Raw genomic sequence first — 56702 nt, 5'->3', positions numbered from 1 at the left:
GTCGTCGGCGGGCAGGCCGGGGTCGAGGATGCGCCCGGAGGCCTCGCGCAGCAGTGCCCGCAGCGGCTCGAGTGCGGGATCGGCCGCGTCCGGCTGCCCGAACACCGAGGACTCCCCCGTGTCGCCGAGCAGCGACGGCGACAGGTGCAGCAGCGTCGTGGCGGTCGCGTCGGTCTCGAACCCGTACGCGACGGACGCCGAGAGCATCATCGGCCGCTCGGCGCCGACCTCCCAGTGCTCGCCGTCGTCGGCGGTCAGGCTGGCCCGGCCGTCGGCGAGCCAGAACACGACGTGGTCGGGGCGCGGACCGATCGTCCCCGACCGCTTGCCCGGTGTCGCGATCCGGTGGATCGACAGATCGTCGTCCCCGCCGGTCTCGTAGCCGAAGCCCTCGTCGTCCGCGGTCACGGCGTCGGGACCCGGTCCCACTCGTCGCCGTACCGGGACAGCACCGACCACCGCGAGACGGGCCACGTGGTCACGAAGGCGCGCCCCACGACGTCGTCGACCGGCACGGTGCCGTGCACGCGCGAGTCGGCGGAGTCGTACCGGTTGTCGCCCATCACCCAGATGCGCCCCTTCGGCACGGTGATCTCGAAGTCCTTCCCGGCGACACGGTCCGACCCGCGTTCGAGCACGACGTAGGGCTCGTCCACCGCGTGCCCGTTCACCGACAGGCGACCCCGGGCGTCGCAGCACGACACCGTGTCACCCGGCAGGCCGATGACCCGCTTGATCAGGTCGTCGCCCTGGCCCATGCCGAGCCAACCGCCCGGGTCCTGGAACACCACGACGTCACCGCGCTGCAGCGGGACGACCCCGGGCACGAGCTCGTTGACGAGCACCCGGTCCCCGACGAGCAGCGTGTTCTGCATCGAGGCCGAGGGGATGTAGAAGGAACGGACCAGGTACGCCTTCACCAGGAAGGACGCCAACAGCGCCACGACGACGATGATGACGAGGTCGCGCAGGAACCGCAGACCGCCGCGTTTCGGCTCGCTGTCGGGGGCGGGTTCGGAGTGAGGTTCGGCGTGGGCGTGCGTGTCACTCAATGCGTCAACACCACCTTGACGACACCGATCACGAACGCCACCGCGGCCAGCACGATCCCGCCCCACAGCCCGAGGAACGTGGGCTGCTTCCCGCTGAACCGCTGCATGAACACGCCCACCAGCCCGATGCGCACCACCAGGATCACGGTCGCGGCGATCTGCGCCCACTCGGCCGGCAGCCACCCGATCCAGGCAGCCGCGTAGAGCACCGCCGGGATCAGCCCGGAGGTCGCGATCGGGTTGGCGTTCCGGACGATCGTCGCGACCGAGTCGCGGCGCGCAGCGCGGTCCGCAGCGGACTCCTCGCCGTCGTCGCCGAGCCCGTGCGCGACCAGGTGCGCGAGCACGTGCGCCAGGTACGTCAGCACCGCGGTCGCCAGGACGGTCGCCACCGCGGCGCCGTGGTGGATCTGCTCCGGGTTCACCGCGATCGCGACGGCGAGCACCGTGATGTTGCCGTAGATGTACGACGACATCCGGTCGCGGACGTGCTCGAGCGGCAGGTCGCGGGGGTCCGGGCGACCGCCGCGGGGTCCGCGCCCCGGTCGGGAGGGCCGTCGTGTGCGTGGCATCCGTCCATCTTGGCCCCCGCGGTCGGCCGTCCGCCGACAGGACACCGGGTGCGATGGTCACACGGGTGGCCGGTTCCGGCAGACTGGGTGCCGATCGGTGCGACGGAGCGCCGGACAGGAGGCACGGATGACGTCCGCACGACCACTCGCCCTGGTGACCGGGGTGGGCCGCAGAGCCGGCATCGGCGCAGCGCTCGCCACCCGGCTGGCGACCGACGGCTGGGACCTCGCCATCTCGTGGTGGGGCCCCTACGACGACCGCGTGAGCGGCGGGGCGGACCCGGACGGGGTCGAGTCGGTGGTGCAGGAGTGCGAGGCGGCGGGAGCACGGGTGACGCGCCTCCCGGTCGACCTGGAGGACCCGGAGCAGGCGGCCGCGCTCGTCAGCCGCGCCGAGGCGGAAGCCGGCGCCCCGGTCACCACCCTCGTCATGTCGCACTGCGAGTCCGTCGACTCCGACTTCCGCACCACGACCGTCGAGTCGTGGGACCGCCACTTCGCCGTGAACGCCCGCGCACCGTTCCTGCTCGTGCAGGCCTACGCGGCCGGGCTCGAGCTCGCCGGGGACGCCGCACCGCGCGACCGACGCCGGATCGTCGCCCTGACGAGCGACCACATCGCGTACAACCTGCCGTACGGGGCGTCGAAGGGCGCGCTCGACCGGATCGTGTTCGGCGCCGCGAAGGAGCTTGGCAGCCTCGGTGTCAGCGCCAACGTGGTGAACCCGGGCCCGAACGACACCGGCTGGATGTCCGACGAGGTCAAGGGCTGGGCCGTCGAGGGCACCCCGCTCGGCCGGCTCGGACGCCCGTCGGACACCGCCGCGCTCGTCGGGTTCCTCTGCTCGGAGCAGGGCGCGTGGGTGAACGGACAGCTGCTGAAGTCGGACGGCGGGATCTCGAACAGCGCCTGACCTGTCGGCCCCTCGCGACCCGCTCGTCAGCCGCGACCGGGCGCGGTCACCTCGATGCGGTTCGCCCACGGGTCCTCGAACGCGACCGTCCGGCCGTCGTCCGCGGTCTGCACCCCGGTGTCGTGCATGCGTGCGACGAGGGCACCGAGGTCGTCCGACCCGGGCACCTCGATCCGCACGAGTCCGAGCCCGAGCCCGAGCTGGCGGCGCCCGGCCCCACGTGAGTTCCAGGTGTTCATCGCCATGTGGTGGTGGTAGCCGCCGGCGCTGACGAACAGAGCCTCGCCGAAGCCGGCGGTGGTCTCGAAGCCGAGGGTGTCCACGTAGAAGGAGCGCGCGGCGTCGACGTCGCCGACGGACAGGTGCACGTGGCCGACCTTGCCCGGGCGTGCCGCGGCGGTGTCCAGGGCGTCCTGCGTCAGGTGGGACTGCAGGAACGCGTTCGGGTCGACGTACTTCGTGTCCATGTCGACCATGCCGTGCGTCCACGACCACTCGGTGCGGTCGCGGTCCCAGTACAGCTCGACACCGTTGCCCTCGGGATCGGTGAAGTAGAACGCGTTGCTCACCAGGTGGTCGGCGCTGCCGGTGAAGGTCTGCGGGAACTTCGTTGCGACCGAGTACAGCACGGCGGCCAGGTCGGCCCTCGTGTCGAACAGGATCGCAGTGTGGAACAGGCCGGCGTCGTGCGGGCCGGCGTACTGCATGGACGGCGCGTGCTCGAGGATCACGATCGGCACCGCCAGGCCACCGGCGCCCGGTCGCCCGAGGACGGCGACGCCGCCCTCGTTCGAGAGCAGCGAGAGCTGGACGCCGTCGCGGTAGTAGCTGATCATCCGGTCGAGGTTCGCGACGCGGAGGGTGACGGCACCCATCCCGGTGTCGGCGGCGAGGAGGTCCTGCGTGTGCATGGCACCAGTGTGCGCCTATTTAGTTGACGCATCAACCAAATAGGCGTCGGTCGCCTGCGCCAAAGCGACAGATCCACGCAATCCCGGCGCGAGGCACCCGCCAACGCGACAGATCGCTGCGAACGGTTCGCGGCGATCTGTCGCTTTGGCGCACGGGGGCGCACAGCGGACGGGGCGCGCAGGCGACGGGAGGCCCGGCGCGCGTCCGCCCCGCCGGCCGCGGTCAGCGGGAGCGGAAGTAGCGGTGCAGCGCGCGCTCGCGGATCGCGGCCGCGGCGAGCGCCCCACCGAGCAGCGCGCCCACGAGCCCGAGGGACGCGATCGCGATTGCCTCGCGCACGATCGGCAGCGCGTCGTCGACGTCGAGGCCACGCACCGACACCACCGCGACGCTCGTCGCGACCACCGCCCCGACCGATGCCCAGACCAGGTGCTGCAGGACGACGCCGAGGACCTGCGCACTCCGCGGTACCCCGACGTGCCGATCGGAGGCCAGGGCGAGCCGACGCCGTGCGACCGCTGCCCCGCCGATCGTCAGCCCCGCGAGGGCCGCTGCACCGAACGGGACGAGCGCTGGCTGCCGCGCCGCGGGGGTGAAGACCGCGCCCAGCGTCGGGTTGAGCTGCCCGGCGGTCGGTCGGTCTTCACCCTCGGCCCCGCTCGCCGGCAGGACGGTGCGCCGGAGCATCGAGACCGTGTCGTCGCGCTGCGGCCACACCGTCGCCCAGCAGGCATCGAACGGCGACCCGTCGTCCACCGTCGGCGCGAGGACCGAGTACTCCAGGTCGGGGTCCCGGCCGTCGTCGGGGTAGTCGTACACGCCGGCGACTCCGGTGCCCGCACCGCCCGCCGTGACGAGGCGATCGCCGGCAGCAAGACCCAGGGTCTCGTGCACCGTGGGCGAGACGATCACTCCCGCGGTGCCGTCGGCATCGGAGCCGCCGAGCAGACCACGCACCCCGGCAGTCACCTCGTAGGTCGGGATCGCCGAGCCCGGCAGCGCGGCGGGGACGACCCCGGCGTCGAGGCGCCGGAACGCACCGGACGCGATGACCCCTTCGGTGTCCACGAGCGCATCGCACACGCGGCCGTCGATCCGGCCCTCGGCCCGCTGGACGGTCGTCGCCGCACCGCTCGCGACGAACGCCGCAGCCGCTCGGACGTCATCGGCGACCGCGGCTGCGCGCAGGCCCACGACACCGCTGAGCAGCACCGCGAGGACGACAGCGGACGTCGCTGCCCACGAGGCTCCGGAAGCGATGTCGCGCCACGCCTCACGCCAGACCTCGGTCACCTGCATCCGGCGAAGGCTCATCGGTACCGCCCGAGATCGAGCACTCCGTCGCAGGCGTCACGGGTCGCGTCGTCGTGCGTGGCGACGACGACGACCGTCCCCGACGCGGCGAGCGCACCGATCCCACGGTTCACCTCGATCGCGGTCGCCCGGTCGAGTTGCGCCGTCGGCTCGTCGACCAGCATCAGTCCCGGCGCGCTGGCGATGGCGCGCGCGAGCATCAGGCGTTGCGCCTCACCACCGGACAGTTCGGCGAACCGCGCGTGCGCCCGCGAACCGAGCCCGAAGCGCTCGAGGACCTCGAGCGCCCGGACGTCTGCGGTCCGACGATCCGCGCCCTGGGCGACGAACGGCAGCGCGACGTGGTCGAGCACGTGGCGGCGGGCCACCCCGTACGGGTTCTGGAAGACCCAGAGCGGCCGACAGCCCGGCGGACGGACGGCGGCACCGCGCGTCGGACGGAGCATCCCGGCGAGGATCGCGAGCAGCGTGGACTTGCCGGAACCGCTCGGCCCGACGACCGCGGTCACGGTCCCCTCGGCGAAGGTGCGGTCGACGCGGTCGAACAGCACGGTGCCGTTCGACCAGACGTGTCCGACGCCCTCGAGCGTCACCGACATGAGCTGGACCGGTCCGGCACGGCACGGATCCGGTCGAGCGTTCGTCCGCCGGGCACCCGGACGAACGACTGCCCGAGTTCCGACCCGAGGACCTCGACCCGGAGCGGCCGCCCCGTCGTCGGTTGCACACACGCCCGGTCACCTTCGAGGTCCCAGAGGGCCGTCGGTGGCACCACCTGGACGGTTCGTGGGCGACTGAGCGTCCACGTCGCGGCCACCGTCGGTGCGCCGTCCGCCGAAGCGACCGTCGCCGCGTACTCCGGCAGGGCGGTGATCGCAGCGAGGTCCGTCGACGCGGAGACCACCCCTGCGGTGTCGATCGGGACATTGGCGTTCCCGATCCGCAGCACGCGCTCCCCCGACGCCGGATCGACCGGGAGCGCCTCGATGCGTGCACCGCGGAGTTCAGCCGGGAGTTCGACGAGGACACCATCGGCGCCGACCGCTGCCCCGACGACAGCCACGCACGCCAGGACGGCGTTCTCGGCGGCTGGCACCCATGCGAACGGGTCCCGCAGTACGACGTCGTCGGGCAGGTCGTCGCGGTCGACGCCTCGGTCGACCAGGAACTGCTGCGCAGCACGGAGTGTGCCCCGACCGAGGATGCCGTCGATGCTCAATCCAGCACCGAGTCGCGTGAGTTCCCGCTGCAACCCCCTGACGTCGGCCCCGCGGTCGCCGAGCTCGAGGTCGCGCCACAGCGGCTCGTCACTGGCAAGTGCGAGCACCGGCTGTCCGTCTACCCGCGCGAGGACGTCCCCGCTCCGCACGGGTGCCCCGGTCGAGCACGTCGATGTCGTCACCGTGCCGCTCCGCGACGTCACGACCGCCCGTGGGGCACCGGTGTCGAGTGCGAGCTGCACCTGTCGTTCGTCGGCATCGGTGCGCTCGGTCACCCGGACGGTGCTCGCGGGGGCTGCCGTCCGGAGTGCGGCCGGGACCTCGGCCGGCACAGCGACGACGATGACTGCGGCCGTCGCCGCTGCGACCACCATCGCGCCGAGCGCCAGGAGTGCGGCAGACGGGAAGCGCATCACTGCCGCCAGAGCGCGAGCGGATCAAGGGCGCACTGCTTCGCCTGCTCGCCCATCGAGTCGAACGGGAAGGCGTCGGCGTCCTGGTCCTTCCGCCACTGTTCCTCGGTGTAGTCCCTTCCGATGAGGCCGGCCTTCCGCAGACACGGAACGGTGATCTTCGCATCGTCCAGCTTGCCGGGGTTCCTGCGCGTCTCCTCGAACAGGAACGTGATGCTCTGGTCGAACTTCGACTCGCACGCTTCAAGGATCTTGTTGGTCCTCCCGATGTCGTTGCTCGGCGACTTGCCCACCGTGCTTCCCACTTCGAACCCGCCGTCGGCGAAGTACGAGATCGTGAGCTCGGAATCGCGGAGGCACTTGTCGACCTTCGCGTGAGCGTCCTCGAGTTCCTGAGTCGTGACCCGACCGTCAGCCAAGACCCTCGCCTCCGAGTCCGACACGTCCGCGTCGAGTGCCTCGCGGAACGCATCCGCCCAGGGGCCCGCCGCCTCGAGCGACGCAGGAGCCAGCTCGGAGGGCCTCGGCGTGTCCGCGTCACCCGCCGAGCAGCCAGAGAGCGCGAGCGCCGAACCGAGCAGGAGAACGAGTTTCGCCGTCACGATGGACGGTGCGGCGAAGACCCTGGTCATTGCTGCCGCCAGAGGCCGAGGGGGTCCAGCCGACACTGTCCGGCTGCCGGGTCCCACGGCGAGAAGGAGAAGTTCCCGTCGTCGTTCTGATCACGCCAGTCACGTTCGGTGTACGTGTCGTCGACGAGTCTCGCAGCACGGAGGCACGCGACGGTGATCGTTGCCTCGTCCTGCTTCTCCGGGTTCCGCCGGACCTCGTTGAACAGGTAGGTCACGTCGCTGTCGAAGTCCTTCGCGCACTTCGACTTCGAATCGTTCATGGCCGTGGCGTCTTCAGCCTTCCGCCCGGGGAGCAGCGAGGCTTCGGACGTGCCGTCCTCCGCTGTCGTGTAGTCGTAGCCGAGATCTCGCATGCATGCGCTCATGCGGGACTGCGCATCTGCGACCTCCCGCGCCGAGATCGTTCCGTCCGAGAGGATCTGCCGCTGGTACGGGCTGGTGTCGGAGGCCGATTCCGCGAACTCACCCGCCCACGGCCCGGCCGCGGAGAAGCCTGACGGATCGACGACCCGGGGGGCAGCATCTGCGGAGGCGCAGCCAGCGAGTGCCGTGGCGGCGATCGCCCCGGCGATCGTTGCTCCCCGAAGCCTGCTCCGAATCACCGCGTCAGGCCCGGGTCATGCCGTACTGGGCGATGTTGGTCCAGCAGGCGGCCTGGTAGGACCACTTGTTGCCACCGACCACGTTCCCCCACTTCATCGTCCCGCTCCGCAGACGGTTGAAGTGCTGAGCGCGACCACACCCCGAATCGTTGAAGCCCGTGCTCTGCGTCACCTTCCGCCAGCACGTCGCCGCACTCGCCTCCGGCGCCGTCACGGTGTCCACCGCGATCCCGCCGCCCACGACACTCCCCAGCACGACCGCACCCAGTACGACGTTCTTGATCGACATCGATCTCCCCTTTCGTTGCGACATCGCCCAGATGTCACCGTTAACGTATTACCGGTCGGTACGAGAACGCAACGATCACCACCACTTCCGTGCAGGATGGACCCGTGACTGACGACATCCGGTGGGAGGTGGTCGAGGAGAGCACGCTGTCGCTCCCCGACCACGAAGCGATCGCAGCGCTGCTCGGGCAGGCCTTCCCCGACTGGTCGCACTGGTACGTGGGCGGCCGGAGCTGGTCCGGCATGCAGCCGGAACGCCGGGTGCTCGCGCACGACGCCGACGGGGTCGTCCTGGCCCACGTCGGCATCCGCCGCATGTACATCTCCGTCGGCGGCGAAGACGTCCTGGTCGGCGACACCGGCCTGGTCGCCGTGTCGCCCCGACTGCAGGGCACCGGCGTCGGCCGCGAGCTGATGACCCGGACCACGGCGGTCCTCGAGGGACTCCGCGTCCCCTTCGGGTTCCTCGGCGCGGGCGAGGACCGCATCCCCTTCTACGCGAAGCTCGGCTGGCACGAGTTCCCCGAGGCCGTCGGCACCTTCTCGGCGTTCACCGCCGAGGGCGCGGGCGTCAGCAACACCGAGCAGGGCGGCTGGATGGCGCTGCCGGTGGCAGCGCAGCTCGAGGACTGGCCCGCTGGCCCGATCTGGCTCAACGGCCAGCAGGTCTAGACGCACCGACCAACGGACAGGAGGCCCGGTACCAGCTGGTACCGGGCCTCCTGTCCGTCAGGTCGTCAAGCGGGGCTTACGCCTCGACCGCGACCTTCTCCGGGTCCTCGTTGGAGCCCGGCGCGCTCGGCGCGACCGCGGCGCGCACGCGCGCACCCAGGTCGGCGTCGACGTTCGTCCAGTAGGCGAACACGCGCTCGCGCAGGTCGTCGCGCGTCACCTTCGAGACGTGACCGGCGATGTTGCCGACCAGGCGCTCACGGGCGGCGTCGTCCAGGACCTCGCGGACGAGCGTGCCGGCCTGGCCGAAGTCGTCGTCCTCCGGGTGCAGGGTCGCGGCGGAACGCTGCAGCGCACCGTCGGACTCCCAGCCCGGGGCGTCGTCGGTCGCGTTCGGGTCGGCGTGCGCACCACCGAGCGAGTTCGGCGCGTACACCGGCACCTCGGACTTCTGGAAGTCGAAGCGCATGCCGCCGTCCTTCGAGTACGAGTGGACCTCGTTCTTCGGGGCGTTCACCGGCAGCTGGGCGTGGTTCGTGCCGACGCGGTAGCGGTGTGCGTCCGCGTAGCTGAAGATGCGCGCCAGGAGCATCTTGTCCGGGCTCGCCGCGATGCCGGGCACGAAGTTCGAGGGGGCGAAGGTCGCCTGCTCGATCTGCGCGAAGTAGTTCTCCGGGTTGCGGTTGAGCTCCATCGTGCCGACCTCGATGAGCGGGTAGTCCGCGTGCGGCCACACCTTCGTCAGGTCGAACGGGTTGAAGCGGTAGGTCGCTGCGTCCTCGTAGGGCATGACCTGCACCTTGAGGGTCCAGCGCGGGAAGTCCTGACGCTCGATCGCGGCGTGCAGGTCACGGATGTGGAAGTCCGCGTCCTCACCGGCGATGCGGTCGGCGTCCTCCTGCGTCAGGGTCTTGTGGCCCTGCTCGGTGATGAAGTGGTACTTCACCCAGAAGCGCTCGCCCTCGGCGTTGATCCACTGGTAGGTGTGCGAGCCGAAGCCGTCCATCTCGCGCCAGCTCGCAGGCAGGCCACGGTCGCCCATCAGCCACGTGACCTGGTGCGCCGACTCGGGCGACAGGGTCCAGAAGTCCCACTGCATGTCGTGGTCGCGCAGGTGCGAACCCGGCAGGCGCTTCTGCGAACGGATGAAGTCGGGGAACTTGATGCCGTCGCGGATGAAGAACACCGGGGTGTTGTTGCCCACGAGGTCGTAGTTGCCCTCTTCGGTGTAGAACTTCAGCGCGAAGCCGCGGGGGTCGCGCCAGGTGTCCGGGGAGCCCTGCTCACCAGCGACGGAGGAGAAGCGGGCCAGCATCTCGGTCTGCTTGCCCGGCTGCAGGAACGCGGCACGGGTGAAGCGCGAGATGTCCTGCGTGACGGTGAAGGTACCGAAGGCGCCGCCGCCCTTGGCGTGCACGACCCGCTCCGGGACACGCTCGCGGTTGAACTGGGCGAGCTTCTCGACCAGGTAGTGGTCGTGCAGCGCGAGGGGGCCGTCGGCCCCGACGCCCATCGAGTGCTCGTCGCTCGAGACGGGTGCGCCGCTGTTGGTCGTGGTGGTCGGGGTGCCGGTCGGCGTGTTCTGGTCGGACACGGTTCCTCCTGGAGGTGGGACGTTGGTTCGGTCAGGGGTGCTCGGGTGGTTCGGGGTCCGGCGCGCCGTGCGGCCGGTGCGGTGGGCGGTCGCCGTCAGGCGGGCGTGGGGGCGCCGGGTGCCTGCGCGCTCTCGTCGGGCGCGTCTGGGTGATCGCGCTCTGCGTCGTCGTGTTCCGCGTCGTCGCGCTCTGCCGCTGTGCAGCGTTCGCAGATGCCCCAGTAGGTGACCTCGGCGGTGGTGACCGCGAAGCCGTGGGTCTCGGACGGCGTCAGGCAGGGCGAGTGGCCGACCGCACAGTCGACGTCCTCGATCGCGCCGCACAGGGTGCAGACGATGTGGTGGTGGTTGTCACCGGTGCGGCGCTCGTACCGCGCGGGGCTGCCGGCCGGTTCGATGCGGCGGACGAGCCCGACGCCGGTCAGGGCGTTCAGCACGCCGTAGACGGCCTGGTGACTGGTGGTCGGCAGCTCCACGGCGAGCGCGGTGACGATGTCGTCCGCGGTGGCGTGCGGCATCGAGTCGGTCGCTCGGAGCACCGCGAGTCGCGGGGTCGTGACCCGGAGCCCCGAGGAACGGAGCAGATCGGCGTCGGCGTCCATGCTGAGCCTTTCTTTTGCAGGAATCAAGACAACGCGTTCACTGTACACGAGCTTCTGCTGCCGACCAGCGAGGTGACGCATGCCGCCACCGGAATACGAAGTGTCACGATCCGGTCGCGATCAGCTGGGACGACACTGGACCGACCGTTCCGCACGCTAACGTCCGGACATGTCCACGAGCCAGGGTCTGCCTGAACAGGCGAACAGCACCGCGGACGTCCGGGGGATCATCGCGAAGCGGGACCTGGTCGTCGACCTCATCCGGACGGCCTGCGTCGTCCTCGTCGTCATCGTGCACGTCACGATGGTCGGCGTCGCCGCCGATGACCAGGGGGTGCGGGTCACGAGCCCGCTGCAGGAACTCCCCTGGTACGTCGCTGCCACCTGGGTCGGGCAGGTGATGCCGCTGTTCTTCGTGGTCGGCGGGTTCGCGAGTGCCGTCGGCTGGCGCAGCACCGTCGCCCGTGGTGCGCCGAGCCCCGCCCGCGACTACCTGGCCACCCGCCTGGTGCGGCTGTTCCGGCCCGCGGTGCCGCTGTTCGTGTTCCTCGCGCTCGGGCTCGGGGTCGCCACGGCCGCTGGCACGCCGCCGGAGCTCCTGGCCGAGGTCGCGTTCGGCATCGGTTCGCCGCTCTGGTTCCTGGCGGCCTACGGCATCACCCAGTGCTGCGTCCCCGTGATGATGCGCCTGCACGAGCGAGCACCGTGGGCCACCCTCGCCGTGCTGCTCGTGCTCGCCGGGGCGGTCGACGCCGTCCGCCTGGCCACCGGGGTCGCCGAGGTCGGGCTGCTCAACCTCGGGCCGGTGTGGCTCTTCGCGCAGCAGCTCGGGTTCCTCTGGGCCGACGGGTGGTTCGCTCGCCGGTCGAAGGTGCTCCTGCTGGCCATCGCCGTCGCCGCGTACGCCGTGCTCGTGCCGATGACCTCGGTCGGGCTCTGGGCGCCGGACATGCTGCAGGACCTCAACCCGCCGATGCTCCCGCTGGCGTTCCTGGCGATCGCACAGGCCTGCCTGGTCCAGCTCGTGCACGCTCCGCTCACCCGGCTGATGCGCACGCGGGCCGCCCTCGGGGCCGTGTTCGTCCTCGGCCGCGACGGCATGACCATCTACCTGTGGCACCTGCCGCTGTTCATCGCGCTGAACGGCATCGCCCTGCTCGTCGGGGTGCCGTTCCCGGCGCCGGGCTCCGGTCCGTGGTGGGCGTCGCGCATCGTCGCAGTCGTGGTGGTGCTCGCCGTCGCGATCGGGGTGGCCCGGGCCCTGCGCTGGTTCGACCGGCCGCTCCCCCGGCTGCTGCCGTCGGCCGACCGTCCGTCGTGGCCGGTCGTCGCGGTCGCCGCCCTCTGCACGATCGGCCCGGCGTTCCTCGTGATGCAGCTGCACCTGTCGTTCGGCGTCGCGCTCGTCGGCGCCGTGGCCGTACCGGTGGGCGTCTGGCTGCTGTCACGGACCGTCCCGGCACCCGGGGTCGCCCGGATCTGAACCGGTTCTCACCGTCGCGGGGCCACGACGGACCCCCGGTGGCCGTCGGGCGGGCGGAGGATGGCTCCGGCGGCGCGAAGGACGAGTCCGCCTGATCCCCAGGAGGCTCCCCACGCCGTCGACACCCGAGTTCTGGAGCACCTGGCGGTTCGACCCCCTGGCGGCGGTGCTCCTCGTCGTCGCCGCGGTCGCCTACGGCCGGTGGGTCGTCGGCGCGGCTCGATGGGGTGCCCGCTGGCCGTGGTGGCGCACGCTCGCCTTCGCCACGGCGCTCGTGCTGTTCGGCGTCCTGCAGTTCGGCATCGTCGGTGTCGACGACGAGCGGTTGCGCTGGGCGTTCGTCCTGCGGGCCGCCCTGCTGTTCTTCGCGGTCCCCACCTTCGCCGCGCTCGGTGCGCCCGTCGCACTGCTCCGGATCGGAGGCCCGGCTCGCCTTGCGCAGGTCGCCGACGCGGCCATGGGGTCACGACCGGTGCGCCTGCTCGGCAACGCGATCGTCGCCCCGCTGGTCGCGCTCGCGCTGTTCGCCGTCCTGCTCACCCCGTTCTCGGCGGTGATCCGGGAGTCCCCCGCCTGGGCCGCCGTCATCACCGTGACCGTGCCGGCACTCGGGTTCGGCCTGCTCGCGCCGCTGTCCGAGGTCGGCGTGCTCGTCTCGTCGACGTTCGCCACGGCCGAGTTCCTGCTCGCGTTCGTCGAGCTCGTCGTCGACGCGGTGCCCGGCATCGTGCTGCGGATCACGAACCACGTGCTCGACGGGTCCCTCGTGCCGGTGGTCGGGCGGGCCTGGTACCCGTCGCCCCTGCAGGACCAGCACCTGGCGGGCGACCTGCTGTGGTTCATCGCCGAGGTGGCGGACATCCCCGTGCTCGTCGCCCTGTTCATCCGGTGGCAGCGGACCGACCGCCGCGAGGCCCGGGACGTCGACGCCCTGACCGACGAGCAGATGGACGAACTCACCCGAGCGCACCTGCAGCGCCGCAGTTGACGGGCGGGGGTGAGTCCCCGACACGAGTGAGCAGAAGAAGTCGAGTACCCGGAGGTGACTCGACTTCTTCTGCTCACTCGTTGGGCGCCGAAACGCTCGTGCCCTACTTCGACGGGGCCCCCGCGGGCTCGGCGTCGGGCTGCGTGGTGACCGAGCCGGTCTGCTGCCACGCGACGGTCTGCTTCGGCTTCGCCAGGAACAGTGCCGCGACGATGGCCACGATCAGCACGATCGCCGGCAGGTAGAGCGACTCACCCATGGCCTTGGAGAACGGCTCGAGCAGGAAGCCCGGCAGTGCGCCGACCTGCTGCTCCGCGCCACCGGCCGAGGCCCCACCGGACGACGCCGGGAAGTTCGCGGTGATCCGGGCCTCCATCAGGGCGGCGATGCCGGCGGAACCGAGCACCGCACCGATCTGGCGAGTGGTGTTGTAGACGCCCGAGCCGGCACCGGCCAGCTTCGGCGGCAGGTTGCGCGTCGCCGAGACGGACAGCGGTCCCCACATGCAGGCGTTGGCGAGGCCGAGGAGCGCGCTCGGCAGGAGCACCCAGCCCCACTCGGCACCGCTCGACAGCAGGGCGCCGAACCAGAACAGGCCGACCGAGAAGCAGGCGAGCCCGAACGAGGCGACCCAGCGCGGGTTCCAGCGGTTCAGGTTCTTGCCGACGATCGGCGCGAGTGCGGCGGACAGCACGGCCTGCGGCACGAGGAGCAGTGCGGCCTGGGTCGGCGAGAAGCGCAGGACGTCCTGGGCCCACAGCATGATCGGCAGCGCGAACGAGGCGATCGCGACACCGACGGCCGTGATGGCGACGTTGGCCAGCGTGAAGTTGCGGTCCTTGAACAGGCCGAGCGGCAGCAGCGGCTCGCCCTTCTGCACGCCCTGCCAGACGACGAAGCCGGCGAGCACCACGAGGCCGACGATGATGAGCGACCACACCGAGATCGGGCCGGCGATGACGCCCCAGTCGTAGGTCTCGCCCTCCTGGATGCCGAAGACGAGCAGGAACAGGCCCGCTGCCGACAGGAAGATGCCGAGGTAGTCGAAGCGGTGTCCGTGCCGCTCGAACGACGGGACGAAGCGCTGCGCGAGCACGAACGCGACGACACCGACGGGGACGTTCACGAAGAAGATCCACTCCCAGCCGAAGCCGTCGACGAGCAGGCCGCCCACGATCGGGCCGACGAGCGACGCGACACCGGCGACGGCGCCCCAGAGGCCCATGGCCGCGCCGCGGTTCTGCGGCGGGAAGATGCGCGTGATGACCGACATGGTCTGCGGGCTCATCATCGCGGCGCCGAGACCCTGCACGACGCGGGCGACGATCAGCACCTCGATCGAGCCGGCCAGGCCGCACCACAGGCTGGCGAGCGTGAAGACCACGAGGCCGATCTGGTACATGACCTTCGGGCCGAAGCGGTCACCGAGCCGGCCGGTGATGAGCAGCGGCACGGCGTAGGCGAGCAGGTAGGCGCTCGTCACCCAGATCACGGAGTTGATGTCCGCGTCGAGCTTCTGGGCGATGGTGGGGGTGGCGACCGACACGATGGTCGAGTCGACGAGGATCATGAAGAACCCGACGACGAGTGCCCACAGGGCAGGCCACGGCTTCTTCTCGGTCGTCCGCGGAGGCGTGACGGTGGTCATCGAGTGGTTTCCTTGCTGTTCGTGGTGGTGTCTGCGGACGCGACGGAGGCGTCCCAGGAGATGTGGCCGGCGGCGATCCGGTCGGCCGTGGCGGCGAGCCACTCGATCTGCGTCGTGAGCATGGCACGCACGTACGACACGTCGAGCCAGTACCGCTCGGGCAGGTCCTTGGCACGGACGACCCCGAGGATCTCGTCCGTCTCGTCGCGCTGGGCCCGGAGTGCGACGGCCCGTGCCCGGAGTGCGGACTCGGCCTCGTCGACCGACAGGTTCTCGATCTCGGCGACGGCCAGGTGGAAGACGGGGTACTCCTCGGCCGGTTCGGCGATCAGCCGGACGAGCCCGTCGTGCAGGGCCGTCCACCCCTCGTCCGTGATGGCGTAGGTGGTGCGTTCCGGACGGTTGCCCGCCCGGTCGGTCCCCACGACCTCGGCGAGGCCGAGCTCCACCAGGCGGCCGACCTGGTGGTACAGGGTGCCGGGCCGGACCTTGACGTTCCGGCCGTCCCGGCGGTGCGTCATCGTCTGGAACATCTCGTAGGGATGCGTCGGCCCCTCGGCCAGGAGCCCGAGCGCGGCGAACGCGAGTGGCGTGAGCGACGGCACACGTGCCTCCAGTCCGCTTGTTCGTTGTTGACTATTCGAAGTAGAATATACGCGTTGGAACAGACATGAACAACCGCACAGCACGGGCCGGTCTGGAGGCCCGTGGCCGTCCCGGCGTGTCGCGCGCGCCCCGTAGACTGGTCGCGTCCCCCCACCCCTGAAGTGCTGGAGAGAACACGTGCCAACGATCGTCGTCGAGGTCATGCCCAAGGCCGAGATCCTCGACCCCCAGGGGAAGGCCGTGGGCAACGCCCTGGCCCGCCTCGGCAAGGCCGACCTGACCAACGTCCGCATCGGCAAGCGCTTCGAGGTGACCGTCGACGGCCCCGTCGACGACGCCAAGCTCGCCGAGGTCCGCGACATCGCAGCCGACGTCTTCTCGAACGCGGTCATCGAGGACGTCGTGTCCGTGACCGTCGAAGGCCAGTGACCCGGATGCGCATCGGCGTCATCACGTTCCCCGGCTCGCTCGACGACCGCGACGCCCAGCGCGCCGTCCGTCTCGCCGGTGCCGACCCCGTCGCCCTCTGGCACGGCGAACACGACCTGCAGGGCGTCGACGCCATCGTGCTGCCCGGTGGGTTCTCGTACGGCGACTACCTCCGTGCCGGCGCGATCGCCGCGAAGGCCCCGATCATGGCCGAGGTCATCGACGCCGCCGGCAAGGGCATGCCCGTGCTCGGCATCTGCAACGGGTTCCAGATGCTGGCCGAGGCCCGTCTGGTCCCCGGAGCGCACACCCGCAACGCGCACCAGCAGTTCATCCGCCGCGACCAGAAGCTCCGCGTCGAGACCACCGCGACCGCCTGGACCTCCGGCTTCAGCGCCCAGCAGGAGATCACCATCCCGCTGAAGAACGCCGACGGCCGCTTCGTCGCGGACGCCGACACCATCAAGCGCATCGAGGACAACGGCCAGGTCGTGTTCCGCTACGTCGGCGTGAACCCGAACGGCTCCATCGACGACATCGCCGGCGTCTCGAACGAGCGCGGCAACGTCGTCGGCCTGATGCCGCACCCCGAGCACGCGACCGAGGCCGGCTTCGGCCCGGACACCCCCGCTGCGATGGCCTCGGGTACCGACGGCCTGACCTTCTTCACCTCCGTGATCGAGCACGCGCTCGTCAAGTGACAGGGAACAACGACACCGTGACGACACCCGTTCGCCCGAAGCCCGACACCGTGCAGGACGCGGCAGCCACCCCCGACAAGGAGCAGCCGTACGACGCGCTGGGCCTGAAGCCGGACGAGTACGCCCGCATCAAGGAGATCCTCGGCCGCCGCCCCACCTCGGGCGAGCTCGCGATGTACTCGGTGATGTGGAGCGAGCACTGCTCCTACAAGTCCTCGAAGAACTACCTCCGTCAGTTCGGCAAGAAGGTCACGCCGGAGATGACGAAGAACCTGATGGTCGGCATGGGCGAGAACGCCGGTGTCGTCGACGTCGGCAACGGCTGGGCGGTGACCTTCAAGGTCGAGTCGCACAACCACCCGTCCTACGTCGAGCCGTACCAGGGCGCGGCCACCGGTGTCGGCGGCATCGTCCGCGACATCATCTCGATGGGCGCCCGCCCCGTCGCCGTGATGGACCAGCTCCGCTTCGGCGCGATCGACCACGAGGACACCGCACGCGTCGTGCACGGCGTCGTCGGGGGCATCTCGTTCTACGGCAACTGCCTCGGCCTGCCGAACATCGGCGGCGAGACCTACTTCGACCCGGTGTACCAGGGCAACCCGCTGGTCAACGCCCTCGCGGTCGGCGTCCTGCGCCACGAGGACCTGCACCTGGCGAACGCCTCCGGTGCCGGCAACAAGGTCGTCCTGTTCGGTGCCCGCACCGGTGGCGACGGCATCGGCGGCGCGTCGATCCTGGCGTCCGACACCTTCACCGAGGGCGGGCCGACCAAGCGTCCGGCCGTGCAGGTCGGCGACCCCTTCGCCGAGAAGGTCCTGATCGAGTGCTGCCTCGAGCTGTTCCAGAAGGACCTGGTCGAGGGCATCCAGGACCTCGGCGCCGCGGGCATCTCCTGCGCCACCTCGGAGCTCGCGAGCAACGGTGACGGCGGCATGCACATCTCGCTCGACGACGTCCTGCTCCGCGACCCCACGCTCACCGCCGAAGAGATCCTGATGTCGGAGAGCCAGGAGCGCATGATGGCGGTCGTCCGCCCCGACAAGCTCGACGAGTTCCTGGCCGTCGTCGGCAAGTGGGAGGTCGAGACCAGCGTGCTCGGCGAGGTCACCGGCACCGGCCGACTCGTCATCGACTGGCAGGGCCAGGAGATCGTGAACGTCGACCCGCGCACCGTCGCCGTCGACGGCCCGGTCTACGACCGCCCGGTCGCCTACCCGACCTGGATCGACGCGCTGCAGGCCGACACCGCCGCCTCGCTCGACCGACCGGCCGACGGCCCCGCGCTGAAGGCGCAGTTCCTCAGCCTGCTCGGTTCGCCGAACCTGGCGTCGAAGAACTGGGTCACGAACCAGTACGACACCTACGTGCTCGGCAACACCGCGCTGTCCTTCCCCGACGACGGCGGCATGATCCGCGTCGACGAGGAGACCGGGCTCGGTGTCGCCATCGCCACCGACGCGAACGGCCGCTACTGCCAGCTCGACCCGAAGCAGGGTGCACGTCTGGCCCTGGCCGAGGCCTACCGCAACGTCGCCGTCACCGGTGCCGTCCCCGCCGCCGTCACCGACTGCCTGAACTTCGGCTCCCCCGAGAACCCCGAGGTCATGTGGCAGTTCTCCGAGGCGGTCGAGGGCCTGGCCGACGGCTGCATGGAGCTCGGCATCCCGGTCACCGGCGGCAACGTGTCGTTCTACAACCAGACCGGCTCGACCCCGATCCACCCGACGCCCGTCGTCGGCGTGCTCGGGATCATCGACGACGTCGCCAAGCGCGTGCCGTCCGGGTGGCAGGACGACGGCCACAACATCTACCTGCTCGGCACCACGAGCCTCGAGCTCGACGGCTCCGCGTGGGCCGGCACCGTGCACGGGCACCTGGGCGGGCGTCCGCCGGCGGTCGACCTCGAGCGCGAGAAGGCCCTCGCCGAACTGCTGTACGCGGCGTCCGGCGAGCAGCTGCTCACCAGCGCGCACGACCTGGCGGACGGTGGCCTCGGCCAGTCCCTCGCCGAGTCGGTGCTCCGCTTCGGCATCGGCGCCCGCGTGGTCCTCGACGAGCTCGAGACCCGCGACGGCATCGACACCGCGACGGCGCTGTTCTCCGAGTCGACCGGTCGCGTCATCGTGACCGTCCGCCGCGAGGACGACGTGCGGTTCCAGGGCATGTGCGACGGCCGGGGCTTCCCGGTGCTGCGCATCGGCGTGACCGACGCGACGTCGAGCGCGCTCGAGGTCCAGGGCGCGTTCGAGGCCACGGTCGACGAGCTGCGCGGCACCCACGCCGCGACGCTGCCGGCCCGCTTCGGCGACGTGATCGTCGAGGACGTCACCGAGGGGTACGTCGGCCGCGGGCCGCTCGACTCCGACGGTGCCTTCTCGCCGCGCACCGACGCCTAGGCCCGGGTCGCGGATGCCGATCGTCACCCTGCCCTTCGCCGAGCTCGTCGACCGGTTCGGCCCCGTGCCGGACGGCATCGAGCTGGACGTCTGGGACGTCGAGTCGCCGTACGGTCGCCCGGACGACGTCGCGATCACGTTCTTGCCGTTCTACTTCGAGGGGCGGCACCGCTGGCAGTTCGTGCACGACCTGCCCGAGCTCCAGCTGCTGCAGCTGCCGAGCGCCGGGTACGAGCACGCCGTCCCGCACGTGCCCGGGCATGCGCAGCTGGCGAACGGTCGCGGCATCCACGACGACGAGACCGCCGAGCTCGCGGTCGGCCTCGCGCTGACGTCGCTCCGTGAGATCTCGGCGTTCCAGGTCGACCGTTCCAACGGCGTCTGGGACGCCCGCGAGACCCGATCGCTCGCCGACCGCCGGGTGACCGTCGTCGGCTACGGGGCGATCGGGTCCGCGATCGCCACCCGGTTCGAGGCGTTCCGCACCGAGGTGACCGTGGTCGCCCGGACCGCTCGCGAGCAGGACGGCCGGCACGTGCACGCGTTCGGTGAGCTGCCCGAGCTCGCCCCGACGACCGACGTGCTCGTGCTCATCGCGCCGCTCACCGCCGAGACCGAACGCCTGGTCGACGCGGAGCTGCTCGCGGCGCTGCCGGACGGCGCCCTCGTGGTGAACGTGGCGCGCGGCAAGGTCGTCGACACCGACGCCCTGGTCGCCGAGCTGCGGTCGGAGCGGCTGTTCGCGGCCCTCGACGTCACCGACCCGGAGCCCCTGCCCGCCGGACACCCGCTCTGGACGACGCCGAACACCGTGCTCACCCCGCACGTCGGCGGCAACACCGACCTGAGCGTGCCGCGGTCGATCGAGCTGATGCGCAAGCAGGTCGCGGCGCTGGCCGAGGGTCGCCCGTTCGAGAACCTGATCGAGTTCTAGCCGGCTGTTCCCGGCGTCAGAGCGGGACGACGCAGGTCGGGGTGCCGACCGGGATCTGTGCGACGGCTTCGCCGGGCATGCCCTCGGCGTCGAGCGGCAGCACGGCGACGGCGTCGGACATCTGGTTCGCCACCAGGACGAACCCGGGCACGCGAGCGAAGTGTCGCGGCCAGACCCCACCGCAGGGCACCGACCCGACGACGGCGAGCCCGCCGTCACGTGCGTCGAGCACCACGAGCAGGTCACGCCCGCGCACGGCCACGTACACGCGGCCGGCCTCGTCGACCTCGATGTGGCTGAGCAGCGACTCCCCCACCGCACCGTCGAACGTCGGCACGGCGGCGATCGTCACGAACGGCCCGGAGTCGTCGCGGCGCAGCCGGTGCACGTGCCCGTCGAGCTCACCGGCGACGAGCAGGTCACCGTCGATCCAGGCCATGTGCCTCGGGCCGGCGCCGGGGGTCACGTGGTGCACGCGGAGCGCGTCGATGTCGGGGACCCCGTCGGCCGACACCGTGACGCGGAACTCGTGCAGGGCATCGCCGCCGAGGTCGGCGACGAGCACCGTGCCGTCCGGGGTGGCGATCGACTGGTGGGCGTGCGGGCCGTCCTGGCGGTCGTCGTCAGGGCCCGTGGCATCGGGCAGCACGGCGACCGCGACGGCCTCGGCCGGCACCGAGCGCTGGTCGGCGTCCCCGTGCAGCACCACGCCGTCGCTGGCGGTCACCGAGGCGGCGTGTGACTCGGCCGGCGCGAGGGAGATCGCCGTGACCGTGCCCGAGACGTAGTTCGTGACGACGAGCGCGCCCGAGGGATCGACCCGCACGTGGCACGGGGCGTCTCCGCCGGCAGGGGCGTCCCACAGGTGTTCGAGTGCGCCGCCCTGCAGCCGGAAGGCCGACACGGCGCCGTCGTTCGTCTCGGAGACCGCGTAGACCCGGTCACCCGAGACGGCGAGGAACGAGGGGTCGTCGAGCACCGCGACGGTCCGGGGTGCCGGGACGGCTCCGACCGGCCCGGCGTCGACCAGCGAGATGCCCGTGGCGTTGCCGCCACCGGTCGCCGTGTACGACCCGATGAGCAGCGACGGCAGCTCGGCGCTCATTCGTCGCGGCCCGCGATGCGCTCGTGGTGGTGGATGACCTCGGCGACGATGAAGTTGAGGAACTTCTCGGCGAAGGCGGGGTCGAGGTGGGAGTCGGCGGCGAGCGACCGGAGCCGTGCGACCTGGATCCGTTCGCGGTCCGGGTCAGCGGCGGGCATGCCCGACTCGGCCTTCAGGTGCCCCACGCGCTGCGTGTACTTGAAGCGCTCCGCGAGCATGTGGATGACGGCGGCGTCGATGTTGTCGATGCTCTGCCGGATGCTCCGCAGTTCGGCGACGGCGCTCGCGTCGGCCTCGGACAGGGTGACGTCGTCGTTCATGGTCCGAGCCTACTGGCGGACGTGCAGCGGAACCCGGCCCGCTGCTGCGAGAATGTGCACATGTCGGTCCTGCTGGTGATCTCGGGTGTCTGTGCGGTCCTCGCGGGCCTCATCCACGTGTACATCTTCTTCCTCGAATCGGTCATCTGGACCAGTCCGCAAGCGCGCCGGATCTTCGGCATCGCTTCCGAGACCGAAGCCGTGGCGACCCGTTCGCTCGCCTTCAACCAGGGCTTCTACAACCTGTTCCTGGCGATCGGGGCGATCCTCGGCGTCGTGCTCGTGCTGGCCGGCAACACCGTGAGCGGCTGGACCCTCGTGGTGTTCTCGACCGCGAGCATGCTCGGTGCCGCGGTGATCCTGATCGGCTCGGGTCGCAAGTACGTCAACTCCGCGTTCAAGCAGGGCACGCTCCCCCTGATCGCGCTGCTCTTCGCGCTGCTGGGCTCGACCATCGGCGTCTAGCCCCGCGCTCCTCGCCCGAACTGCGAAAGCGACAGGGTGCCACCGAACATCGGCGGCACCCTGTCGCTTTCGCGGTGCTGACCAGCGGTGCTGACCAGCGGAACCGGCCAGCAGCAACGACCTGCTCTAGCCGAGCTTCTCCTCGAACTGCGCCGGCAGCTTGTCGAGCGCCCACTCGATCGCAGCCGTGGTGCCCATCGAGAACGCCGACGACACGTCCTTGTCGTCGAAGACGATCGAGTGTCCAGCCTCGACAGACGGCACCTTCTGGAACAGCTTGTTCGACGAGGCCTCCGACGCGTCGACGTAGATCGGCAGGATCAGCGTCAGGTCGGCGTCGAGCAGGTCGAGGTTCTCGTCGGACAGGTGCACGGAGAACTCCTTGCCGGCCTGCTCGTCGATGGCCTTCGGGATCTCGAAGCCGAGGTTCCGCATGAAGGTCGAACGGCTGTCGGTGGAGGCGTACGCCCCGAAGCCCTCGGAACTGTAGGCACCGACGACGGCCGTCTTGCCCTCGAAGTCCGGGTGCGCCTTGCGTGCTGCGGCGTAGGCGTCGTCGAGGCCGGAGAGCAGCTTCTTGCCCTCGGACTCCTTGCCGAGCGCCTTCGCGATCATGGTCGTCTGCTGCTCGGTCGACGCGAGGTAGTTCGCGCCGCCCTTCGGGATCGCCACGGTCGGCGCGATCGCGGAGAGCTTGTCGTACCGCTCCTTGTCGCCCGAGGACTTCACGTCGAGGATCACGTCGGGGTTGAGCTTGAGGATGTCCTCGTAGCTCGGCTCGAGCGTCTGGATGATCTTCGGGGATTTGTCGTACGCACCCTTCAGCCACGGACCGACACCGTCGCCGCCGAACGCGAGCCAGTCGCTCGCACCGACCGGCTGCGCACCGAGCTCGAGCGCCGTCTCGGCGTCGCCCCACCCGAGCGCGACGACGCGCTTCGGTGCCGACTCGATGGTGGTGGTGCCGAGGCCGGTCGTGATCGAGACCGGGAACGCGGCGTCGGACGACCCCGACGACGCCGAGTCGGTCGAGGAGCCGGAGCCGGACGCGCAGCCGGCGAGGACGAGGGACGCTGCGACGACGGCGCCGGCTGCGGCGAGCACGCGTCGGAGACGCAAGGGAGAACGGTTCACGAAGGGTAGCCTAACCTAACGGGGTGCGCAGGAAAACGGCTGGCTAGGCTGGGTGACCGTGGCGTTCACCGATCCAGGCCGCACGCACCTCGCGGTGCTCGGCTCCCCCATCGCGCACTCGCTCTCGCCCACGCTCCACGCTGCGGCCTACGATGCGCTCGACCTGTCCTTCACCTACGGGAGGCACGAGGTCGCGTCCGGCGAGCTCGCCGCGTTCGTCGCGGGGCTGGGTCCGGAATGGCGTGGGCTGAGCCTCACGATGCCGCTCAAGCGCGAGGTGCTGCCGCTGCTCGACCGCACCACCCCGCTCGTCGACGAGCTCGGGGTCGCCAACACGGTCGCGTTCCGCCACGAGGGCTCCACGATCGTCCGAGCCGGCGCGAACACCGACGTGCAGGGCCTCGTCCGCCCGGTCGAGGCACTCGGACACCTGCCCGGCGAGGCCACGATCCTGGGCGGCGGAGCCACCGCGGCGAGCGCCCTGACCGCTGCCGTCCGGCTCGGGGCGTCGCTCGTCCGGGTGTTCGTCCGCGACACCGCGAAGACGCGTGCGCTGGTCGACCTGGCCGTCCGGCTCGGTGTGACGCTCGAGGTGCACCCCCTGACCGAACTCGCCGGCACGCACCACGGGTTCGTCCTCTCGACGCTGCCGGGTGGTGCCGCCGACCCGCTCGAGTTCGGTCCGTCGGGGCCCGACGCCGTGCTGTTCGACGTCGCCTACGAACCGTGGCCCACCGCGGTCGCCAGCCGCTGGACCGAGGCCGGGGGCCGCGTGCTGAACGGCCTCGACATGCTCACCGAGCAGGCGATCGGGCAGATCCGGTTCTTCCTGACCGGTGACGAGGACGAGCTGCTCCCCGACGAGGCCGGGGTCCGCCGGGCGATGCGCACCGCGGTCGACCTGCCCGCCGTCATCGGCAGCTAGCCGGCGCCGGCAGCCCTCGATCAGCGGCGGGATCGCGCCTCGGCGTCGAGCAGCGCGACGGAGACGTCCCACAGCCGATCGGCCTGGTCCGGATCGAGGGCCCAGGGCACCACGCCGTGCAGGCCGTCCTCGATCCGCTCCACCACCGACGCTTCGTGGCAGTCCTCGAAGTACCGGCCCGTGACCCCGTCGAGTTCGGGCGCGGTGGCGAGCAGGACCGAGGTCGCGGCTCCCTGCTCCGGGGTCTTCACGGCGTCGGCCGCGGCGATCTTCGTGGCGGCCAGGACCTCCGGGTCCCAGTGCTTCTGCAGCCCGGTCCAGATCCCGCCGGGCATGAGGGCGTTCGCGGTGATGCCGTCGGCGGCCCACCGGCGGCCGGCAGCGACGGCGAACAGCACGTTGGCGGTCTTCGACTGCCCGTACGCGAGTCCGGGCTCGTAGCGGCGCCGGCGGAAGAACAGGTCGTCGAACACGACGGGCGAACCACCGTGGCCGCTCGACGACACCGAGACGATCCGTGCCGAACCCGAGGCGGCCAGGGAGTCGTGCAGCCCGAGCGCGAGGGCGAAGTGCCCGAGGTGGTTGGTCGCGAAGTGTGACTCCCACCCGGCGGACGTGTACGACTCGGGCGCGTCCATGATGCCCGCGTTGGCGACGAGCACGTCGAGCGGCCCCGACCACGCTGCGGCGAAGGCCTCGACGGAAGCCGGCCGGTCCAGGTGCAGCTCGATGACGGCCGGTGCTTCCGTCCCGGTCGTCCGGGCGATGTCGTCCGCCACCCGTCGGCCGGCATCGACGTCCCGCACCGCGAGCGTCACGCGTGCCCCGGCTCCGGCGAGTGCTCGGGAGGTCTCCACGCCGATGCCGGACGCCGCACCGGTGACGATCGCCGTGCGCCCCGACAGGTCGAGGCCGTCGACGACCTCGGCGGCCGTGGTCCGGTCGCCGAAGCGGGTGAGGTCGCGTGCGGGCATGTGGGCTCCTGTCAGCTGGCGTGGTGCGCAGTCGTCAGGCGACCACGCCGTCCACGTAGAACCATCGTCCCTGCTCGCGGACGAAGTCGCTCGTCTCCTCGAGCGTGCCGCGCTCGTCGTCGGAACGCCACCACGCGCGGAACGTGACGGTGCCGTGGGAGTCGAACGGGCCTCCCGAGGTGGTCGCCAACACGTCCAACCGGGTCCAGCGCTGGGTCGGGTCCAACTCGAGACCCGCCGGACGGGTGCGCGGATGCCAGGTGAGCAGCAGGTACTCCGGCAGGCCCAGCGCGAAGGCGCTGAAGCGGGAGCGCATGAGCCGTTCCGCGGTCGGCGCCACGGCCCCGGCGTGCAGGGGGCCGCAGCACTCCCCGTAGGGGTTGCCGCTCAGGCAGGGGCAGCGCGTCTCGTCGGTGACCACCGGCCGAACGCTAGTCGACGATGGACAGCGTGACGGTGATGTTGCCGCGGGTGGCGTTCGAGTACGGGCAGATCTCGTGTGCACGCTCGGCCAGTCGCTGGCGCTGCTCCTGCGGGGCGTTCGGGGCGTAGACGTCGAGCTCCACGGCGAGGCCGAAGGCGCCGTTGCCGGTGCCGCCGATGCCGACCTCGGCGGAGACCTCGGCGCCGGTCGTGTCGACTTCGAGCTCCTTGCCGGCGGCATGCAGGGCACCGAGGAAGCACGCTGCGTACCCGGCGGCGAAGAGCTGCTCGGGGTTGGTGCCCTCGCCGCTGCCACCCATCTCCTTGGGCGGGCGGGTGTCGAGGTCGAGCCGGTCGTCCTCGCTGCGGACGTGCCCGTCGCGGCCGCCTCCGGTGGCGTGGGCAGCGGCGGTGTAGACGATGTCGAGACTCATGGTCCGAGGTCAGCGTGCTCGCCTGGACGAATCCTGAGCGGGAGCACCACGTCGCGGGTGCGGCAGCTCCGGGCGCGGGGCGCTCGGGCGTGTCCGGGTGGGGGATGCGGGTGCGCCGTGCATCGAGTGAGCAAAAGATGTCGAGTCCCCCGCCAGCACCCGACATCTTCTGCTCACTGAACGCAAAGCGCGCGGGCACCCCGCACCAGCACCGGGTAGACATGATTGATGTTCACGCTCGGCTGGCAGGTCTTCCGCCGGCACGTCACGGACGTGCTGGATCCGGCACGCATCCGCCGTGCTGCCCTGTGGTCCGGATTCGCGGCAGCCGTCGCGCTGGTCGGCATGGCCGTCCTGGAGGCCCGGGTCGACTGGACGGGGACCACCCCGGTCCGCAGCGTGGTCGCGATGGTGCTGCTGGCACTCGGCGTCGGACTGCTCACCTTCGCGTGCATCCCGACGTGGCAGCCGCCGGACCCCTCGACGACGATCAACGGTCGGCAGGTGCGGCCCTCGTGGCAGCTCGCCGCGCGGGGTGCCACGCAGCTGTACGTGCAGCGTCGGCCGGTGCCGGTCCTGCCGCAGCACCGCGAGAACGTCCGCACCGACACCGTCCTGCTGCGGCGGGGGCTGATCGGCACGCTCGCCCGCGTCGCACCGTTGCTCGGTTCGGGGCTCGTCGCCGTCCTCGGGGCGTTCGTCCTCGGGGCCGCCAGCGGGTTCCAGGTGCTCTTGATCGCGGTGTACACGATCGGGCTGTCGGAGTACGTCATCCGCCTCGGCCGCTCCGAACGAGCCCGCCTGGCCGCCGAGTCCCTCGAGCCCGCACCCGCACCCGAGACGCCCGCACCCGAGACGCCCGCACACCCCACTTCGTGAGCAGAAGCGGTCGAGTCGCTGTGGGGCACGCGACCATTCCTGCTCGCGAAGCGTGAACGGCGCGCCCCGACGCGCACCACTGTCGGCGGCGACGGGCACACTGGGCGCATGTGTGGAAGGTTCGTCGTCTCCGACACCACGGCCGATCTGTTGCCCGAGCTCATGGGCGAACTCGCCGCCCGGACCGAGCACGTCGACGAGGACACCGGCGAGGTGCACCCCGGCCTCGCCCCGAGCTGGAACGTCGCCCCGACCGACCCCGTGTACGCCGTCCGCCAGCGGCACGGCGAACGCGAGCTGCCGCAGATCAGCTGGGGCTTCGTGCCGAGCTGGGCGAAGGACTTCCAGAAGCAGCGCCCGAAGCCGATCAACGCCCGCATCGAGACCGTCGCGACGAGCGGCATGTTCAAGCGGGCCTTCGCCACGAACCGCTGCATCGTCCCGGCGCAGGGGTACTACGAGTGGGTCGTGCGCGAGGACGGCAAGGAACCCCACTTCGTGCACGAACCAGGCGGCGCCCTGGCGATGGCCGGCGTCGTGAGCGCATGGCCCGACCCCACGAAGCCCGAGGGCGACCCGGACAAGTGGCGGCTGTCGCTCGCGATCATCACCCGTGACGCCCACGTCGCCCCGGGCGAGGTCCACGACCGTATGCCCGCGTTCCTGACGCCCGACGGCTACGACGACTGGCTCGGCGGCGACCTGCACGCCGACGACCTGCTGGCCCTGCTCGACCACGAGTCGCTGGCGGTGGCCGCGGGCCTGGAGCAGTACGAGGTCTCCCGCACGGTGAACAGCGTGCGGAACGACGGACCGCAGCTCATCGCGCCCGTCGAGTAGGCGGTCGCGCCCCGCGCGCGGACAGGAGGCCCGGATCACCGCAGCGGGTCTGCTGCGGTGATCCGGGCCTCCAGTCCGGTGCCCTGTTACGGACGTGCGCTGCGGCGGATGCCCGGCGTGACGCGGACCGCGATCCGTCGTCGGGTCACCAGGAGCACGCCCGCCAGCATGAGCGCGAGTGCCGCGAGCCCGAGGCCGACCAGCCCGGTCACGCCCGTGAAGGCGAGCTCGGTGCCGTGGACGATCGCGGCGAGCCCGGTCGGGAACCGGACCGTGACGGTCGCGGTAACTGTCTGTCCCGCGCTGTCGGTGACCTCGTAACCGACGAAGGTGGTTCCGGTGAACCCGCTCGCAGGGGTGAAGACGACCCGGCCGTCGCGGATGGTCCACGTGCCCTGGTCGGCGACGACCACGCGGTCGGTCGGTGCGCCGGACTCCGGGTGGAGCAGGTGCAGCGTGCCCGGCTCGAACGTGGCGCCGCCGGTGGCGGAGTCGTTGTCGAGCGGATCCACGACGACCCGGTGTCCGACGATCCCGGTGGCGGAGTCGTCGGTGGCGACCGCCGCGGCGACCACGGTCATGGTCGCGGTGGCGGTGGCCGTCTGCCCCGAGGCGTCCTTCACCGTGTAGGCGAAGGTGTCCGTGCCGGTGAAGCCGGCGGCCGGCGTGTAGACGTACGCGCCGTTCCGCTGGATCGTCACGGTGCCGTGGGCGGGCTTCCGGGCCGGGGCGGCGGTGAGGCCGGTGCCCTGGTCGTCGGCGAGCAGGCCGTGGCGGGCGTCACGGGTGACGGGCGTGCCGGACACGGTGTGCCCGGAGTCGTCCGCCGCGGCGATGCCGACCGTGATCGTGACGGTGGCGTCGACCTGCTGCTCCATCGAGTCCTGCGCACGGTACGTGACGGTGTCGGTGCCCGAGAAGCCCTTCGCCGGGGTGTAGACGAACGTGCCGTCGGCGGCGATGGAGGCCGTGCCGTGACGGGCCTGACCCACCGCGACGACCGTCAGGGCGTCACCGTGGTCGTTGCCGAGCACGCCGTGGCCGGCGACCCGGACCGTCTTGCCGGCCGTGGTCGTGGCCTTGTCGTCCTTCGCGGCGGGGGCGACGTCGATGACGACGCGGGCGAACGCCGCGGTGCCGTCGGCGTCGTTGGCCGAGTAGGTGAACCAGTCACGACCGGACCAGTTCGACGTGGGCGTGTAGACGTACGAGCCGTCCTTCTCGAGCGACAGTGTGCCGTTGAACGGCTTCGTCTCCATGGCGGCCCAGAGCCCACGACCGGAGTCACCGACCAGCACGCCTTTGTCGGCGGTCATGCGCATGCTGCGGTTCGTCGACATGGTGTGCCAGTGGTCGACCGCGGCGACGCCGACGACGACCGTGACCGTCGCGGTCGAGGTCCGTCCGGCGCCGTCGGTCACCGTGTACTCGAACGTGTCCGCGCCGGAGAAGCCCTTCGCCGGGGTGTAGACGAGCGAGCCGGGCTCGGTGCCCTCGGTCACGGTGCCGTGCTCGGCGCGGCCGTGCGCCGTGACGGCGAGGCCGGTGCCGCGGTCGTTGCCGGTCAGGGTCGCGCCGCTGATCGGCAGCGCGGTGTTGGCCGCGGTGCGCAGGGCGTCGGCGACCGCGGTCGGCGTGACGGTCACGGTGACGGTCGCCGTCGCGGTGCCGCCGGTCGGGTCGGTCACCGTGTAGGTGAACGTGTCCGTGCCGGAGAACCCGTCGGCGGGCGTGTACGTGACCGAGCTGGCACCGGTCGGGCCGGTTGCGCCGCCGCCGGTTCCGCCTGCCGTCGTGCTGCCGGTGATCGTGGCGGTGCCGTGGCCCGGCTTCGACACGGCGGTGACGGCGAGCTTCGAGCCCGAGTCGTTGCCGGTGACGGCGACGTCGACCGGGGTCGCTGCGCTCGTCGTCGCGGTGTCCGCGACGGCCTTCGGGGCGACGACGATCGTCACGGTGCCCGTGGTCGTCCCGCCGGAGCCGTCGGTGACCGTGTAGTCGAACTCGTCCGGGCCGGAGTAACCCGGCTCGGGCTTGTACGTGTACGAGCCGTCCTCGTCGACCGTCACGTCACCGTGCGAGGGCTTGGTGTGGTCGGTGACCGCCAGGTCGGTGCCCTTCGCACCGTCGAGCAGTCCGGTGCCGGCCGGCACGGTGGTGGTGGCGTCGGCCTCGGCCGAGGTCGACCCGCCACCGGCGACCGGGGTGACGGTGACCGTCACGGTGCCGGTGTTCGTGGTGCCCGACGGGTCCGTCACCGTGTAGGTGACGGTGTCCGTGCCGGAGAAGCCGTCCTTCGGCGTGTACGTGATCGTGCCGTCGTCGTTGCGGGTCGCGGTGCCGTTCTTGCCGTCGGTGACGGACACGACGGTCAGGCCCGTGCCGTGGTCGTTGCCCGTCAGGGCGCCGGAGGTGACCGTGGTGCTGCCGCCCGCCGCGACGGTGACGGTGTCGGGCTCCGTGCCGGGGCGGACCGTGACCGTCACGGTGCCGGTGGTGGTGCGGCCGGCGGGGTCCGTCGCCGTGTAGGTGAAGGTGTCCGTGCCCGAGAAGCCGTCCTTCGGCGTGTACGTGTACGAGCCGTTCGCGGCGAGCTCGACCGTGCCGTGTGCGGGCTGCTGGTCGACGGTCGCGGTCAGGCCGGTGCCCCGGTCGTTCGCGAGCACGCCGTCGCCCTTCGCGACGGTCAGCGTCGAGCCGGCGGTGGCGGTGGCGGTGTCGGCCGTGGCGCGGGGGCCGACGACGACCGTGACGGTACCGGTGGTGGAGCGACCTGCTCCGTCGACCACCGTGTAGGTGAAGGTGTCCGTGCCCGAGAAGCCGTCGGCCGGGGTGTAGACGACGCGGCCGGTGGCACGGTCGAGCGTGACGGTGCCGCGGGCGGCGCCGGTCTCGCCGGTGCCGGTGCCGGTCTCGCCGGTGCTGTTGCCGGTGCCGCTGCCGGCGCCGCCGGCGGCCCCGCCTGCGGTCACGTCGGTCACGGTCAGCCCCGTGCCCCGGTCGTTGCCGGTCAGGGTGGCGGCGTCGATGGTCAGCGCCTGGTCGGCCCGGGTCGACACCGTGTCGGCGGTCGCGACGGGTCGCACGGTGATCGTGACGGGCGCCGCACCGGTGGTGACTCCGCTGCCGTCGGTCACCGTGTAGGTGAACGAGTCGGTGCCGGACGCTCCGGCGGTCGGCGTGTACTCGACCGAGCCGTCCGCAGCGACGACGGCCGTGCCGTGGGACGGACCGGTGACGATCGTGGTCTCGAGGTCCGCACCACGGTCGTTGGCCTGCACGTCGATCGTCACCGGGGCGCCGGAGTCCGTCGACGCGGTGTCGGCGCCGATGGTCGGGTTGACCGTGATGGTGACGGTCGCGGTGCTCGGCGAACCGGAGCCGTCGACCGCCGTGTACGTGAACGCGTCGGGGCCGGAGTACCCCTCGGCCGGCGTGTACGTGAACGTGCCGGTGGCCTTGTCGAGCGTCAGCGCACCGTGCGAGGGGGACGTGTTCGACGCCACGGTGAGCCCGGTGCCGGAGTCGTTGCCGAGCACGCCGGTCGCCCGGGTGTCGGCCGTGGCGGTGCCGCCCGCCGCGACCTTGACGGTGTCGTCCTGCGCGGCCGGGGCGACCTGCACGGTCACCGTGACGGTGTCGGTCCCGCCGCTGCCGTCGGTCACCGTGTACGTGAAGGAGTCGGTGCCGGAGAACCCGGCTGCCGGGGTGTACGAGTACGAGCCGTCCGGACGCACCGTCGCCGAGCCGTGGGCGGGGGTGCTGTTGCCCGTGACCGTCAGGCCGGTGCCCAGGTCGTTGTCGAGCACGTTGCCGGTCGTCGATGACCCGGCCGTCGCGGTGACGCCATCGGCCGTCGCGGTCGGCAGGACGGTGAGCCGCACCGTCGCGGTGACAGTCGCGCCGGAGCCGTCCTTCGCGGTGTACGTGAACGAGTCCGGGCCGGAGTACCCCTTGTCGGCGCCGTAGGAGAACGACCCGTCGGGGCCGATCTTCACCAGACCGTGCGACGGCCGACCGTGACCGGTGAGGGTCAGGTCCGACCCGCGGTCGTTCGTCAGGACGCCCTCCGCGGCGTCCACCGTGAGCACGGTGCCCGCGTGCACGCTGTAGGCGTCGTCGGAGCCCTTCGGTGCGACGGTGACGGTCACGGTGCTGGTCGAGGTCTGCCCCGACGAGTCCTTCGCCGTGTACTGGAACGTGTCCGAGCCGGAGAACCCGCCGGCCGGGGTGTACGTGTACGAGCCGTCGGCCGCGACCGTGGCGGTGCCGTGGGCCGGCGTCGTGTTCGAGACCACGGACAGGCCGGTCCCCTGGTCGTTCGCGAGCACGCCCGAGGCAGCCGGCACCGACAGCGCCGTGCCCGTGGGGGTCGTGGCGGTGTCGCTGCTGGTGGTGACGTGCGTGGCCTGCAGCGTGTTCGTGAAGGTGACCAGGACGTCCGTGCCGTCCGCGGTGGTGGCCGCCGGGAACGTGAAGGTCCCCGTGGTGCCGGTGCCGCTGGCGACGACCGCGTCGCTGTTCAGGTTCACGGCCTTCCACGTGGTCGTGTAGTTCGACGGGTCGGTGGTGCCCACCGCCGTCTGGCGGGCCGTGTAGGTCTTGTTCGGGGTCGACAGGACCGCGCCCGCCTTCTGGGGCTGGGTGCCGGCGGCCGTGCCGTTGGTGGTGGCCGTGTTGCCCGTCGAGACGCCGCCGGTCACCGCCAGGCCGAACTGGTCGGACGGACTCCACCGCTGATCGACACTCGACTGCGCCGCCAGGGTGTTGGCGTAGTTGCAGGACGCCAGGTCGCTCGGTGCGTAGCCGTTCGCGATCGTGAACGTGCTGACCTGCGCGCCCGAACCCGGATCGATCTTGTACATGGCGGAGCCGACCGAGGCGAACAGGTAGCCGTCGGACGAGAACGCGATGCCGGGGCTGCCGCTCGTGCTCGCGTCGATCGGAAGGGTCGCGACCTTCGAGGTGGTCAGAGCCGTGGTGCCCGCGGTCGTCGGGACCGTCTCGGTGTCGACGCGACGGATCTCGTTGCCGGTGACGACGAACAGCAGCCCGCGGGTGCTGAACGCCATGTCACCGTTCTTGTTGGTGAGCAGGTTGCCGATGGTGCCGACCTGGCCGATCTTCGCGCCGGTCTTCGTGTCGTACGCACCGAGGTACGCGGGGTTCGCGCCGCTCGCGTAGTAGTAGATGCCGGTCGCCGGGTTGATCGCACCGCGGAGCAGCTGGTGGCTGCCGTTCGGGTCCGCGGCGGTCACGTCGGCGATCCGGGCATCGTTCACCGCGTCGTACCCGGTGATCGTGTTGCCGTTGTTGATCGACGCGTACGCGGCGACACCGTTGCGGGCGACCGCGAGGGCGTTGTCGCCCGGCGCCATGCTCGTGACGTTCGTGACGGCACCGGTGGTGGCGTCGATGGCGGCGAGCTGGTTCGCGGCGGTGTTGATGCCGTACAGGGTGTTCTGGTCGCAGGACAACGCGCCGGCTGCGGCGGCGGGGTCGGCCACGACGGCCTGGGTCAGACCGACGCCGGCGAGGAGCGCGGCGCCGAGCATGGCGACGGCGCGCAGGCCGGGACGGCTTCTGGGCACAGCGGTGCCCGGGTTCGTACGCTGCATGATCACTTTCGGGTCGAGACGATGCGGGCACCGAGACCGACCGGAGGATCAGGGAGAACGGTCGTTGGCGCCAGGTTGATCCTGGCAGTTCCTCGTGTTCGGGTGGGGACAATCAGGGTCCCCAATAGGGGGGACCACTCGTTCAGGGGTCACGCCGCAGCCCGGCACGTCACGGCGCGCCACGGCCCGTCGTCGCGACCCGTTCGCGCCCCGGGCGCACGGAAGAACCCCCGCCGGCAGGCCGGCGGGGGTTCGAGGATCAGCGAGCGATCAGCAGTGGATCACGCGGTCGGACGGATCACGTCCGGCAGCAGCACGTGCAGGCGCTCGGACAGACGCGCCTTCGCTTCGTCGAGGGACCGGAAGTCCCCGACGTACTCACCGAAGGTGTCGGAGACGAAGAAGTGGGTGCCCTGGCGGTCGACGGTGCCGCCGTAGTAGCCGCCGTAGTTCGCGACCCACAGACCGGTGTCGGCCTGGGCCCACGAGATGCGGACGGGGGCTGCCTGCACGGGAGCCACGACCTGGGCCTCGATCTCGGCGATGACCTCGATCGTCTGGGTGTCCAGGGTCACCTCGGCCTGCTGGCGGTGGGCGACGGTCGTGCTCATGGTGCTGCTCCTTCGTGCTGTGCTGCGTACTGGGTGGTGCCGGTGGTTCCGGGTGGTGCGGGCGTCGCGATCGACGCCGGTGGAGCTGGTGTCCGTCGTCGTCACTCGACCGGCCGGATGACCGGCGGGAGCATGACGTGCAGCTGGTCCTCGAGCTTGGTCTGTGCCTCTTCGAGGGAGGAGAACTCGCCCACGACGAGCCCGAAGGTGTCGGAGGCCACGTAGCGGTCGTCGCGCTTGTCGACGCTGCCGCCGAAGTACCCGCCGTAGCCGGCGATCCACTCGCCCTGGTCTTCCTGCACCCAGGTGACCTTGGCGCGCTTGGGGCGCGAGGAGAGCGCTGCATCGGCCTCGAGGATCGCGATGGTGTCCACGGTGTCGGTGTCGAGGGTGACCTCGGCCTGCGTCGCGTTGTTCACGGTGATGCTCATGTCGCTCTCCTTCACGATCCGGGGTACATCTGCTGACACCAGAACGCTACGAGAAGTGCCGAGGGGATCGCCAGCCAGGCCCGTGGATTCACGGGTTCCGTCAATGCCGTCCATCGGGCAACCCCGGATTTCCGGGCAGGTGCGTCGCACTTCCGGGGTACAGCGTCAGGATCGGGGTACTCGTTTTCCGGATCGCCGGAATCGGGGAACGAGATGGTGCGGACACCTGCCTGGAGGCGCGACTCGCTAGCGTCGGCACGTGACCTCCGACAAGCCCCGCGTCGACGACCGCGCCCCGGCCACCTGGCGCAGCCGTCGGTTCGCGACGGGGCTGGCGATCGCCTACGGCGTCGCCCTGGCGCTCGTCGGGTTCTGGGGCTCCCCCGTCGACGCCGCAGGGGCCCCGTGGCTCAACCGAGTCCTCGCAGCCGCGCACCGGCACGGCCTGCCGGAGCGCATCGACTACGCCACCGTGGAGTCCCTGGCGAACGTGGTCTACTTCGTGCCGCTCGGCTTGCTCGTGGTGCTGCTCGCCGGTGCCCGCTGGTGGTGGGCCGCCATCGCCGCGGGGCTCGTCATCAGCACGTGCATCGAGACCGGTCAGGCGCTGTTCCTGCCCGCCCGCACCGCGACCATCGACGACGTCGTCGCGAACGGCATGGGGGCGCTCCTGGGGGCCGTGGTGGGCGTGCTGCTGCTCAGCCGTGCGGCCCGGCGTCACTGAGGACGATCCCCGGACACGAAGAAGCCCCCGGAGCAGATGCTCCGGGGGCTTCGCTCAGTGTGTCGAGACTCAGACGGACTCGCGCTGGCGGCGGACCGAGCCGCGGACCAGCAGGAGGCCACCACCGAGGACGACTGCGCCGCCGGCGACCCAGAGGGCCAGGGCGGAGACGGTCGAACCCGTGAAGGCCAGCGTGCCGTCGGTGCCGTTGCCAGCGCCGGCTGCGGGAACCGCAGCAGCGTCAGCCGGAGCGACGGTGAAGGCCGCGAAGCCGACGACGCCCGAGGTGGCGCCGGTGGCGGTCAGGTTGTAGGTACCCGAGGCGCCCTGGGGGAACGTGACCTTGACGACGAGCGAGCCGTCCGAAGCGGCCGTGTAGGTCTTCGAGACGGTCGTGGTCGGCAGCGCGCCGAGCGTGACCGCACCGGCACCGGTGACCTGGACGTTGACGGTCTCGTTGTCCTGGAACGCGCCCTCGGTGAAGTTCACCGAAGCGGTGCCACCGGCGACGGCAGTGCCGGAGACGGAGACGTCGGAGTCAGGCGTGTAACCGGCGGCGTTGGCGACGGCCGGAGTGGCGAGCAGTGCGGCGCCAGCCAGCACCACCGCTGCGATGAGCTTCTTCATGAATGGTTCCCCTAAAGATCTGAAAATCCAGACCCTGACACCCAGAGCCCGCTGTTCGCCGGTGGTTGACCCCAGCCACAGAAATGGCGGTTGTTTTGGCGAAGTTGTCTCAATCTAGCGGAGTTTCCCAGCTTGATACCAGATCACGTGGATTTTGTTCATTGGTCGACGTGTGTTCATCCGCGCCAACTACCCGTCACACGGCCCTACCGTCGGTCCATCGAGGCTTCACATAACAGAAACCCCAGGTGAGAGGGCTCAACGGTGTGCACCAGAGCACACTGTGCGTTCGATCAAGGACCTTCGCGCCCGGACAGGTTGGCGCGTTGCCCCTCGGAGTGGGGGCACACTCGCGGTTCGCTTTGCGGAGGTTCCGTTGTCAGCCCGCGGTGAGCGGCCGCTCGCAGTCGAACGTGAGGGGCTTCGTCTCGTTCTGCCGGACGCCAGGAGTCGAGTCCGCCTGCACCGCCGCCTTCGCGTACTTCGCCTCGCCGAGGAACGCGACGCGGTAGGTCAGGCTCTCGCCGGGGGCGAGCAGGGTCTGCAGCTGGGCCACCGGGTGCCCGCCGTCGGTCGCTGTCTGCACCGGAGTGGTCTTGCCGTCCTTCGTGGCGCCGAGGAAGATCGCGTTCTCGGGCGCGTACGCAGCGAGCAGGGTCTTGATCTTGCCGGGCTCCACGCCGAAGTCACCGCCCCCGGTGACGTAGCGCGGCAGGGTCGTCGCGGCATCGGCCGGTGCCGCGTTCTTCACGGTGATCTCGACGACCGACGTCGGTCGTCCGTCCTTCCGGCACACCGAACTGCCAACGGAGACGCGCTTCTGGAGGTAGTAGTCCATCTTCGCGCCGGTGCCGTCGTTCAGGTAGACGGCGAACTGGTTCGAGTCGACGCTGGCCGTCGGCAGCTCGCCCGCGACCGGAGTCCCGCTGATGCGGCGCTGCTCCGCCTTGTCGGCGCTCCAGAGCCGCAAACGGCCCTCGTCAGAGCTCTGCGTCAGCGCCGACACGAATGCCTTCGCGTCGAACCCGCCGGAAGAGACCTTGGCGAACACCGCGCTGGCGGCGGACGCGAAGAAGGCGTCCTGCACCGCCGGGTCGGGGTACTTGGCGTAGACGTCGCTGAGCAGCAGCTGCACCGCGTTGTCGGAGGTCAGAGTGTCTCCGGTCGGCAACTGCACGGGGCCGGTCGCCTTGAGGATGAAGCTGAGCGTCACCGGGTCCATGGCGAGCACGCCGTCCACCTGCTGGCCGAACTTCTGCTTCCACATCTCCCGCGCGAGCTTTGCCGACACGTCGAAGCGTGGTGTGAGGGTGACATCCTGCATGTACTCCCCGGTGATCTCCCCGTAGAGCCCACGCGTGTCAGCCGTCAGTGGCAGGACCGGTTCGTCGTACGGCCCGAAGTCCCCGCTCGAGGCCTGGGCCGACAGACGGAGCGACCCGTCCTTCGCGTCGAGCGCCGCCACCGCACCGGGGATACCTCCCCCGGCTCGCAGTTCGGCGTTGTTCTGGAAGAGCAGCAGATACCGCCGCTGCCCGTCGTGACCGAGCATGGCCGGCGCGAGCTGCACGATGCGGTTCGCCGCCACCGCCTGCTCGGACGCTGACGACAGCGCGTTCCGCAGCTGTCCCACGGCGGTGGTGACCGGCGACAGCGTTCCACTGGTGTCGATCCGCGCCGCGTCGGCACGAGCCTGCTCGAGCGTCTTCGTGGCCTCGGCGACCGCCGGCTGCGCGTCCTCGATCGGCTGGAGATTGATCTTGCCGTTCTTCGGCGCGAACGAATCCGACCCGAGGCCGTCGATGACGCCGGCGACGGGACTGACGGCATCGCTGGCGACGTCGTCGACGATCACCGAGATGTCGCGCACGGCCCGCAGGTTGGTCCCGAAGAAGGGTACGGACTGTGCTGCGCCCCACACGGGGTCGCCGGTCAGTGATCGAGCCGACGCTGCTTCGTCCTCGAGATGCCTCGCGGTCTTCTGCGCGGCGCCGGTGTCACCACTGGTCAGCTGCGACCGGAGGGTGTCGACGTCCCCGACGGCCCGCTCCAGGTGCCCCTTTGCGAGCATGCCGCGGACACCGACCCAGGCGACGGCGAGGATCAGCAGCAGGACAAGGGCGAGGACGACCCACAGGACGATCCGGGCCCTGGACCCCCGGCGTACTGCAGTGCGTCGCGACTCGGGCTGGTCGGACATGAGGCGATCCTACGGTTCCGTACGTCCCACACCCGTCACTGACGGACGGAGTCCGCGTGTTCGCGGTACCAGTCGACGGTGCTGCGGAGCCCGTCCTCGAGGCCGATCTGTGCCGTCCAACCGGCATCCGCCAGCTTCGACACGTCGAGCAGCTTCTGCGGGGTCCCGTCCGGCTTGGTGGTGTCCCAGACCGTCTCGCCCTCGAACCCGACGATCTTGCCGATCGTCTCGGCGATCTCCTTGATCGTGACGTCCGACCCGGTGCCGACGTTGACCTGGTCAGCACCGTCGTAGTGCTCCATCAGATGGAACACCGCTGCCGCCATGTCGTCGACGTGCAGGAACTCACGACGAGGCGTCCCGGTCCCCCAGTTCTCAACGGTTGATGCACCGCTGCGAGCGGCTTCGTCGTACCGGCGGATGAGCGCCGGCAGGACGTGGGACCCGGTCGGCGAGAAGTTGTCACCCGGGCCGTAGAGGTTGGTCGGCATCGCCGAGATCCACGGGCGGCCGAACTGCCGACGGACGGCCTGCACCTGCAGGATGCCGGCGATCTTGGCGATCGCGTACGCGTCGTTCGTCGGCTCGAGGTGGCCCGTGAGCAGTGCGTCCTCGTGGATCGGCTGCTCGGCCATCTTCGGGTAGATGCAGGACGAGCCGAGGAACACGAGCCGTTCGACACCGTGCTCCACCGCGGCGTCCATCACGTTGACCTGGATCTGCAGGTTCTCGCTCAGGAAGTCGTGCGGGTAGGTGTTGTTCGCCATGATCCCGCCCACCTTGGCGGCGGCGAGCACGACGTGCTTCGGCTTCTGGTCCGCGAAGAAGGCGAAGACCGCGCCGCGGTCCTTCAGGTCGAGCTCGGAGGAGCTCCGTCCGACCACGTCGGTGAAGCCCTCCGACTCGAGCTTGCGCCAGACCGCGGAACCCACCAGGCCGCGGTGTCCCGCGACGTAGACGCGGTCAGCTCGATCGATCGGACCGGGGGTGAAGTCGGTCGTGGTCATCAGGAACTCCAGCTCTCGAGACGAACGGTGTCGATCCAGGGACGACCCTCGTGCTCGAGGGCGGAGATGTCGGCGTCGACCATGATCCTCGCCAGCTCGGCGGTGTCGACGGTCGCCTCCCAACCGAGTTTCTCCTTGGCCTTCGAGGCGTCGCCGACGAGGGCGTCCACCTCGCTCGGTCGCAGGTAACGCTCGTCGAACCGGACGTGGTCTTCCCAGTTCAGCCCGGCGTGCGAGAACGCGGTGGTGAGGAAGTCCTTGACCGTGAAGTCGCCACCGGTCGCCAGCACGAAGTCGTCCGGCTCGTCGACCTGCAGCATCCGCCACATGCCCTCGACGTACTCAGCGGCGTACCCCCAGTCGCGGACGGAGTCGAGGTTGCCGAGGTACACGTGGTCCTCGAGGCCAGCCTTGATCCGAGCGACCGCGCGGGTGATCTTCCGGGTGACGAACGTCTCACCGCGACGCGGTGACTCGTGGTTGAACAGGATGCCGTTGACCGCGAACATCCCGTAGGCCTCGCGGTAGTTCCGGGTCACCCAGTAGCTGTAGACCTTCGCGGCACCGTACGGAGAACGCGGCCAGAAGGGCGTCTCCTCGTTCTGCGGCGGCGGGGTCGCGCCGAACATCTCGGAGGAGGACGCCTGGTAGAAGCGCGTGTGGATGCCGGACACCCGGACGGCCTCGAGCATGCGCATCGTGCCGACACCGGTCACATCACCGGTGTGCTCCGGCTCGTCGAACGAGACCCGCACGTGCGACTGCGCCGCGAGGTTGTAGACCTCGTCGGGCTTCAGCTCGCTGAGGAGACTGACGAGCCGCGCACCGTCGCCGAGGTCCCCGTAGTGCAGGAAGAGCTTGGCGTCAGGGTTGTGCGGGTCCACGTACAAGTGGTCGATCCGCGAGGTGTTGAACGTGGACGCACGACGGATGAGTCCGTGCACCTCGTACCCCTTCCGGAGCAGCAGCTCGGCCAGGTACGAGCCGTCCTGTCCGGTGATGCCTGTGATCAAGGCCTTCTTGGGCAACTGGTTCCCGTCCTCACGTCGTTAGTTGGAGCGCGCGGCCGTCAGCCGCTCGGTCTTGATCTTGGTGCGAAGACCGGTGCTCGGTCCGGTCACGATCTTCCGGATGAAGAAGGCATCGGAGGACGCCACTTCCGGCCAATCCTCTTCGGTGAACACCCGGATGAGAGTCGGGTCGATCAGGTGAAGGTTGGCGTATCGCCAGTTCCCCGGGCCGACGTAGTCCTCGAAGCCGCCTGCTGGCGTCGCCGAAGCGAAGCGGGTGCACATGACCAGGGATTGGTAGAACTTTTCCTCCGGGCAGAATATCGCTGCGAAGTAGCGCTCGATTTCCGGCGTTACCAGGGCTTCCATCTCGCGGAGACACGATGCTGTCACCGCGAAGTGCGTACCGCCGTGACCAACGCGCAGCCCGCCCGGGAGAGCCGGAGGTCGCTTCACGCTGAAGGGGCCGTCGATGAGCCGGATGATCCCGTTACGGAGCTTTCGGAGAGCCTTGTTACCGGTCCGGGTCGACAGGAAACGCATGTCACGGTGGTGATGCCGGTCGACTTGACTACGGTACTTCTCTTCACTCGCCGAGATTTCGAATGCGCGGAGGAACTGCCGACCCTGGTGCTCCTCCAGGTGGGCAATCAAGTGGTCGACGGTACGGAGCGGGTAGTCAGACCCGGAGAGCAGGACGAGGTAGTCGTCGTCGTCCGCGAACTCGAGTCCGTGCCGAACGAGGGCTCGGATCGCACGGACCTGCGAGTAGCCACCCCAGTTGACCTGCACCCTGTCCCTCACCATTCGGACGTTGGCACAGTCCTCGACAGCGACTGCGAACGGGGACAGATCGACCTTCGCGTCAACGTGCACGATCACTTCGTACGGTGACAGCGCTTCGACGAGTTCCCGGAGGTGTTCCGCGTCCTGGAAGGTGTAGACGAGGAAGATCGGTTTCACAGCCGCCCCTTCGTGATCGAGAGGGATCAACCGGAACATCCGACCTCTCGGCCCCCTGATCGGCTGAATCTACCGTACGAGCGTCAGCGAAGACCGCCAGACCGAACTCCTTTGCGTCCCGTGGAGGTTCCGAGCCTCACGGCGCGCCTTCGCCGCGACGACCGAGAATCCCCCGGCGGTGGAGGATTTCCAGTGGCGGGAAGGATCGACGCGTCAAGCCCACCCATGCAGCGAGGGCAGCAAGGCCGATGAGTCCTACCGCCACGCGGACGGGGCCGACGCCGAAATCGTGGAACAGCACCACGAGTGAGCCGTAGAGAACCAGGGCGAATCCCGCTGGCTGTGCGTACCCGAACGCGAGTTGCCGGAAGCCGAGCGCTCGGACGCGTTGCGCCTGGATGATGTGGACCACGTGCCGACCGATCATCGCCGCGATGAGTGCTAGGAGGGCGAAGACGTACTGCTGATGGACCACGACCATCGCGACGCCGACAGCACTGATGACGAAGGCGACGGCCTCGGACAGCCAGATCGCTTTGAACAGCGCCGCGGACTCGAGGGCGCCGGCGAGGAGGATCATCAACGGTTGCACGGCTCCCAGCACCGCGAGCAGCGGCAGGATTTGGCCTGCGAGTTCCCACCCCGGCCCGAGCGCGAGGTGGACGACTTCCGGTCCTACTCCAGCGATGACGGCACCGATTGGCAGGGTGAGCCATGCGACCAGGGTCAGCATGTCCAGCCACACGGCTTTCGCATCCGACGTGCCGACCTCGTAGCGACGGAATTCCGGGTAGATCACCTGCATCAGCGCGTTCTGCAGCTGCGAGAACGGGACCGTTGACAGGACATCTGCCCGGTTCCATGCCCCGAGCACGCCGGCTCCGACGAACTGGCTCACGCTCCACCGCGGAGCGTTGCCGGAGATGTACTGGAAGACAGATACTGCGACGAGCTTGGTGCTGAACCGAACGTTGTCCGATCGGAGGGCGAGCCGCCCCGGAACCAGAGCGCCGCGGAGCCGGGTGGCCGCCCAGAGCAGGGTGCCCCACTGTCCGATGATTGCGGACACGGCGAGTGATTCCGGGCTTCGGAAGAGGAGCACGGCTGCGGCACCCGCGACCATTCCGACGACGTTGGAACAGAAGGTGGCGATCGCCATCTCACGAAAAGCGCCTTGGCGGCGCAGAAGGCCCGTACTCAGGCTGAGGAACGGCATCACCAGCGCGCTCACGGCGAGGAGACGAACAGCACCGGCGGCCTGCGGAGCGCCCCAGAATGCGCTCCAGAGATCGGCTGTGACCAAGGTGAAGAGGGCAGCCGCCACTCCGAGGAGCAGGGCGTAGGTCGCGAGGGGCCGTGTCGACGAACGTTCCGCATCAGGTGCACGAGCGGCCGTCTGCGACAGTCCACCGGACCCCAGGAGGTTGACGAGCGCCGCGATGGAGAGCGCAACGCTGTACGCACCGAAGACGCCCGGAGCAGCGAGCCTCGACGTCAGGGCCGCGTAGCCGAGTTGCACGACGACGGTGAGGAGTTGCAGCCCGTAGACCCATGACGCCCCCGCCATGAGGCGTCGCCCGTTCGAGGTCACGAAGGGGCACCGGCGACCAGACGGCCGAGACGAGCGATGTCAAGGCCTTCGTCAGCCTGGTACGCAAGCCAGCGGCCGGAGTCGGGCACATGGTGCCACCAGGGGGTCCGGGCGATGACAGGTGCACGCGACACGAGCGCGGCGAGGAAACCGAACGAACTCGGTGCCGCTACGACCACCCGAGCTGCCGCGATCTCGATGAAGTCCTGATCGCGCTGCCCTCCGTCACTGATCGACACTCCGACGCGCTCCAGGTCGCGCAGGTCCGCAGCATCTCCCGACGTGAAGAGCCTGATCGGCATGCTGCTGAGTGCTGGCACGCCCCTGATCTCGTTGATCAGGCCTTGGTAGTAGTCGAGACCGATCCAGCGGTCGGGATGCGACTGAGGACCGATGTCGCCGCGGCGGGCGTGGACAGCGATGTAGTCCGCCTCCGACTCGAGGCTCCGGAGTTGATCGCCGAGGTATCCTCCGAGGACTGCACGTCGGAGCGGTTCTGCAGCCGGCGTTTGGTCCCAGCGACGCTGGTCCAAGGCCAGGCGCCCGATCCACGGACGGCTCGAACGAGGTGCTGCACGGCTCGTCGATTCTTGGAGAGCGTGAAGCGACCAATCGTCGGTCTCGAACCCAGTCGCGGCGAGGCGCTGCTCGAGCACGTTCCCGGACGGTGCGGCAGCGGTCAGCTGCGCCAGGTCGAAGAGCCCCTTCGTGTCCTTCGTCACTTCCCCTCCGAGGTACGGCACCCCGAGATCGGCGGACCAGAGGTACCCCGCAATCCACGTCGACAGCTGATGGCCGAGATCGGGGTACGGATCGATGCGCACACGGAGTCCGAGCAAGTTTCGCGGAGGTGTCCAGCCCCCGGGCGCAGTTCGGCCGTCACTCTTCCTGCGGAGCTCTTTGGCGTTCTTGCCCCGCTCGATCCGAAGCGAAGCACGCAGGGGAAGCGTACTGATCGGTCCGATCCTCACAGCCGTCCTCCCGTCGTCCGGTCCCAGACTGCGCGGGCGTCCGCTGGGTCGATCCACCGGGTGCGCCAGTTCAGCATCTGGACCATGAGATCGTCCTGCCGAAAGTTCTCGTCAGCGAAGCGACGACCCGCGGCGATCGAGTCGAGGCGGTCGTTCGTGGTGGTCTCGGCCAGCACCTGCTCGATGGAACCGATGAGGGCCTCCGGCGTCCGTCCGCGCAACAGGAATCTGCTGCTGCTCGCGGGGAAGATCTCGTCGTATCCGGGGTGTTCGGTCGTCGCATGGATCGACCCTGCAGCCAACGAGATGGGCAGCCTGTTCGAGAAGTAGGACGCTTCGCCCGCGAAGTGATCCCAGTTGGCGCTGACCCAGCCTGAGGTGATGGCCTCGTCTTGCGCTTCGAAGGGCACGGGCCCCTTGGCCGTCGTTCCCTCCCAGCCTCTCCCGAAGACAGCGAGCCGGTCTCCGAAGTGCTGCTGCATCAACTCGACGAATCGAATGCGTTCCCGCCAGTCCGGCAGACCTCGGAGCCGAGGACGATTCCGATTGGCGACGATGACGACGTCGTACGGGCGGTCCTTCCGGATCGGTCGGTCGAAGTTGGCACTCCTCGTCGGTTCGTAGGCCGAGGGGATCCAGCGGACGTCGGCGCTCCCCGCCCTCCGGAAGTTCTCGCTGAACCCGCTGCTCCCCACGGTGAATACGACGTCCGCGGCCCTGCCTGCCGCCTTCGCTTCGGGAGGGATCGGATGGAGGTACCTCGAGTAGGGATCAGCCTCGTGGTAGATGAAATCACCAGGACAGGCTGCGCGCAGGGCCGCGAAGTGCTGCCGACGCAGTCCGGTGTGTCCGAGGTGCTGCATGAGCAGGATGTCCGGGCGGAAATCCGACACCCGTCGCACGAGCTCCTCCCGGTGACGCTCGGCATCTCCACCGTTCCGGATCGCGTCCAGGACGCTGAAGGTCGCGAGTGAAGCGACGCGACCGGCCCTGACCAGCGCTTCCAGCGGATCACGGAAGCCGAGCTGGCGGAAACCGCCGAACTCGTTCGGCACGTAGAAGATCCGTGGAGACGATTCAGACATCGGGTGCACCTGCCGCCTCGTCAACGGCGAGCCGGACACCCTGTCCTCGCAAGGCGTCCCAGTGCGCGCTCAGTTCTCCTTCGCGGAATCGAGGCCTGAGGACCTTCGCCGGGTTGCCGGCGACGACCGTGTTCGCCTCGACGTCCTGCGTGACGACTGAGCCAGCCGCGATGACGGAGCTGTCCCCGACCGTGACGCCGGACAAGATGATCGCTCCGAACCCGATCCAGACGTCACTTCCGATCGTCGTGACGGCGCTGAGGGCCGGAGTGTCACCCACCCAAGGACTCGCGGTGATGGGGACCCCCACGACAGTCATGTCGTGATCACGTCGACCGATGATGGCCGCCCGATTGGCGATGAGAACCGCGTCGCCGATGCTGCCGTCGACTTCGATACGGACGTCGGACCCGAGATGGACATCCGAGCCGATGGTCAGCGACGTCGGCGCCCAGAGACGGACGCGTGCGCCGAAGCGCAGGCCGTGCTCGCACGCCACGGTCGTCGGCAGCGCCCGGAACCACCGCCGCCGCCGGATGCCTGTCAGCACTCCTCGGATCACGGGGCAGCCCTTCTTCGTCGTCTGGTGGTGGTGGCTCGGTACACCGCCGTGTACTCGGCGACTCCCCTGGAGGCATGGAAGTCGATCGTCGGACCGCTACTCGCCACGGCTCCCGCGCGGAGACGTTCGCTCCACTTCGCCGGTTCCCGGTCTGCGAGTGCGACGACACCACTCTGCCCCACGGCCCACCGGAGCCCCGGAACGTCCGAAACGATCGCGGGCAGGCCGACGACCAACGCTTCAGCAAGCGCAACAGGCATGCCCTCGTGACGGCTGGGCATCGCGAACACGCGCCCAGCGACGAGCGCTGCTCCCGGATCCGCTGCCCCGCGAGCGACGAGGAGTCCCGCTCGCTCGAGTCGTTCGAGGAGTTCCCCTTCAACGGGCCCGGCATCTTCTTCGGAACCGACGTGGGCAACGCGGAGGTTCCCGAGGAGCGCTGCCTCGAGTGCCACTTCGTGGTTCTTGATCCTCGAGCAGTTCCCGACGATGACGATCGGGGCCGAGGGCGCCACCGCCGCTTCGGCACGCTGCCTCGCCAGATCGAAGAACCGGTCCTCCACCCAGTTGTAGATCACCTGGGGCCGACGGCCGAAGCGCGTCTCATTCTCCGCCACGTCAGGGCTCGGAGCGATGAGAGCGCTGACCAACCGGTCAGCGACGAGCGCCTGCGCGGCACGACGGACAAACCACCGACCGCGCGCGTCGAACACGTTGTGGATGGTCCTCACGACGGGCAGTCGCCGGTTCAGCCTCCGGAAAGCGAGCACCGTCTGCAAGTACCGGCCCTCGGTGTGGATGTGGACGACATCCGGTTCGACGTCAGCGAGGAGGCGTCGCAGCATCTCGCGCCCAGCGGCGGTGTGCAACGCGCGGTCGGTGGTGGTCACCGAGTAGCCAGCGTCCCGGATCGCGCTCTCGAACGGGTGATGGAGGCCCACGCCGAGGACATGACCGTCGACACCCGCCGCTTCGAACTCCTGTGCTCCGGAGACGAGCATTCGCTCCATGCCACTCGGTTTGAGTTCCCCGAGGACGTGCAGGACCCGAATCCCGGGCTTCACCTGTGCACCTCAAGCCGCCGGGAGCCATGGAGCGCGGGCTTCTGCGGGGAGATCGCCTCGGGGAAGTCTCGGTCGAGGAACGCCAGGGCGAGGGGCAGACAGGTCCACCACTGCCACGAGTACGTCCATCCATAGACGAGGAAGCACACGAGAACGGCAGTCAGGAAGACATCTCGCTTGGCCCTGAACCCGGCGAAGAACCGGGGCAGGAAGATGACCAACATCGCGCCGAGCCCGATCAGCCCCTCCCGCAGGTACACCGTGACATACCAATTGTGTGGAGCGAAGACCACCCATCGGCCGACACCCTCGAACCTGCCGAACCCGTGACCGAAGGGTGCTCCGAACAGGACGGTCAGCACGCCCTCGCCCACCGATTGCACGATGAGCCCGATCCAGCTCGTGAGTCGCGCGGAGTACGTTCCGGTGTTCGATGCTGAGCCGGCGAACTCCGCCACGATGCTGCTCGTCGACGACTGGGCTGCCGACACCAGGACGCCCCCGACGAGGAGCACCCCGAAGAGCAGCACGAGCTTCTGGCGAAGAGCACGAGGTCCGCGGACCAGGAGGACGAGTGCGACTGCAAGGGCCGTCAACCAGACAGTCCGCTGCTGACTGACGATCACGAACACCATGAACAAGCCGAACAACCAGACCCAGCGCGATTGCGCATTGCGCTGCCAGAGCCGGAGAGCAAGAACCGCACAGAGCGTGAGGAGCAGGGCTTGCCCCGAGACCAGAGGCCGGCCAGTCTGGCTGAGTTCTCCGCTGACGAGAACGAAGTCGGCGGTCCCGCCCAACCCGTACCGCGCGACGTGGTACAGGCCCACGACGCACAGTCCGACGCCCTGCACGATGACGAGGAACTTCTCCGCGTAGACGACCTCGGATTGCGGCCAGGGACGCGTCACCGCCCAGAACAAGATGCCGAGGACGTACAAGAAGCCACGTGCTTCGTTCACGGCGACGCCGAGGCCGAAGGTCGCGATCCCCTGAACGAGCGAGATGGCGAGCAGTGCGACGAGCACCGCACCAGCGATGACAGCAACAGGTGGGAAACGCCGGACCACCGCCCGAGCGTCCAGGAGTCCCGCGACGATCAGGCTCACCGCTAGCCCGTCGCCAAGGGTGATGGTCGTACCTCCGAAAGTGCCGATCGTTCCGAAGTTCGGGTACTCCCATGCCGTCACGGCGTACAAGGACGCGACCCAGTAGACGACGCGCGGCTGCATCCGCACCAGACCGATCGCGAGGACCATGAAGATGATCGCCACGACGAGGAAGAGCAAGGTCGTCATCGGCTTGCTCCTTCGCCGCGCGCAGTCCGACGGAGGGCCCGAATCCACCAGAGCGCGTAGGACGCTGTGTAGAAGAACCACCACGAGCGTGCACTGTGCCGGCGCAAGTAACGCCGCAGCGAGCGCGGATTGCCCGCCCCTTTCTGACTGGTGAAGGACCGCCAGGCGGTGATGAGGGATCGGTGCGAGACGGTCGGGTTCCGGCTGCAGTAACCGACGGTGCCCCCGGTCACCCAGATCGGCACACCTGCCGAGGTCGCCCGCATCCCGTAATCGACATCCGCGTACGCGTGACTGAATCCTCCGTCGATCGATCCGACCGCCCGAGCGACATGGACGGGTAGGAGCACGATGTTGCCGTTGAACGCGTCGACTCGCTTCGCTTCCTCGACGAGTCCTGACGGCTCGACGAGAGCGAACGAGAGCGGGTGGACACCCGCGCGCCGGAGACCTCCGTAGGTCAGCTCGCCCGAAACAGCGTCGACGGTACTCCCGATGAGGATGCCATCCGGGAGGCGTGATGCTGCTTCGAACAGTGCCCGGAGCCCCGAGCGCTCGAGCTGGACATCGTCGTTGAACCAGAGCAACCAGTCGTCGTCCCGGACGTCGTCCCGTGCCAGCACCGCTGCCTCTGCAGTGGCCATGGACAGCGCCCAGAAAGCCGAGCCGTCACCTTGCAGCACCGTCAGTCGATCCACGGCGGCGGTGGCTTGCGCGATGGTGTCGTCTGACGAACCGTCGTCGAACAACGTCACGTCGTACTCGACACCCGCACCGGAAGCCGCCTCGTGGAGCGACCGCAACGCGTTTCCGGTGGTCTCAGCGCGGTTGTGGCTGGCCACGATCACGTGCAACTTACTCATCGTCGTCCTTGATCGCTTCCTTCAGCCCGCCGTGGAAATACTGCGCCATGTTCTCGATGGAGTACTTCTGAGATGCCCGGCGGCAGCTGTCTTGCATTGTCGCAAGTGCCTGTCGATCGCGAAGGAGCGTCACGATAGACCGGGCGGCGTCCTCGACACCATCAGACACGACGCAGGTCCGGCCTGGCTCGAGGTACCCGAACTCCGGTCCGTGCAGGGAAGAGGCGAGCGTGACGATCGGCCGGCCTGCTGCGAGGCTGTCGATTGCTGTCAAGCCGACTCGACCTGGAAGCAGGAGCAACTCGCTTTCGAAGAGCATCGACGCTTTCGCGCGTCCTGACACGGGGCCACGATAGTCGAGCCACGGAAAACGGTCAGCAGCGGACTGGACCGCACCTCGAAGCCGTCCGTCGCCCCCGACCGCCAGGCGGAAGGCAGGATCCGCACGGTGTGCGGCCTCTCCGATCGCGATCAGCTCGGATATCTTCTTGCTGGCGTCGAGCCCGCCGATGAAGCAGACCTGGTGCGCCGACGTCGTTGTCTGAACGGATCGAAGGTCCTCCTGTAGCTGCCCCACGTCGATGCTGTTGTACAAGATCGTGGTACGCCGTGGATCCCTACCGATCTCGGCTGCCCACTCGGCACCGGAAGGCGTGTACGCAAAGAACCAGGCGGCCTTTCGCGTGATCAGGCGGCTGTACAGGCGTTCGAAGCGGGACGGCACCTTCACGACGTCAGCACCGTGACCCCACAGCGCTGTCTTCCGCGCGGTGCGGGGCCAGAGGAGCAACACTGGGACGTCGAGATTCCGTCGGGCCTGCTCCACGACGATGAGGTCTGCTCGCCAGACGTCGCGAGGCAGAGCGCGGATGGTCAGTCGCTTCCCGAGCAAGTTCAGCTCCCGCTGCCGGATCTTCCGCAACCACGGGCGGGTGCGAATGCCGTCTCGTCGTTGTGCGAGAGTGCCCGCTGGTTCTCCTGCGAAGACAGTGAGCTCATCGCCCTCCGCCGACAGCGCCGCCGCCAACCTGTCGAAGAGTGGCGCACGGTATTCCGGGACGTACTCCTGCACGATCGCGAATCGTCGGCCCGCCACGTCACACACCTCGCTCGAGGAGCGCGACCCATGCGGCGCTGTACTGGGCGAGTCCGAAGCGCTCACGCGAGGTTGCGAGGGCTCCGGCTGCGAGGCGTTCGCGATCACGCTGTGACGACAGGATCTCCCGACAACGTTCGGACGCCGCCTCCCAGTCACCCAAGCCGACGAGGAATCCGTTCTTGCCGTCTTCGATGACATCGCGGAGGCCTCCGACGTCGTAGGCGACGACCGGAACACCCAACCGCATCGCTTCCAACACGGTCAACGGTTGTGCCTCGTAGCGGTAGGTGCTGGGGAAGACGAGCACGGCTGCTGTCGAGAGAACATCGTCGCGGTCCTCATCGAACCGAGCACCCGTGAAGTTCACTCGATGGCGAACGTGCGGGTCGAGGAGCGCTCGGAGACCGTCGAGGTACTCGTCCGACGAAGCACGCCCGATCACGACCGCACGCGATCCCGGCGTGCTGTCCAGGCATCGGTTCGCGATGCGCATGAAGTCCTCCGCACCCTTGCCGGGGATGAGGTTCGACAGAAAGACGATCGACGATGCTTCGGCCACAGGTGTGGCTTTCCGCTGCCGCTCCGGCACGGCGTTGGGGATCGTGCGGATCGAGTCGTTGAACCGCCGTACGTCAGCGACCATCGACTCCCCGAGGACGACCACGGACGCAGCACCGCCGAGGAGGAGCGCGACCCCGCGGCGTTGTCCTGCGCCTCGGTCAGCGAGTTCCTGGTACCCCGACGTGTGCACGTACGCGATGTAGGGACGGCGCAGCACCTGGAGCGTTGCGCTCATCATCACATCCACCCAGAACGATGGCGGCCGGTTGGTGGTGAAGAACACCACCGCCGCTCCTCGGTTGCGTCGGAGTGCGTTCCCGAGTCGTAACAGAAGCGAGAAAGCGCTGAGGATCTTCTTGAGGCTCGTACCGCCGATCTCGTCGACTGACTTGCTGAAGCGACGATCCACGAGGACCGCCCGCAGGCCGGAGCGGTGAAGTACCTCCAGGAACGTCCGCGTCATGATGGTCGATCCGTGCACCGGTGGAGGAAGCTGGCTGATCACCACGACGTCCGCGCTTGCCTCAGCCACGTCGTCTCCGAAGGGCGAGGAGCAGGAACTTCACGTTGCCCAGCAAGTACCGTCGCCAGAGGCGTCGTGGCTCACGGAAGAGCCGGTACAACCATTCCAGGCCCGTCCGGCGCCACAGTCTCGGAGCTTCGACCACGTCTCCGGACACGAAGTTGAAGGCGGCTCCAACCGCCAACACGACTGCGGGGTGCCGCTCGGCGAGTCGCTGGACCTCGTAGTCCTGCTTGGGAGTCCCGATACCTACCCACAGCATGTTCGCCCCCGACTCCCGGATCAACGAGTCGATCAGTTCTCGATCGCTCGTTCCGAAGTCAGTGAACGGCGGGCTGAACGACCCCACCACCACTGCGTCGGGGTAGTCCCGCGCGATCGCGCTTTCGAGACGGGCCAGCGAAGCATCACTTCCGCCGAGAAGGAAGTGCCGGATGCCGTGCGACGGGTCCGACGAAAGCAGCTCACGGAACGCATCTGGACCACGCAGATGTGCCACCTGGCCACTCGTCCGACGGGCAATCCAAGCGAGGGGCGTCCCATCGGCGATGTTCAGCCCGTCCGACTGGAACAAGCGCAAGTAGCGCTCGTCAGCGGTCAACGAGACGGTGTAGGCGTTGACGAAATGGACCGGCACGCCTGCGTCGTCCAGGTGATCGGCGATGAGTCTGAGCTCGTCGAGGATCTTCGAGCCGGGTATCGCGACCAGTGGTACGCCCGCGGCACGCACCGTGGGAAGAGCCAGCAGGGTGTCGCGGGGAGTGGCTTCGTCCCCGCCGTCGGGCCGGACGTCGTTGTGATCAACCATCTAGTACGCACCCCGGCTGTTGGCGATTGCCTTGAAGGTCTTCCAGAGGATCAGGAGGTCGGCCACGATCGACCAGTTCTCCACGTAGTACAGATCGAGCCGCACGGAATCCTCCCACGACAGGTCGGATCGACCGCTCACCTGCCACAGGCCGGTCATGCCCGGCTTCACCAGGAACCGACGGTGGACGTGCGTGTCGTAGCGGGCGACCTCGCGTGCGAGCGGCGGCCGAGGTCCGACGAGGGACATGCTGCCGGCCAGGACGTTGAACAGCTGCGGCACCTCGTCCAGGCTGTAGCGGCGCATGAACCCGCCGACCCGGGTCACCCGGGGGTCGTTCCGCATCTTGAACAGGACGTCGTTGCCCTCGGCCCGGTCGAGTGCGCTGAGCTCCTGCAGACGTTCCTCGGCGTCGACGACCATCGATCGGAACTTGATCATCCGGAAGGTGCTGCCGTTCAGGCCGACGCGCTCCTGCCGGAAGAAGACCGGACCTGTCGAGGTGGTCTTCACCAGCACGGCGAGCACGAGCAGCAGCGGCGACAGGACGACGACGAGCAGCGCCGCGCCGACGAGGTCGAAGGCCCGCTTCGTGTAGAGCTTGCGGCCGGAGTACGTCGGTGTCTCGACGTGGATGAGTGGCAGGCCCTGCACCGGTCGGGTGTGGATGCGGGGGCCACCGATGTCGGTCAGGCTCGGCGCCACCACCAGGTGCTGCCGGCCCGGCTCGAGCGACCAGCTGAGTTGCCGGACGCGCTCCGGCGGCAGGTCGTCGGAGCTGGTGATCACGACGGTGTCGGCACCGGTCTCGCGCAGCGCGGAGCCGACGTCGTCGAAGCCGCCGTGACTCTGGATGGTCGACCCAGCCAGCAGACCGCGGTGGTTCGTCGACACGACCGCCCCGACCACGCGGTAGCCGGCTTCGGGGGAACGCGCGAGTTCGCGGCCGATGTGCAGCACACTGGCCGGAGACCCGACGAGCAGCACGGTCGCCGAGTACGCGCCCTGCTGACGCTGGGCCACGAGCCACTGTCGCCAGATCCACCGCGACAGCAGGAGGACGAGGATCCCGATCGGGAACGCGATGAGCACGTAGCCGCGGGCCAGGTCGACGTGCAGCAGGAACGCCGCGATCGCGAGCAGACCGAACACGCGGACGCTGGAGTCCGCGACCAGGCGGTACTCGGTGCTGCCGACGCCGATTACCCGCGCACCGCGGGTGTCGTACAGGGCGAGTGCGCTCATCCACACGACGATCACGACGATGGAGATCGCGGAGTAGCTGAGCCTCAGGTCGGCGGTGTTGGTCGCCAGGTTCGACTCGAGCCCGAGCCAGGCGATCTGCACACCGAAGACCACCCAGATCAGGGCCAGCAGGTCGGTGAAGAGCACACGGCGCGAGTACGTGCGGCTCCACTCGTCGGTGGCTCCGATCGCGCGTGGTGCGCTGAGCGCATCCGCCGTCACGAGGACGACCCGGTCACCACGTCGCGCCACCGTCCGAAGAGACCCGCACGGTCTTGCCGTCCCACAGCCACACGTCCTGGCCGGCACGGTCGATGGTGACCGTGTTGTCGGTGTCCGCGCCGTCGGCACAGCCGATCGGCGTGGTCGACGACGAGGGCGTCACGTCCGAAGCGGACATGGTCTCGATCTGCACGCCGTCGCACGCTGCTGCACCGACGCGGGCGAGCGTGTAGTTGCCACCGTCGACGCCGATCGAACGGACGCCGCCCATCGGCACGTCGACCCAGGCGGCATCGCCGGTGCGCCACTCGAGCTGGCCGTCGCAGATGACGACTGCGGTCTTCTCACCCTGGAACGCGTCGATCGGGTCGCCGCACGGTGCCTGCTCCGTCCCGCTCGCGAGCACGACACCGTCGGTGCTGATGCCGGCGCCGGCGGCGCCGGGCGCCCCGGCTTCCCACGTCACGCCGGCGTCGGTGCTGGTCCGCGCCGTCGTGGTGCAGTCGTCGCCGACACCCACCAGGACCGAGAGCTCCGCACTGGAGGCCCGGATCGCCATGAGCGATCCGACATCCGTCCCGAGTCCCACCGGGGCCCACGTCGCCCCGCCGTCCACGGAGTGTTCCAGCACCGGCCGCGGGCCGCCGCACGACCCACCGGACGCGCGCCACGCCTCCTGGCCGTCGACCGCTGCCAACAGGCGGCGACCCTGCTGCTTGGTGGAGGCGGCGTCTGCGTCGGCAGACGCACTCGGTCGCGGTGTCTCGCGCCGGTCGGGCGTTCCCGAGAAGGTGGGGATGGGGCCGGCGGGTCCGTTCTCCTCGGGTGCCGTCCGGCCCAGGGCGAGCGCGACGAGCACGACGTCGACGACGATCAGCGCCACCACCACGACGGCCACCAGGATGAACGTGGTCCGGGGCAGTGCGCGGCCGAGGCTTCGGGTCCCCCGGCGATTCGTCATCTGATCGGCCCCGTTCAGCGCCCGGCGCGGCGGAGCACGCCCAGCTTCTTGCCGGAACGCTTCGGCGGGTGCGTCGACGTGGTCACGGTGTTCTCGTCCTCGTCGTGGCCGTAGCTGTAGCCGTAGCCGTAACGGCCGTGGCCGTAGGCGCCCGGGCCCTTCAGCGGCATCTTCGTCAGGACGAAGCCGGAGACCGGGGCCCCGACGTTCTCGAGGGTGGCGACGGCCGCGGCGAGCTGGCCCTTCAGCGTCTGTCCCGAGGCGACCGCGACGATCGCGCCGGAGGCCTTCTTGGCCAGGATCGCCGCGTCGGTGACGGGCAGCAGCGGCGGTGCGTCGAACAGGACGTAGTCGAACTGCTGCTCGAGCAGGTCGATCAGGTCCTGCATCGCGCGCGAGCCGAGCAGCTCGGACGGGTTCGGCGGGATCTGACCCGCGGGCAGGACGACGAGCTTGCCGCGACCCCAGGGGTGGGCCACGTCCTCCAGGTCGGCGCGGCCGATCAGCACGTCGGTCAGGCCGGCGTTGCTCTCCACGTCCATGTACTCGGCGACGCGGGGGCGGCGCAGGTCGGCGTCGATCAGGATGACGCGGAACCCGGCGCTGTCCAGGGCGATCGCGAGGTTCGCGACGGTGGTGCTCTTGCCCTCGGACTGCATCGACGACGTCATGACGAAGGTGCGGGCACCGGTGCCGATGTCGAGGAACTGCAGGTTGGTGCGGAGCGTGCGGAACGACTCGGCACGGGGGCTGCGCGGGTCCACCTGCACGATGAGCGGACGTTCGGCGGCCTTGGCGTCGAAGGCGATCCCGCCGACGACCGGCTTGTCGCTGATCTTCTCGACGTCGATCTCGGTGCGGATGCGGTTGTCGAGGGTCTGACGCAGCACGGCGATGCCGATGCCCAGGGCGAGCCCGACGAGCAGACCGAGCGCCACGTTGACGGGCACGTTCGGGCTGACCGGGACGCTCGGCACGTCGGCCTGCTTCACGCGGGTGAGCTTGACCGTGCTCTTGCCGCTCGCGTCGGTGGCCTCGATGTCCTGCACGACGTTGGTCAGGCTCTGCGAGGTCGCGTTCGCGATGTCGGCGGCCTGCACCGGGTCGGTGCCCTCCACCGAGATGGAGATGAGGGTCGTGCTCGTCGGCGCCGTCGCCGACACCATCGTCGCGAGCTGGTCCGCGTTCATGTCGAGCTTGAGCGACGAGATGACCGGCAGCAGCACGATCGGCGTCGACACCAGGTTCGAGTACGTCAGCACCCGCTGCTGGGTGAACGTGTTGCCCTGCGCCAGGTCACTGGCGCTGCCGGACGTCTCCGTGGAGACGAAGACCTGCGCCGATGCCGAGTAGACCGGCTTCTTCAGCAGGGAGAACCCTGCGGCTGCGGCCACTCCCACCAGGGCGAGTACGACGATCAGCACCCATCCCTTGCGGAGCACCGTGATGTAGTCGCGGAGTTCCACGCCTTTGCCTTCCCCGATCATGGCCGTCCCCGTGGTCCCGACACAGGCACGCCGGGGTACTCCCAGCGCACGGCATACAAATAGTGCCACAGGAACGAGTACTGCTCGGGGGAAGTCGCCATCCGCCGCGCGGTGTCCTCTACGGTGGCCCCATGCGCTCCGAGCCGGCCACGACCACCACCGAGCCCAGCGTGCGGCGACAGCGGGACCTCATCGTCATCCTCGTCGCACTCGGCGTCGCGGTGATCCTGACCCGGATCGTCGGACAGGTCACCCGGACTGGGGGCATCCCCTCGCCGGTCCTGCAGGTGCTCGGCGCGGACGCCGCCGTGTGGGTGCCGCTCGTCGTCGCGGCCGCCGTGGTGCTCCGTCGGACCCCGCGATCGGCGATGGTGTCGCGGCTCCGGCTCGACCTGGGGATCGTGGTCTTCGCGATCGGCATCGTGATCGTGTGCCGCGCAGTGGACGTCGTCATGTCGCTCGCGTTCACCGGGTCGACCGGGCTGGTCCCCGCACCGTCCCTCGGCACGCCGGACGTCGGGCTGCTGCTCGTGTCCGCGATCGGCATCGTCATCGTGAGCCCGGTGCTCGAAGAAGTGGTGTTCCGCGGGCTGTTCCAGCGCCGGCTCGCTGCCGAGCTCACGCCCCGCACCCGGTTCCTCGCGGTGCTGGTCACGGCGTTCCTGTTCGCGCTGCTCCACCTGCTGCTCGGTGCGGGCGGCACGTCGCTCGGCGGGTTCCAGGTGTTCGTGACCACGTTCTTGCTCGGCCTGCTCACCGGCACGCTCGTCGCGATGACCGACCGCATCGGCGGTGCGATCCTGGCGCACGTGTTGTTCAACGCGGTCGCGGTCGTCGCCACCTGGCCGCGCTGAGCTGCCAGGGCCGCGTCCCCAGATCGGGTCAGGGGCGGTCGCTCAGCCGCGCGGACCACTAGCCTGCACTGAGCATGACTCGCCCAACCAGCATCGTCGACAACCCTCTCGTCCGTCAGGCTCCGATCAGCGGCCTGTTGGCGCTGTCGGCGTTCCTGAGCGTCGTGATGCCGACGCTGCCGATCACCCAGCACCACCTGTTCGTCGCGAGTGTGGTGGGCGTCGTGGTCGCGACGCTGATGAGCGCGATCCCCGCACTCGTGCGCCGCGCGGCCTGGGTGGTGCCGGTCCTGCTCACCGTCGACTTCCTGACGATCGCGCTGCTGCGCACCGGGACGGGCTCCGGCTCCTCGCTGTTCACGGCGATCGTGGTGCTCCCCGTGGTCTGGTGGGCGTCGCTCGAGGGCCGTCGCACCGTGCTCTTCGCGATCGCGGGCATCGTGGTCGTGATCCTCGCCCCCTACGTCCTGACCCCGTCCGACGCGCCCGGCGCGGGTGAACTCGTCCGTCTGGGCATCCTCGTCGTCGTGTTCGGCACCGTCGCCGTCGTCGTGCACGAGCTCTCCCGCCGGGCCCGACGGAGTCTGCGGTCCGCCGAGGCACGTGAGGGCAAGGTCCGCGCCGAGATCGACCGGGCAGCCGCGGTGCAGCGGTCCCTGCTCCCGACGACGACCGGCCGCATCACCGAGGACGTCGTCGTCGCGGGTGCCTGCCTGCCGGCCCGGAGCGTCGGCGGGGACTTCTTCGATTGGTACCCGACGCCGACCGGCGTGGCAGTGAGCCTCGGTGACGTCATGGGCAAGGGCGTCGGTGCGGGGCTGATCGCGGCCGCGGTGCGCGCGAC

The 56702-nt window shown here is 69.7% G+C and carries 56 protein-coding genes (2 of these 56 only partly in view); 15 read left to right on the top strand and 41 right to left on the bottom strand.

The window, feature by feature from the left end; all coding sequences use genetic code 11:
* The 3 genes in view from DEJ12_RS09535 to DEJ12_RS09525 are tightly spaced (each overlapping or abutting the next) and all read right to left on the bottom strand, a layout consistent with a single transcriptional unit that may run on beyond the window.
* Window positions 1–408, bottom strand: the start of a protein-coding gene (locus DEJ12_RS09535) for a helix-turn-helix transcriptional regulator (protein WP_181433130.1). 411 nt of this gene lie to the left of the window's left edge; 408 of the gene's 819 nt are visible here — the first part of the coding sequence; the start codon lies at window positions 406–408; the stop codon falls past the left edge of the window.
* Complete coding sequence (gene lepB, locus DEJ12_RS09530; RefSeq protein ID WP_111029816.1) at window positions 405–1052, bottom strand: signal peptidase I; 648 nt, start codon at window positions 1050–1052, stop codon at window positions 405–407. Before lepB ends, DEJ12_RS09535 begins: the two co-directional genes overlap by 4 nt.
* Window positions 1049–1624 carry a hypothetical protein gene (locus DEJ12_RS09525; protein ID WP_139196520.1) on the bottom strand — a complete coding sequence of 192 codons (576 nt, stop codon included), beginning with the start codon at window positions 1622–1624 and terminating at the stop codon, window positions 1049–1051. Before DEJ12_RS09525 ends, lepB begins: the two co-directional genes overlap by 4 nt.
* Window positions 1625–1751: 127 nt before the next feature.
* Here DEJ12_RS09525 and DEJ12_RS09520 point away from each other — a divergent pair, with 127 nt between their 5' ends.
* Window positions 1752–2537 (top strand): SDR family oxidoreductase, encoded by a 786-nt coding sequence (locus DEJ12_RS09520; RefSeq protein ID WP_111029815.1) that lies wholly within the window; start codon window positions 1752–1754, stop codon window positions 2535–2537.
* Between the two features lie 26 nt (window positions 2538–2563).
* Here DEJ12_RS09520 and DEJ12_RS09515 read toward each other — a convergent pair whose 3' ends face one another.
* The 7 genes from DEJ12_RS09515 to DEJ12_RS09485 all read right to left on the bottom strand — a co-directional run bounded on the left by DEJ12_RS09515 (window position 2564) and on the right by DEJ12_RS09485 (window position 7919).
* Window positions 2564–3448 carry a VOC family protein gene (locus tag DEJ12_RS09515; RefSeq protein ID WP_111029814.1) on the bottom strand — a complete coding sequence of 295 codons (885 nt, stop codon included), beginning with the start codon at window positions 3446–3448 and terminating at the stop codon, window positions 2564–2566.
* Between the two features lie 223 nt (window positions 3449–3671).
* Complete coding sequence (locus DEJ12_RS09510; RefSeq protein WP_111029813.1) at window positions 3672–4748, bottom strand: hypothetical protein; 1077 nt, start codon at window positions 4746–4748, stop codon at window positions 3672–3674.
* 11 nt (window positions 4749–4759) lie between these two features.
* On the bottom strand, window positions 4760–5362 hold the full coding sequence (locus DEJ12_RS09505; RefSeq protein WP_111029812.1) for an ABC transporter ATP-binding protein: 603 nt from the start codon (window positions 5360–5362) through the stop codon (window positions 4760–4762).
* Window positions 5353–6396: a peptidoglycan-binding protein gene (locus tag DEJ12_RS09500; protein ID WP_111029811.1), complete on the bottom strand. Its 1044-nt coding sequence runs from the start codon at window positions 6394–6396 to the stop codon at window positions 5353–5355. Before DEJ12_RS09500 ends, DEJ12_RS09505 begins: the two co-directional genes overlap by 10 nt.
* The gene (locus DEJ12_RS09495; protein WP_111029810.1) at window positions 6396–7028 is read right to left on the bottom strand and encodes a hypothetical protein; all 633 of its coding nucleotides are present in this window, start codon (window positions 7026–7028) and stop codon (window positions 6396–6398) included. The genes DEJ12_RS09500 and DEJ12_RS09495 overlap by 1 nt, the downstream gene beginning before the upstream one ends.
* Entirely contained in the window at window positions 7025–7630 is a 606-nt protein-coding gene (locus tag DEJ12_RS17835) for a hypothetical protein (RefSeq protein ID WP_146245581.1), read from the bottom strand. The genes DEJ12_RS09495 and DEJ12_RS17835 overlap by 4 nt, the downstream gene beginning before the upstream one ends.
* Before the next feature lie 4 nt (window positions 7631–7634).
* Window positions 7635–7919 (bottom strand): hypothetical protein, encoded by a 285-nt coding sequence (locus DEJ12_RS09485; RefSeq protein ID WP_111029808.1) that lies wholly within the window; start codon window positions 7917–7919, stop codon window positions 7635–7637.
* A gap of 104 nt (window positions 7920–8023) precedes the next feature.
* On the opposite strand from DEJ12_RS09485, the gene DEJ12_RS09480 reads away from it, so the two are divergent.
* On the top strand, window positions 8024–8590 hold the full coding sequence (locus tag DEJ12_RS09480; protein WP_181433131.1) for a GNAT family N-acetyltransferase: 567 nt from the start codon (window positions 8024–8026) through the stop codon (window positions 8588–8590).
* 76 nt (window positions 8591–8666) lie between these two features.
* On the opposite strand, the gene DEJ12_RS09475 is transcribed toward DEJ12_RS09480, so the two are convergent.
* Complete coding sequence (locus tag DEJ12_RS09475; protein ID WP_111029806.1) at window positions 8667–10184, bottom strand: catalase; 1518 nt, start codon at window positions 10182–10184, stop codon at window positions 8667–8669.
* Between the two features lie 95 nt (window positions 10185–10279).
* A complete protein-coding gene (locus tag DEJ12_RS09470) occupies window positions 10280–10786 on the bottom strand; it encodes a Fur family transcriptional regulator (protein ID WP_258370589.1) in 507 nt (168 codons plus the stop codon).
* A gap of 169 nt (window positions 10787–10955) precedes the next feature.
* On the opposite strand from DEJ12_RS09470, the gene DEJ12_RS09465 reads away from it, so the two are divergent.
* Both DEJ12_RS09465 and DEJ12_RS09460 read left to right on the top strand, forming a co-directional pair.
* A complete protein-coding gene (locus tag DEJ12_RS09465; RefSeq protein ID WP_111029805.1) occupies window positions 10956–12269 on the top strand; it encodes an acyltransferase in 1314 nt (437 codons plus the stop codon).
* A gap of 166 nt (window positions 12270–12435) precedes the next feature.
* Window positions 12436–13257, top strand: a complete 822-nt coding sequence (locus tag DEJ12_RS09460; RefSeq protein ID WP_111029804.1) for a cytochrome c oxidase assembly protein — start codon at window positions 12436–12438, stop codon at window positions 13255–13257.
* 103 nt (window positions 13258–13360) lie between these two features.
* Here DEJ12_RS09460 and DEJ12_RS09455 read toward each other — a convergent pair whose 3' ends face one another.
* Window positions 13361–14905, bottom strand: coding sequence for a DHA2 family efflux MFS transporter permease subunit (locus DEJ12_RS09455; RefSeq protein WP_111029803.1), 1545 nt, complete (start codon window positions 14903–14905; stop codon window positions 13361–13363).
* Window positions 14902–15510, bottom strand: a complete 609-nt coding sequence (locus tag DEJ12_RS09450; RefSeq protein ID WP_181433132.1) for a PadR family transcriptional regulator — start codon at window positions 15508–15510, stop codon at window positions 14902–14904. The genes DEJ12_RS09455 and DEJ12_RS09450 overlap by 4 nt, the downstream gene beginning before the upstream one ends.
* 178 nt (window positions 15511–15688) lie before the next feature.
* Here DEJ12_RS09450 and purS point away from each other — a divergent pair, with 178 nt between their 5' ends.
* From purS to DEJ12_RS09430, 4 genes are read left to right on the top strand one after another with little or no spacing between them, the layout of a single operon-like run.
* On the top strand, window positions 15689–15940 hold the full coding sequence (gene purS / locus DEJ12_RS09445) for a phosphoribosylformylglycinamidine synthase subunit PurS (protein ID WP_017886272.1): 252 nt from the start codon (window positions 15689–15691) through the stop codon (window positions 15938–15940).
* Window positions 15941–15945: 5 nt separating this feature from the next.
* Window positions 15946–16641 (top strand): phosphoribosylformylglycinamidine synthase subunit PurQ, encoded by a 696-nt coding sequence (gene purQ, locus DEJ12_RS09440; protein WP_111029837.1) that lies wholly within the window; start codon window positions 15946–15948, stop codon window positions 16639–16641.
* 17 nt (window positions 16642–16658) lie between these two features.
* Complete coding sequence (purL, locus tag DEJ12_RS09435) at window positions 16659–19040, top strand: phosphoribosylformylglycinamidine synthase subunit PurL (RefSeq protein WP_258370590.1); 2382 nt, start codon at window positions 16659–16661, stop codon at window positions 19038–19040.
* A gap of 13 nt (window positions 19041–19053) precedes the next feature.
* Entirely contained in the window at window positions 19054–19974 is a 921-nt protein-coding gene (locus tag DEJ12_RS09430; RefSeq protein ID WP_111029800.1) for a 2-hydroxyacid dehydrogenase, read from the top strand.
* Window positions 19975–19990: 16 nt separating this feature from the next.
* Here the strand turns inward: DEJ12_RS09430 and DEJ12_RS09425 are convergent, their stop codons facing one another.
* Together DEJ12_RS09425 and DEJ12_RS09420 are read right to left on the bottom strand one after the other, a co-directional pair.
* The gene (locus DEJ12_RS09425; RefSeq protein ID WP_111029799.1) at window positions 19991–21079 is read right to left on the bottom strand and encodes a beta-propeller fold lactonase family protein; all 1089 of its coding nucleotides are present in this window, start codon (window positions 21077–21079) and stop codon (window positions 19991–19993) included.
* A complete protein-coding gene (locus DEJ12_RS09420) occupies window positions 21076–21399 on the bottom strand; it encodes a chorismate mutase (RefSeq protein ID WP_111024253.1) in 324 nt (107 codons plus the stop codon). Before DEJ12_RS09420 ends, DEJ12_RS09425 begins: the two co-directional genes overlap by 4 nt.
* Before the next feature lie 60 nt (window positions 21400–21459).
* Between DEJ12_RS09420 and DEJ12_RS09415 the strand changes: the two genes are divergently transcribed.
* Window positions 21460–21864: a DUF1304 domain-containing protein gene (locus tag DEJ12_RS09415; RefSeq protein WP_111024254.1), complete on the top strand. Its 405-nt coding sequence runs from the start codon at window positions 21460–21462 to the stop codon at window positions 21862–21864.
* Between the two features lie 126 nt (window positions 21865–21990).
* On the opposite strand, the gene DEJ12_RS09410 is transcribed toward DEJ12_RS09415, so the two are convergent.
* Window positions 21991–22998: an iron-siderophore ABC transporter substrate-binding protein gene (locus DEJ12_RS09410; RefSeq protein WP_258370591.1), complete on the bottom strand. Its 1008-nt coding sequence runs from the start codon at window positions 22996–22998 to the stop codon at window positions 21991–21993.
* A gap of 58 nt (window positions 22999–23056) precedes the next feature.
* Between DEJ12_RS09410 and DEJ12_RS09405 the strand changes: the two genes are divergently transcribed.
* Entirely contained in the window at window positions 23057–23923 is an 867-nt protein-coding gene (locus DEJ12_RS09405) for a shikimate dehydrogenase (protein ID WP_181433133.1), read from the top strand.
* 20 nt (window positions 23924–23943) lie between these two features.
* Here the strand turns inward: DEJ12_RS09405 and DEJ12_RS09400 are convergent, their stop codons facing one another.
* From DEJ12_RS09400 to DEJ12_RS09390, 3 genes are read right to left on the bottom strand one after another with little or no spacing between them, the layout of a single operon-like run.
* Complete coding sequence (locus DEJ12_RS09400; RefSeq protein WP_111029796.1) at window positions 23944–24897, bottom strand: SDR family NAD(P)-dependent oxidoreductase; 954 nt, start codon at window positions 24895–24897, stop codon at window positions 23944–23946.
* Window positions 24898–24931: 34 nt separating this feature from the next.
* A complete protein-coding gene (locus DEJ12_RS09395; protein ID WP_111029795.1) occupies window positions 24932–25318 on the bottom strand; it encodes a YchJ family protein in 387 nt (128 codons plus the stop codon).
* 10 nt (window positions 25319–25328) lie between these two features.
* Entirely contained in the window at window positions 25329–25754 is a 426-nt protein-coding gene (locus DEJ12_RS09390; RefSeq protein WP_027465016.1) for an organic hydroperoxide resistance protein, read from the bottom strand.
* A gap of 228 nt (window positions 25755–25982) precedes the next feature.
* Between DEJ12_RS09390 and DEJ12_RS09385 the strand changes: the two genes are divergently transcribed.
* Together DEJ12_RS09385 and DEJ12_RS09380 are read left to right on the top strand one after the other, a co-directional pair.
* Window positions 25983–26633: a hypothetical protein gene (locus tag DEJ12_RS09385; protein ID WP_111029794.1), complete on the top strand. Its 651-nt coding sequence runs from the start codon at window positions 25983–25985 to the stop codon at window positions 26631–26633.
* A 108-nt stretch (window positions 26634–26741) separates the two neighbouring features.
* Window positions 26742–27473, top strand: coding sequence for an SOS response-associated peptidase (locus DEJ12_RS09380; protein WP_111029793.1), 732 nt, complete (start codon window positions 26742–26744; stop codon window positions 27471–27473).
* Window positions 27474–27559: 86 nt separating this feature from the next.
* Here DEJ12_RS09380 and DEJ12_RS09375 read toward each other — a convergent pair whose 3' ends face one another.
* The 3 genes from DEJ12_RS09375 to DEJ12_RS09365 form a co-directional block, all read right to left on the bottom strand.
* Window positions 27560–33064 carry an Ig-like domain-containing protein gene (locus tag DEJ12_RS09375; protein WP_181433134.1) on the bottom strand — a complete coding sequence of 1835 codons (5505 nt, stop codon included), beginning with the start codon at window positions 33062–33064 and terminating at the stop codon, window positions 27560–27562.
* Between the two features lie 308 nt (window positions 33065–33372).
* Window positions 33373–33702, bottom strand: coding sequence for a hypothetical protein (locus tag DEJ12_RS09370; protein WP_217499688.1), 330 nt, complete (start codon window positions 33700–33702; stop codon window positions 33373–33375).
* 101 nt (window positions 33703–33803) lie between these two features.
* Window positions 33804–34133, bottom strand: a complete 330-nt coding sequence (locus DEJ12_RS09365; RefSeq protein ID WP_071248415.1) for a hypothetical protein — start codon at window positions 34131–34133, stop codon at window positions 33804–33806.
* Window positions 34134–34392: 259 nt separating this feature from the next.
* Between DEJ12_RS09365 and DEJ12_RS09360 the strand changes: the two genes are divergently transcribed.
* On the top strand, window positions 34393–34857 hold the full coding sequence (locus DEJ12_RS09360) for a VanZ family protein (protein WP_111029790.1): 465 nt from the start codon (window positions 34393–34395) through the stop codon (window positions 34855–34857).
* A gap of 69 nt (window positions 34858–34926) precedes the next feature.
* Here DEJ12_RS09360 and DEJ12_RS09355 read toward each other — a convergent pair whose 3' ends face one another.
* From DEJ12_RS09355 to DEJ12_RS09270, 18 genes are all read right to left on the bottom strand, one after another.
* Window positions 34927–35484 carry a hypothetical protein gene (locus DEJ12_RS09355; protein WP_111029789.1) on the bottom strand — a complete coding sequence of 186 codons (558 nt, stop codon included), beginning with the start codon at window positions 35482–35484 and terminating at the stop codon, window positions 34927–34929.
* Between the two features lie 379 nt (window positions 35485–35863).
* The gene (locus tag DEJ12_RS09350; protein WP_111029788.1) at window positions 35864–37684 is read right to left on the bottom strand and encodes a DUF4012 domain-containing protein; all 1821 of its coding nucleotides are present in this window, start codon (window positions 37682–37684) and stop codon (window positions 35864–35866) included.
* Between the two features lie 35 nt (window positions 37685–37719).
* Window positions 37720–38691, bottom strand: coding sequence for a GDP-L-fucose synthase (locus DEJ12_RS09345; RefSeq protein ID WP_111029787.1), 972 nt, complete (start codon window positions 38689–38691; stop codon window positions 37720–37722).
* Window positions 38691–39719 carry a GDP-mannose 4,6-dehydratase gene (gene gmd, locus DEJ12_RS09340; RefSeq protein ID WP_111029786.1) on the bottom strand — a complete coding sequence of 343 codons (1029 nt, stop codon included), beginning with the start codon at window positions 39717–39719 and terminating at the stop codon, window positions 38691–38693. The genes DEJ12_RS09345 and gmd overlap by 1 nt, the downstream gene beginning before the upstream one ends.
* A gap of 21 nt (window positions 39720–39740) precedes the next feature.
* Window positions 39741–40664, bottom strand: a complete 924-nt coding sequence (locus tag DEJ12_RS09335) for a beta-1,6-N-acetylglucosaminyltransferase (protein WP_181433135.1) — start codon at window positions 40662–40664, stop codon at window positions 39741–39743.
* A 136-nt stretch (window positions 40665–40800) separates the two neighbouring features.
* Window positions 40801–42255: an oligosaccharide flippase family protein gene (locus DEJ12_RS09330; RefSeq protein WP_146245039.1), complete on the bottom strand. Its 1455-nt coding sequence runs from the start codon at window positions 42253–42255 to the stop codon at window positions 40801–40803.
* Window positions 42252–43079: a hypothetical protein gene (locus tag DEJ12_RS09325; protein WP_111029783.1), complete on the bottom strand. Its 828-nt coding sequence runs from the start codon at window positions 43077–43079 to the stop codon at window positions 42252–42254. The genes DEJ12_RS09330 and DEJ12_RS09325 overlap by 4 nt, the downstream gene beginning before the upstream one ends.
* 143 nt (window positions 43080–43222) lie before the next feature.
* Window positions 43223–44281, bottom strand: coding sequence for a hypothetical protein (locus DEJ12_RS09320; RefSeq protein WP_111029782.1), 1059 nt, complete (start codon window positions 44279–44281; stop codon window positions 43223–43225).
* A gap of 22 nt (window positions 44282–44303) precedes the next feature.
* Window positions 44304–44873: a DapH/DapD/GlmU-related protein gene (locus tag DEJ12_RS18310; protein WP_309146945.1), complete on the bottom strand. Its 570-nt coding sequence runs from the start codon at window positions 44871–44873 to the stop codon at window positions 44304–44306.
* A complete protein-coding gene (locus DEJ12_RS09310) occupies window positions 44870–45937 on the bottom strand; it encodes a glycosyltransferase (RefSeq protein ID WP_111029781.1) in 1068 nt (355 codons plus the stop codon). Before DEJ12_RS09310 ends, DEJ12_RS18310 begins: the two co-directional genes overlap by 4 nt.
* Complete coding sequence (locus tag DEJ12_RS09305; RefSeq protein WP_111029780.1) at window positions 45934–47235, bottom strand: hypothetical protein; 1302 nt, start codon at window positions 47233–47235, stop codon at window positions 45934–45936. Before DEJ12_RS09305 ends, DEJ12_RS09310 begins: the two co-directional genes overlap by 4 nt.
* Window positions 47232–48098, bottom strand: a complete 867-nt coding sequence (locus DEJ12_RS09300) for a glycosyltransferase family 2 protein (RefSeq protein WP_111029779.1) — start codon at window positions 48096–48098, stop codon at window positions 47232–47234. Before DEJ12_RS09300 ends, DEJ12_RS09305 begins: the two co-directional genes overlap by 4 nt.
* Entirely contained in the window at window positions 48091–49170 is a 1080-nt protein-coding gene (locus DEJ12_RS09295; RefSeq protein WP_181433136.1) for a glycosyltransferase family 4 protein, read from the bottom strand. The genes DEJ12_RS09300 and DEJ12_RS09295 overlap by 8 nt, the downstream gene beginning before the upstream one ends.
* 25 nt (window positions 49171–49195) lie before the next feature.
* A complete protein-coding gene (locus tag DEJ12_RS09290) occupies window positions 49196–50266 on the bottom strand; it encodes a glycosyltransferase family 4 protein (protein WP_146245041.1) in 1071 nt (356 codons plus the stop codon).
* 16 nt (window positions 50267–50282) lie between these two features.
* Entirely contained in the window at window positions 50283–51089 is an 807-nt protein-coding gene (locus DEJ12_RS09285) for a WecB/TagA/CpsF family glycosyltransferase (RefSeq protein ID WP_111029776.1), read from the bottom strand.
* Window positions 51090–52586: a sugar transferase gene (locus DEJ12_RS09280; RefSeq protein WP_111029775.1), complete on the bottom strand. Its 1497-nt coding sequence runs from the start codon at window positions 52584–52586 to the stop codon at window positions 51090–51092. It lies immediately after the preceding gene.
* The gene (locus tag DEJ12_RS09275) at window positions 52570–53517 is read right to left on the bottom strand and encodes a hypothetical protein (RefSeq protein WP_146245584.1); all 948 of its coding nucleotides are present in this window, start codon (window positions 53515–53517) and stop codon (window positions 52570–52572) included. Before DEJ12_RS09275 ends, DEJ12_RS09280 begins: the two co-directional genes overlap by 17 nt.
* Window positions 53518–53531: 14 nt before the next feature.
* Window positions 53532–54983: a polysaccharide biosynthesis tyrosine autokinase gene (locus tag DEJ12_RS09270; RefSeq protein WP_111029773.1), complete on the bottom strand. Its 1452-nt coding sequence runs from the start codon at window positions 54981–54983 to the stop codon at window positions 53532–53534.
* A 152-nt stretch (window positions 54984–55135) separates the two neighbouring features.
* Between DEJ12_RS09270 and DEJ12_RS09265 the strand changes: the two genes are divergently transcribed.
* Both DEJ12_RS09265 and DEJ12_RS09260 read left to right on the top strand, forming a co-directional pair.
* Window positions 55136–55858 carry a type II CAAX prenyl endopeptidase Rce1 family protein gene (locus tag DEJ12_RS09265; RefSeq protein ID WP_111029772.1) on the top strand — a complete coding sequence of 241 codons (723 nt, stop codon included), beginning with the start codon at window positions 55136–55138 and terminating at the stop codon, window positions 55856–55858.
* 74 nt (window positions 55859–55932) lie between these two features.
* Window positions 55933–56702, top strand: partial view of a PP2C family protein-serine/threonine phosphatase gene (locus tag DEJ12_RS09260; RefSeq protein ID WP_146245585.1) — the 5' portion only. It continues 514 nt past the right edge of the window; only the first 770 of its 1284 coding nucleotides appear in the window; the start codon lies at window positions 55933–55935; its stop codon lies beyond the right edge, outside the window.

The sequence above is a fragment of the Curtobacterium sp. MCLR17_059 genome (assembly GCF_003234665.1).
Lineage (GTDB): Bacteria > Actinomycetota > Actinomycetes > Actinomycetales > Microbacteriaceae > Curtobacterium > Curtobacterium flaccumfaciens.
This window is presented reverse-complemented; position numbering and strand designations above follow the sequence as displayed.

Bases quoted from the DNA above. Each gene is read 5' to 3' on its own strand.
- DEJ12_RS09350 (WP_111029788.1), bottom strand. From the start codon at position 37,684: ATGTCCGACCAGCCCGAGTCGCGACGCACTGCAGTACGCCGGGGGTCC.
- DEJ12_RS09520 (WP_111029815.1), top strand. From the start codon at position 1,752: ATGACGTCCGCACGACCACTCGCCCTGGTGACCGGGGTGGGCCGCAGA.
- DEJ12_RS09345 (WP_111029787.1), bottom strand. From the start codon at position 38,691: ATGACCACGACCGACTTCACCCCCGGTCCGATCGATCGAGCTGACCGC.
- DEJ12_RS09305 (WP_111029780.1), bottom strand. From the start codon at position 47,235: ATGACGACCTTGCTCTTCCTCGTCGTGGCGATCATCTTCATGGTCCTC.
- DEJ12_RS09285 (WP_111029776.1), bottom strand. From the start codon at position 51,089: ATGGTTGATCACAACGACGTCCGGCCCGACGGCGGGGACGAAGCCACT.
- DEJ12_RS09495 (WP_111029810.1), bottom strand. From the start codon at position 7,028: ATGACCAGGGTCTTCGCCGCACCGTCCATCGTGACGGCGAAACTCGTT.
- DEJ12_RS09510 (WP_111029813.1), bottom strand. From the start codon at position 4,748: ATGCAGGTGACCGAGGTCTGGCGTGAGGCGTGGCGCGACATCGCTTCC.
- DEJ12_RS09275 (WP_146245584.1), bottom strand. From the start codon at position 53,517: ATGACGAATCGCCGGGGGACCCGAAGCCTCGGCCGCGCACTGCCCCGG.
- DEJ12_RS09365 (WP_071248415.1), bottom strand. From the start codon at position 34,133: ATGAGCATCACCGTGAACAACGCGACGCAGGCCGAGGTCACCCTCGAC.
- DEJ12_RS09470 (WP_258370589.1), bottom strand. From the start codon at position 10,786: ATGGACGCCGACGCCGATCTGCTCCGTTCCTCGGGGCTCCGGGTCACG.
- DEJ12_RS09505 (WP_111029812.1), bottom strand. From the start codon at position 5,362: ATGTCGGTGACGCTCGAGGGCGTCGGACACGTCTGGTCGAACGGCACC.
- DEJ12_RS09430 (WP_111029800.1), top strand. From the start codon at position 19,054: ATGCCGATCGTCACCCTGCCCTTCGCCGAGCTCGTCGACCGGTTCGGC.
- DEJ12_RS09455 (WP_111029803.1), bottom strand. From the start codon at position 14,905: ATGACCACCGTCACGCCTCCGCGGACGACCGAGAAGAAGCCGTGGCCT.
- DEJ12_RS09390 (WP_027465016.1), bottom strand. From the start codon at position 25,754: ATGAGTCTCGACATCGTCTACACCGCCGCTGCCCACGCCACCGGAGGC.
- DEJ12_RS09485 (WP_111029808.1), bottom strand. From the start codon at position 7,919: ATGTCGATCAAGAACGTCGTACTGGGTGCGGTCGTGCTGGGGAGTGTC.
- DEJ12_RS09515 (WP_111029814.1), bottom strand. From the start codon at position 3,448: ATGCACACGCAGGACCTCCTCGCCGCCGACACCGGGATGGGTGCCGTC.
- DEJ12_RS09380 (WP_111029793.1), top strand. From the start codon at position 26,742: ATGTGTGGAAGGTTCGTCGTCTCCGACACCACGGCCGATCTGTTGCCC.
- DEJ12_RS09355 (WP_111029789.1), bottom strand. From the start codon at position 35,484: ATGAAGAAGCTCATCGCAGCGGTGGTGCTGGCTGGCGCCGCACTGCTC.
- DEJ12_RS09425 (WP_111029799.1), bottom strand. From the start codon at position 21,079: ATGAGCGCCGAGCTGCCGTCGCTGCTCATCGGGTCGTACACGGCGACC.
- DEJ12_RS09300 (WP_111029779.1), bottom strand. From the start codon at position 48,098: ATGAGTAAGTTGCACGTGATCGTGGCCAGCCACAACCGCGCTGAGACC.
- DEJ12_RS09420 (WP_111024253.1), bottom strand. From the start codon at position 21,399: ATGAACGACGACGTCACCCTGTCCGAGGCCGACGCGAGCGCCGTCGCC.
- purQ (WP_111029837.1), top strand. From the start codon at position 15,946: ATGCGCATCGGCGTCATCACGTTCCCCGGCTCGCTCGACGACCGCGAC.
- DEJ12_RS09370 (WP_217499688.1), bottom strand. From the start codon at position 33,702: ATGAGCACGACCGTCGCCCACCGCCAGCAGGCCGAGGTGACCCTGGAC.
- DEJ12_RS09525 (WP_139196520.1), bottom strand. From the start codon at position 1,624: ATGCCACGCACACGACGGCCCTCCCGACCGGGGCGCGGACCCCGCGGC.
- DEJ12_RS09465 (WP_111029805.1), top strand. From the start codon at position 10,956: ATGTCCACGAGCCAGGGTCTGCCTGAACAGGCGAACAGCACCGCGGAC.
- DEJ12_RS09500 (WP_111029811.1), bottom strand. From the start codon at position 6,396: ATGCGCTTCCCGTCTGCCGCACTCCTGGCGCTCGGCGCGATGGTGGTC.
- DEJ12_RS09400 (WP_111029796.1), bottom strand. From the start codon at position 24,897: ATGCCCGCACGCGACCTCACCCGCTTCGGCGACCGGACCACGGCCGCC.
- DEJ12_RS09265 (WP_111029772.1), top strand. From the start codon at position 55,136: ATGCGCTCCGAGCCGGCCACGACCACCACCGAGCCCAGCGTGCGGCGA.
- DEJ12_RS09415 (WP_111024254.1), top strand. From the start codon at position 21,460: ATGTCGGTCCTGCTGGTGATCTCGGGTGTCTGTGCGGTCCTCGCGGGC.
- DEJ12_RS09385 (WP_111029794.1), top strand. From the start codon at position 25,983: ATGTTCACGCTCGGCTGGCAGGTCTTCCGCCGGCACGTCACGGACGTG.